The organism is Pseudomonas sp. LARHCG127, assembly GCF_052871455.1.
Map to the genome: position 1 here is coordinate 1 of NZ_JBIXJT010000008.1, position 57671 is coordinate 57671.

General features: G+C 62.7%; 32 protein-coding genes (1 of these 32 running past the window's edge). 13 read left to right on the plus strand and 19 right to left on the minus strand.

Going from position 1 to position 57671, the window contains the following annotated elements; translation table 11 throughout:
* The 7 genes from ACIPQ1_RS14960 to ACIPQ1_RS14990 all read left to right on the plus strand — a co-directional run.
* On the plus strand, positions 1 to 6993 hold a 6993-nt coding region (locus ACIPQ1_RS14960), incomplete at its 5' end, for an amino acid adenylation domain-containing protein (RefSeq protein WP_446534371.1).
* A 544-nt stretch (positions 6994 to 7537) separates the two neighbouring features.
* Positions 7538 to 8803 carry a glycosyltransferase gene (locus tag ACIPQ1_RS14965; protein ID WP_411384848.1) on the plus strand — a complete coding sequence of 422 codons (1266 nt, stop codon included), beginning with the start codon at positions 7538 to 7540 and terminating at the stop codon, positions 8801 to 8803.
* A gap of 248 nt (positions 8804 to 9051) precedes the next feature.
* Complete coding sequence (locus ACIPQ1_RS14970; protein ID WP_446534372.1) at positions 9052 to 16341, plus strand: amino acid adenylation domain-containing protein; 7290 nt, start codon at positions 9052 to 9054, stop codon at positions 16339 to 16341.
* Positions 16342 to 16427: 86 nt separating this feature from the next.
* Entirely contained in the window at positions 16428 to 17588 is a 1161-nt protein-coding gene (locus ACIPQ1_RS14975; protein ID WP_446534373.1) for an FAD-dependent monooxygenase, read from the plus strand.
* Between the two features lie 587 nt (positions 17589 to 18175).
* Positions 18176 to 19000 (plus strand): helix-turn-helix transcriptional regulator, encoded by an 825-nt coding sequence (locus ACIPQ1_RS14980; protein WP_411384851.1) that lies wholly within the window; start codon positions 18176 to 18178, stop codon positions 18998 to 19000.
* 83 nt (positions 19001 to 19083) lie between these two features.
* Positions 19084 to 20508: an efflux transporter outer membrane subunit gene (locus ACIPQ1_RS14985; RefSeq protein WP_446534374.1), complete on the plus strand. Its 1425-nt coding sequence runs from the start codon at positions 19084 to 19086 to the stop codon at positions 20506 to 20508.
* A 6-nt stretch (positions 20509 to 20514) separates the two neighbouring features.
* Positions 20515 to 20721 carry a hypothetical protein gene (locus ACIPQ1_RS14990; RefSeq protein WP_411384853.1) on the plus strand — a complete coding sequence of 69 codons (207 nt, stop codon included), beginning with the start codon at positions 20515 to 20517 and terminating at the stop codon, positions 20719 to 20721.
* Between the two features lie 186 nt (positions 20722 to 20907).
* Here the strand turns inward: ACIPQ1_RS14990 and hemN are convergent, their stop codons facing one another.
* The 3 genes from hemN to ACIPQ1_RS15005 form a co-directional block, all read right to left on the minus strand.
* Positions 20908 to 22296 carry an oxygen-independent coproporphyrinogen III oxidase gene (gene hemN, locus ACIPQ1_RS14995; protein WP_446534375.1) on the minus strand — a complete coding sequence of 463 codons (1389 nt, stop codon included), beginning with the start codon at positions 22294 to 22296 and terminating at the stop codon, positions 20908 to 20910.
* The gene (locus ACIPQ1_RS15000) at positions 22293 to 23666 is read right to left on the minus strand and encodes a coproporphyrinogen III oxidase (protein ID WP_411384855.1); all 1374 of its coding nucleotides are present in this window, start codon (positions 23664 to 23666) and stop codon (positions 22293 to 22295) included. The genes hemN and ACIPQ1_RS15000 overlap by 4 nt, the downstream gene beginning before the upstream one ends.
* 96 nt (positions 23667 to 23762) lie before the next feature.
* The gene (locus tag ACIPQ1_RS15005; RefSeq protein ID WP_250962054.1) at positions 23763 to 24206 is read right to left on the minus strand and encodes a CopD family copper resistance protein; all 444 of its coding nucleotides are present in this window, start codon (positions 24204 to 24206) and stop codon (positions 23763 to 23765) included.
* Positions 24207 to 24699: 493 nt separating this feature from the next.
* Between ACIPQ1_RS15005 and ACIPQ1_RS15010 the strand changes: the two genes are divergently transcribed.
* Positions 24700 to 30312 carry a putative Ig domain-containing protein gene (locus tag ACIPQ1_RS15010; protein ID WP_446534376.1) on the plus strand — a complete coding sequence of 1871 codons (5613 nt, stop codon included), beginning with the start codon at positions 24700 to 24702 and terminating at the stop codon, positions 30310 to 30312.
* Between the two features lie 642 nt (positions 30313 to 30954).
* On the opposite strand, the gene ACIPQ1_RS15015 is transcribed toward ACIPQ1_RS15010, so the two are convergent.
* The 4 genes from ACIPQ1_RS15015 to gabP form a co-directional block, all read right to left on the minus strand.
* Positions 30955 to 32304: a TolC family outer membrane protein gene (locus tag ACIPQ1_RS15015; RefSeq protein WP_411384857.1), complete on the minus strand. Its 1350-nt coding sequence runs from the start codon at positions 32302 to 32304 to the stop codon at positions 30955 to 30957.
* 2 nt (positions 32305 to 32306) lie between these two features.
* Positions 32307 to 33677, minus strand: a complete 1371-nt coding sequence (locus tag ACIPQ1_RS15020) for an HlyD family type I secretion periplasmic adaptor subunit (protein WP_411384858.1) — start codon at positions 33675 to 33677, stop codon at positions 32307 to 32309.
* A complete protein-coding gene (locus tag ACIPQ1_RS15025) occupies positions 33670 to 35391 on the minus strand; it encodes a type I secretion system permease/ATPase (RefSeq protein ID WP_186731086.1) in 1722 nt (573 codons plus the stop codon). Before ACIPQ1_RS15025 ends, ACIPQ1_RS15020 begins: the two co-directional genes overlap by 8 nt.
* 308 nt (positions 35392 to 35699) lie before the next feature.
* A complete protein-coding gene (gene gabP, locus ACIPQ1_RS15030; RefSeq protein ID WP_446534377.1) occupies positions 35700 to 37100 on the minus strand; it encodes a GABA permease in 1401 nt (466 codons plus the stop codon).
* A 518-nt stretch (positions 37101 to 37618) separates the two neighbouring features.
* Here gabP and ACIPQ1_RS15035 point away from each other — a divergent pair.
* Positions 37619 to 38230: a TetR/AcrR family transcriptional regulator gene (locus ACIPQ1_RS15035; protein ID WP_339483184.1), complete on the plus strand. Its 612-nt coding sequence runs from the start codon at positions 37619 to 37621 to the stop codon at positions 38228 to 38230.
* A gap of 43 nt (positions 38231 to 38273) precedes the next feature.
* On the opposite strand, the gene ACIPQ1_RS15040 is transcribed toward ACIPQ1_RS15035, so the two are convergent.
* The 6 genes from ACIPQ1_RS15040 to ACIPQ1_RS15065 form a co-directional block, all read right to left on the minus strand.
* Complete coding sequence (locus tag ACIPQ1_RS15040; protein WP_446534378.1) at positions 38274 to 39377, minus strand: polyamine ABC transporter substrate-binding protein; 1104 nt, start codon at positions 39375 to 39377, stop codon at positions 38274 to 38276.
* A gap of 39 nt (positions 39378 to 39416) precedes the next feature.
* Entirely contained in the window at positions 39417 to 40754 is a 1338-nt protein-coding gene (locus tag ACIPQ1_RS15045; protein WP_446534379.1) for an alginate export family protein, read from the minus strand.
* A 115-nt stretch (positions 40755 to 40869) separates the two neighbouring features.
* Positions 40870 to 42132: a serine hydrolase domain-containing protein gene (locus ACIPQ1_RS15050; protein ID WP_446534380.1), complete on the minus strand. Its 1263-nt coding sequence runs from the start codon at positions 42130 to 42132 to the stop codon at positions 40870 to 40872.
* A gap of 313 nt (positions 42133 to 42445) precedes the next feature.
* Positions 42446 to 43096, minus strand: a complete 651-nt coding sequence (locus tag ACIPQ1_RS15055) for a response regulator transcription factor (RefSeq protein ID WP_411384861.1) — start codon at positions 43094 to 43096, stop codon at positions 42446 to 42448.
* A 119-nt stretch (positions 43097 to 43215) separates the two neighbouring features.
* Entirely contained in the window at positions 43216 to 43809 is a 594-nt protein-coding gene (locus tag ACIPQ1_RS15060) for a lecithin retinol acyltransferase family protein (protein WP_250962065.1), read from the minus strand.
* Between the two features lie 134 nt (positions 43810 to 43943).
* Entirely contained in the window at positions 43944 to 49427 is a 5484-nt protein-coding gene (locus tag ACIPQ1_RS15065; protein ID WP_446534381.1) for a trifunctional serine/threonine-protein kinase/ATP-binding protein/sensor histidine kinase, read from the minus strand.
* A gap of 350 nt (positions 49428 to 49777) precedes the next feature.
* Here ACIPQ1_RS15065 and ACIPQ1_RS15070 point away from each other — a divergent pair, with 350 nt between their 5' ends.
* The gene (locus tag ACIPQ1_RS15070) at positions 49778 to 50158 is read left to right on the plus strand and encodes a response regulator transcription factor (RefSeq protein WP_250962067.1); all 381 of its coding nucleotides are present in this window, start codon (positions 49778 to 49780) and stop codon (positions 50156 to 50158) included.
* Between the two features lie 63 nt (positions 50159 to 50221).
* Here ACIPQ1_RS15070 and ACIPQ1_RS15075 read toward each other — a convergent pair whose 3' ends face one another.
* Positions 50222 to 50845, minus strand: coding sequence for a TetR/AcrR family transcriptional regulator (locus ACIPQ1_RS15075; RefSeq protein WP_411384863.1), 624 nt, complete (start codon positions 50843 to 50845; stop codon positions 50222 to 50224).
* 82 nt (positions 50846 to 50927) lie between these two features.
* Between ACIPQ1_RS15075 and ACIPQ1_RS15080 the strand changes: the two genes are divergently transcribed.
* Positions 50928 to 51557: an NAD(P)H-dependent oxidoreductase gene (locus ACIPQ1_RS15080; protein ID WP_411384864.1), complete on the plus strand. Its 630-nt coding sequence runs from the start codon at positions 50928 to 50930 to the stop codon at positions 51555 to 51557.
* A gap of 16 nt (positions 51558 to 51573) precedes the next feature.
* Here ACIPQ1_RS15080 and ACIPQ1_RS15085 read toward each other — a convergent pair whose 3' ends face one another.
* A complete protein-coding gene (locus ACIPQ1_RS15085; protein ID WP_411384865.1) occupies positions 51574 to 53136 on the minus strand; it encodes a L,D-transpeptidase family protein in 1563 nt (520 codons plus the stop codon).
* A 162-nt stretch (positions 53137 to 53298) separates the two neighbouring features.
* Between ACIPQ1_RS15085 and ACIPQ1_RS15090 the strand changes: the two genes are divergently transcribed.
* Both ACIPQ1_RS15090 and ACIPQ1_RS15095 read left to right on the plus strand, forming a co-directional pair.
* The gene (locus ACIPQ1_RS15090; RefSeq protein ID WP_250962091.1) at positions 53299 to 53982 is read left to right on the plus strand and encodes a murein L,D-transpeptidase catalytic domain family protein; all 684 of its coding nucleotides are present in this window, start codon (positions 53299 to 53301) and stop codon (positions 53980 to 53982) included.
* A gap of 165 nt (positions 53983 to 54147) precedes the next feature.
* Complete coding sequence (locus tag ACIPQ1_RS15095) at positions 54148 to 55101, plus strand: class I SAM-dependent methyltransferase (RefSeq protein ID WP_250962071.1); 954 nt, start codon at positions 54148 to 54150, stop codon at positions 55099 to 55101.
* 96 nt (positions 55102 to 55197) lie between these two features.
* Here ACIPQ1_RS15095 and ACIPQ1_RS15100 read toward each other — a convergent pair whose 3' ends face one another.
* The 4 genes from ACIPQ1_RS15100 to ACIPQ1_RS15115 all read right to left on the minus strand — a co-directional run.
* Complete coding sequence (locus ACIPQ1_RS15100) at positions 55198 to 55524, minus strand: four-helix bundle copper-binding protein (RefSeq protein WP_250962072.1); 327 nt, start codon at positions 55522 to 55524, stop codon at positions 55198 to 55200.
* A 119-nt stretch (positions 55525 to 55643) separates the two neighbouring features.
* The gene (locus tag ACIPQ1_RS15105) at positions 55644 to 56246 is read right to left on the minus strand and encodes a LysE family translocator (protein WP_411384866.1); all 603 of its coding nucleotides are present in this window, start codon (positions 56244 to 56246) and stop codon (positions 55644 to 55646) included.
* A gap of 54 nt (positions 56247 to 56300) precedes the next feature.
* A complete protein-coding gene (locus ACIPQ1_RS15110; RefSeq protein ID WP_250962074.1) occupies positions 56301 to 57137 on the minus strand; it encodes an AraC family transcriptional regulator in 837 nt (278 codons plus the stop codon).
* 496 nt (positions 57138 to 57633) lie between these two features.
* A protein-coding gene (locus ACIPQ1_RS15115; protein ID WP_014338265.1) for a GlcG/HbpS family heme-binding protein crosses the window boundary here: on the minus strand, positions 57634 to 57671 show its 3' portion. The gene runs 388 nt beyond the window's last position; 38 of the gene's 426 nt are visible here — the last part of the coding sequence; the start codon falls outside the window, past its right edge; it ends in the stop codon at positions 57634 to 57636.

A 57671-nucleotide genomic window follows, 5' to 3' on the forward strand; every position in this document is an offset into this window, starting at 1 on the left:
GGGTTGTTCGACTTCGACCACAACGACGTATGGACGCTGTTCCACTCGTTTGCCTTTGACTTCTCGGTCTGGGAAATCTGGGGCGCGCTGAGCTACGGCGGCAAGCTGGTGATCGTCCCGAGCGACGTCGCCCGCTCGCCCGATGACTTCTATGCGCTGGTCTGCCAGCAGCACGTCACGATCCTGAACCAGACGCCGAGCGCCTTCCGCCAGTTCATTGAAGCCCGCGGGCGCAGCGACCAGGAACACGCCCTGCGCGAAGTGATCTTCGGCGGCGAGGCCCTGGACTTCCGCAGCCTGCGCCCCTGGACCGCACGCACGGCGCTGTCACGCACCCGTCTGGTGAACATGTACGGCATCACCGAAATCACCGTGCACGCCACTTACTACCCGATCAGCCAGCTGGAAATCGACACCGGCGCGCCCAGCCTGATCGGCCCGCCACTGCCCGACCTGTGCCTGCGCATTCTCGACGAGTACCAGCAACCGGTGCCGGTGGGCGTCAATGGCGAAATCTACATCGGCGGCGCGGGCGTGGCCCGGCATTACCTGAACCGCGAGGCGCTCAATGCCGAACGGTTCATCAGCGACCCCTACGCCTTTGAGTCCGGCGCAAGGTTGTACCGCACCGGCGACATCGCTCGCTACCGCGCCGATGGCGGCGTGGTCTACGTCGGGCGCAACGACTCGCAGATCAAGATCCGCGGCTTCCGTATCGAGCTCGGGGAAATCGAAGCGCAACTGCTCAACTGTGCCGAAGTTCGCGAAGCGTTGGTGATCGTGCGCGAAGACCAGCCCGGCGACAAACGCCTGGTGGCGTACCTGATCGCTCATGAAGGAGCGGTCCTTGAGTCTTCGGCCTTGCGCAGCCAACTGGCAAACGTGCTGGCCGAGCATATGGTGCCCAGTGCTTTCGTGGCCCTGGCCGCCTGGCCCCTGACCACCAACGGCAAGCTCGACCGCGCCGCCCTGCCGGTACCGGACTTGTCTGCCGCCGCGAGCCAGCACTATGAAGCACCACTGGGGAATATCGAGACGACGCTGGCCAACGCCTGGCAGACGTTGCTCGGGGTTGAGCAAGTGGGTCGCCAGGATCACTTTTTCGAACTCGGCGGCCACTCGTTCCTGGTCATCAGCCTGATCGAGCGCTTGCGGCAGGCCGGCCTGCAACTTGATGTGCGCACGGTCTTCTCCGCGCCGACACTCAAGGCCATGGCCGCCGTCCTCGCCGGTGGCAGCAACACCCAACACGTGATCCCGGCGAACCTGATCCCCGCCGACTGCACGACCATCGAGCCGCAGATGCTGCCGCTGGTGACCCTCAGCCAGGGGGAAATAGAGCAGATCGTTGCCGACGTCCCTGGTGGCGCCGGCAATGTGCAAGACATCTACGCGCTGTCATCGTTGCAGGAAGGCATCCTGTTCCACCACTTGTTGCAGTCCGAAGGCGACGCCTACCTGATGCGCACCGTGGTGACATTCAGCCGTCGCCAGGTGCTCGACGACTTCCTAGCCGCCGTGCAAGTGGTCATTGACCGTCATGACATCCTGCGCACCGCCCTGCGCTGGCACGGCCTGCCGCAACCGGTGCAAGTCGTGCATCGCCAGGCGCAACTGCCGGTCGTGACCCTGGACGGCGTCCCCGGCGAAGACGCCATGCAGACCCTCCGGGACCATACCGACACCCATCACCTGCGACTCGACTTGCAACGGGCTCCGCTGATCGCGGCGTACATCATCTACGACGAGCCCCAGGCACAATGGCTGCTGGCGTTGCTCGACCATCACCTGGTCAGCGATAACGTCACCTTGCGCCTGATCATGCTGGAAATTCAGGCGATCCTGGCCGGCCAGGCCAACAGCCTGCCGCCCTCCCAGCCTTACCGTAACTTCATCGCCCAGGCCGCCAGCGTTTCCCAGGCCGATCACGAAACCTATTTCCGCCGCTTGCTGGCCGATGTCGACGCCACCACCGCGCCTTACGGCGTGCTGGATGTCAGGGGCAACGGTGCGGGAATCAAGCGTGCCGTGAAGCACCTGAGCGACGACCTCAGCGCCCAGGTGTATCGAACGGCACGTGCTCAAGGGGTCCCGACCTCCGTGCTGTTCCATGCGGCCTGGGGCCTGGTGGTGGCGGCAACCAGCGGACGCGACGACGGGATTTTCGGCACGGTGCTGTCGGGCCGCTCCCAAGGCACCGCCGGTGCCGACCACGCATTGGGGATGTTCATCAACACCCTGCCGATGCGCATTCGCCTGCAGCAAAACTCCGTCAGCGACATTGTCCGCGACGCCTACCAGCAACTCAGTGAACTGCTGACCCACGAACAGGCGTCCCTGGCCCTGGCCCAGCGTTGCAGCGCGGTGGATGCCTCGCTGCCGCTGTTCACGGTGATTCTCAACTGCCGCCATGGCGACTTGGTGAACGCATCCGGGGAAATCGCCGAAGACATGGGCGACCACGAAGGCATGCACTTCATCGCCTCCGAAACCCGCACCAATTACCCCATCGAGATTGCCGTGGCAAATGTGGGCAGCGGGTTCTCCCTGACCGCCCAATCCATCACCGGCATCGACCCGCAACGCATCGCCGCCTATCTCGCCCAGGCCGTGACCGCCTTGGTCGAAGCCCTTGAACACGCCCCGGACCGCCTCGCCAGCCAGCTAGACGTGGTGCCCCCCAGCGAGCGGCAGTTACTCCTGGAAGACTTCAACCGCAGCGCCAGCGACTTCGGCATCGCGCAACCGATCCATCACCTGTTCGAAACCCAGGTCCAGGCCAACCCCGACGCCGTGGCCCTGGTTTGCGAACAGCAACAACTGACCTATCGCCAGCTCAATCGCCGCGCCAACCACCTGGCCCGCCAGTTGCTCGCCCTCGGCATCGAACCCGATCAGCGCGTGGCCGTCTGTGCCGAGCGCAGCCTGGACATGATCGTCGGCCTGCTCGGCGTGCTCAAGGCCGGCGCCGCCTACGTGCCCATCGACCCGGCCCATCCCGCCGAGCGCATGGCCTTCATGCTGCAGGACAGCCAGCCACGGGCGCTGTTGACCCAGTCGGCCTTGTCCTTGCCCTCCGGCGATCTGCCCCTGCTGTGGCTCGATATCCGTGAGTCGCTGCACGCGGCGGATGACGCTGGTTTTGACGTCAACCCGCAGATAGCGGGCCTGACAGCCGATCACCTGGCCTATGTGATCTACACCTCCGGTTCCACCGGCCAGTCCAAGGGCGTGATGGTCGAGCACCGTTCGGTGTTCAACTTCTGGCAGGTGCTGACCCGCACCACCCACCAGCATTGCCCGAGCCCGGCCACCGTGGCCCTGAACGCCGGGTTCTTCTTCGACATGTCGATCAAGGGCATCTCGCAACTGTTCTCCGGCCACCGGCTGGTGATCATCCCGCAACTGATCCGCGCCAGCGGCCACGAGTTGCTGGACTTCCTCGAACAACATCAGGTGCACGCCTTCGATTCCACGCCATCGCAGCTCGACACCCTGCTCGCCGCCGGCCTGCTGGAACGCAGCAGCTACCAGCCGGTGAGCGTGCTGCTCGGTGGCGAGGCCATCAACGCCGCGACCTGGACGAAACTGCGCGACTGTCCGAGCATCCGTTTCTACAACATGTACGGCCCGACCGAATGCACGGTGGACGCCACCATCGACCTGATCCGTGACCTCGGCGAACGTCCGAGCATTGGCCGGCCGATTGCCAACGTCCAGGTGCACGTGCTCGATGCCCGCGGCGAACCGACGCCCCTGGGCGTGGCCGGTGAACTGCACATCGGCGGCGCCGGCGTGGCCCGGGGTTACCTGAACCGTCCAGCGCTGAGCGCCGAGCGCTTCGTGGCCGACCCGTTCGGCAGCGAGCCGAACGCACGGTTGTACAAGACCGGCGACCTCGGTCGTTGGCTGGCCGACGGCACGCTGGAATACCTGGGGCGCAATGACTTCCAGGTGAAGATCCGTGGGTTCCGCATCGAGTTGGGGGAGATTGAAAACGCCCTGGTGGCCTACCCGGGTATCCGCGAGGCCGTGGTGATCGCACGGGAGGACAGCCAAGGCGATTCGGACAGCAAGCGACTGGTCGCCTATGTCTGCGGCGAACCGGTCCCGGCCGAGCAACTGCGCAGCGCGTTGTTGAGCGGCCTGCCGGAGTACATGGTGCCCAGCGCCTTCGTCCACCTCGATGCCCTGCCCCTGACCGCCAACGGCAAGCTCGACCGTCGCGCCCTGCCGGCCCCCGGCCAGGATTCGCTGGCCAGCAAAACCTACGAGGCGCCCCAGGGCGACACCGAAATCGCCATTGCCGAGATCTGGAAAGGTTTGCTGCACCTGGATCAGGTCGGCCGCCATGACGGCTTCCTCGAACTCGGCGGCCACTCGCTGCTGGCGGTGCAATTGCTGTCGCGACTGCGCCGCAAACTGGGCGCGCGGGTTACCCTGCGTGAACTGTTCGACGCGCCGACCGTGCGAGGCCTCGCCGCCCTGGTCCAGGGCGCATCGACAACCGAGGCGACGTCAATTCCGTTGGCCAATCGCTCAGGCCGACTCCCGCTGTCCTTCTCCCAGCAGCGGTTGTGGTTCCTTGATCACCTGGATCACGCGGCAGGGGCCGCTTATCACCTGCCACTGGCCTTGCGCTTGAATGGAGCGTTGGACACAGCGGCGCTGCAAGCAACCCTCGATCGCCTGGTGGCGCGTCACGAAACCCTGCGTACCCGGTTCGAACTGGTGGACGGCGAACCGTTGCAGAAAATCGCACCCGCCGACCACGGCTTCCAGTTGGAACAGCAGGATCTGCGCGCGATTGCACCCGATGAACAGAAGGCCACGCTGGAGCACCTCGGCCGGATCAACGCTACGCAGTTGTTTGACTTGACCCTCGGGCCACTGATGCGCGGCCGCCTGGTGCAATTGGCGGATGAGGAACACGTGCTGTTCATCACCTTGCACCACATCGTTTCCGATGGCTGGTCCAACAGCGTGCTGGCCCGTGAGGTCAGTGTCCTCTACAGCGCATTTACCCAGGGCCTGAAGGATCCGTTACCGCCCCTGCCGCTGCAATACGTGGACTACGCCGCCTGGCAGCGACAGTCCCTTGAAGGCGCGGCGCTACAGGCGCAAATCGACTTCTGGCGGCAACATCTGGAAGGTGCCCCCGCGCTGTTGAACCTACCGCTGGATCGATCGCGCCCAACGATACAAAGTTATGCTGGCGGTATCGTCAGTTGCGCATTCTCACCCTCGCTCAGTGCCGATCTGCGCGCGTTCAGCCAAGCCCAGGGCACCACGCTGTTCATGGTATTGCTGGCCGGTTGGTCGGTGTTGATGAGCCATCTGAGCGGCCAACGCGACGTGGTGGTCGGCACACCGGTGGCCAATCGTCAGCGTCCAGAGCTGGAGACGTTGATCGGTTTCTTCGCCAACACCCTGGCGTTGAGAGTCACCACCGAGCAAGACACTCGCGTCGACGAACTGCTGGTGCGAATCAAGGACCTGACCCTGGCCGCCTACAATCACCAGGACCTGCCTTTCGAACAGGTGGTGAGCGCCCTGCAACCGACGCGCAGCATGAGCCACAGCCCGTTGTTCCAGGTGATGTTGAGCCTGGACAACACGCCACCGGCACCGTTGCAATTGCCTGGGCTTGCGGTGCAAACCCTGGCGAGCCCCCACAACACCACGCAGTTCGACCTGTCGCTGTCGCTGATCGACAATGGCGAGCGCATCGGTGGCAGCCTGCAATACGCCAACGACCTGTTCGACATTGCCACCGTGCAGAATATCGCCGGATTGTTTGCCAAGGTCCTGGAAAACCTGGTGACCGACGCACAACAATCCATCGGCCAGTTGTTGGAGAGCACGCCGGCACTGGAGCGCTCGGCCAATGCCGTCGTCCAGCCCGTCACCGCTGAAGACGGCCCTGCGCCGCTGCCTTACGAAGCGCCCCAGGGCGACACCGAGACCGCCATCGCGGCCCTCTGGCGGGACCTGTTCAAACAGGAGCGGATCAGCCGCCACGATGACTTCTTCAGTCTCGGCGGCATTTCGCTGATGGCGGTGCAAATGGCCTCTCGCCTGCGCAAAGTCCTGGGTAAACCGATCGCCGTGCGCGATCTGTTCGTCGAGCCGACCATTGCCGGTTTCGCCCGGACCCTCGACGGCCAGGCCCGCCCCGGAGCCCAGCGCAATTTGGTGCCGATCCGCCGTACCGGTTCCCAACGGCCGCTGTATCTGGTCCATCCGCTGGGGGGTGAAGTGCAATATGCGCGGGACCTGGCGCCGGTGCTCGATCCCCAGGTACCGGTCTATGGCTTGGCAGCCAGTGGGTTGGTGGCGGGCGAGGCACCGCTGTCCGATGTACCGGCCATTGCAACGCGTTACCTGACGGCCATCCGTCAGGTCCAGCCACAAGGTCCGTACCGGATCGCCGGTTGGTCGGCCGGGGGCCTGATCGCCTATGAAATGGCCCGTCAACTGCAAGCCGGCGGTGAAGCCGTGGAGTTCCTCGGCATCATCGATGCGTCGGCCCGCCCGGATCCGGTGCCTGAACAATCGATCAGTGAAGCGCAGTTCCTGATGGCTTGGCTGCCCGAGGGCATCGACCCTGATCTGCTCCAGCAATTGACGGCGCTGGCGGAACACGCCGCCATCGAGGCGATGCTGGCGCTGTGCATGACCCATCGCCTGCTGCCGGAGGAGTTGCCCGATGACATCGACGCCGCCCTGCTGCGCACTCACCTGGGCGTCGCCTATGCCACACGCCTGGCCATCGGCGCCTACGTCAGCCCGCCCAGCCCACTCAAGGTGTCGTTGTTCACCGCGAGTGAACAGCAACGCAGCGACCCGACCCTGGGCTGGCGTGGGTTGTTGCCGGATCGGGTGAGCGTGACGGCCCTGCCCGGCAACCACAACACACTGGTCAAGGCGCCCCATGTGGCCCGGTTGGGCGAGGCGATTTCCCAGGCGTTGAAAACCATTACCACGTCATAGACCACCTTGGGCTGTCCCGCGAGCGATTCGCTGGGCAGCCCAGGATGTGGAAGCCGACCCACCGTCATCGCGAGCAAGCTCGCTCCCACAGGGAATCTGGGGCGCTGATGAGTTTTGCATTCACCACAACCCCCTTGTGGGAGCGAGCTTGCTCGCGATGACGGCGGCACATTCAGCATCGTTGCAAGCTGAACCACCGCTTTCGCGAGCAAGCTCGCTCCCACAGGGAATCTGGGGCGCTGATGAGTTTTGCATTCAACACAACCCCCCTTGTGGGAGCGAGCTTGCTCGCGATGACGGCGGCACATTCAGCATCGTTGCAAGCTGAACCACCCTTCGCGAGCAGGCTCGCTCCCACAAGGTTTCACCCCCTGATCTGCGGGCTGGAATGTCCCCGTTTTCCGCTACAGACGTTTCCTACCTGCAACCGCTTAAATAACCCCTCAAGCTGAATCGTTTCTGTGGATGGAATCCACAGGCGATGTCCGATCGCCCGCCGGTCAGGACTGTCACCCACCGCACGATCACTCTAAAAGGGAGCCTTATGCATGTGATCATTACGGCCATCGGCTCAGCCGGTGACGTTCACCCATTTATCGGGATCGGCCGCACCCTCGCCGCGCGCGGGCATCGGATAACCTTTTGCGCCAGCGCGGTATTCGCGCCTGTGATCGAGCGCTGCGGCTTCAAGTTCCTGCCCCTGGGCACCCGCGAGGAATATCAAGCCGTCATGGCTGACCCGGCGCTGTGGCATCCGCGCACGTCATTGCCCACCCTATGGAAAACCGTCGGCGGCACGTTGCGCGAACAGTATCGGCTACTGGAACAAGCGTGCGACGACGACACCGTCATGCTGGGTTCGTTGTGGGCGTTTTCCGCCCGCCTGCTCCAGGAACGGCACGGCATCCCGCTGGTCACGGGCCAGGTCACACCGTTCGCCATCTGGTCGCCCCTTGCGCGCCCCGTCCATCCACCGGGAACGAACCTGCCAACCTTCGTACCGTATCCCTTGAGACGCCTGCTGCTGGGGGTCATCGAGCACACCGTCCTCGATCGACTCATGAAGCCAGAGCTCAACAGCTTTCGCCGCGAATTGGGCTTATCTCCGGTCAAGCGCATCATCAGTCGGTGGATTTCCTCGCCTGACCGGGTGTTGGGATTGTTTGCGGACTGGTTCGCCCCGATCCAACAAGACTGGCCTGCCCAGACGGTGCTCACCGGGTTCCCGTTATTCGATGAGTCCGGCTTCGAGGCGCCAGACGCCGAGCTGGAGGACTTTTTGAGCGAGGCCCCGCCGGTGGTGTTTACCCCGGGTTCGACGACGGTCAATGCCGCACAGTATTTCGCCGCTGCGGCTCAAGCGCTGAAGTCGATCGACCGCCGCGGCGTGTTCCTGACCAGCCAGGCGGTAGACCCAAGTTTGTCCAGCGACGGCAGGATCCTGGTCAGGCCTTATGTCCCCATGAGCCGCATCCTGCCCCACACAGCGGCCCTGGTGCATCACGGCGGCGTCGGGACCACGGCCTTGGCAATCGCCGCCGGGGTGCCACAGATCGTCACGCCATTTGCCCATGACCATTTCGACAATGCAGCGCGAATGCAGCGCCTGGGGTGCGGCTTGCAGGTCTTCGCACCGGCCTCCGCCGAGTCATTGGCGACGGCCCTGGACACGGTGCTCAACAGTCATGACGTACGCGCCAGTTGCGACCGCTACAGCCAACTGATGACCCCTGGCGACAGCGCTCGCGAAGCGGCAGCGCTGCAAGTGGAGGCCGTCGCCCGCAGAGCCGCCACGTATCGCGTCGCGTAATCACGATTCGATGAGTGGCCTGTGGCGAGGGAGCTTGCTCCCGCTGGGCTGCGCAGCAGCCCCAAGGAAGCTGGCCACAATCAACCCGAAACACCGCGATGGCCGTTTTGGGGGCCGCTTCGCAGCCCAGCGGGAGCAAGCTCCCTCGCCACAGGATTAGCTTTTTCTCGAGTGAACAGCATCACGGCCTGACGGCATCTTTTTTCATTCGTTTCATCGGGCCACCGGATCGGCCCACGGAGAGCACCATGCCCCAGACCCTGCCCGCGTCGAACGCAGAGCGCGTACTGTATCCCCTCACCACTCCGCAACTGGACATCTGGCTGGACCAGGTGCTGCACGCCGATAGCCCGTTGTACAACATTGGCGGTTATGCCCGTATCAACGGGGCGGTCGACGCCGCGCTGTTGCAGACGGCCTTCAACCAGGTCGTCAACGGCCACGATGCCCTGCGGATCCAACTCGTGCCTGGCTCGACCGAGCACCCTCTGCCGCGCCAACGCTTCCTGGGGCCGGTAGACGTCCCGCTGGGGCTGCACGACGTGTCGGCCCATGCCAACCCGGAGGCCAGCGCATTGGCCTTGCTGCAGGCCAAGCTGCAGACCCCGTTTTCCTTTGACGATGGGCTGCTGGTGCGCGCGGACCTGGTCAAGGTCCGTGAAGACCTCCACTACTGCTTCGTCAATTGCCACCACTTGATCATCGATGGCTGGTCCTTCGCCATGATTGGCCGAACACTCAGCCAGGCCTATACCGCCCTGCACGACCAGGCACAAAACACGACAACGGCACCGACCTATCAAGCCTATGTCGAGCAGCAAGTCGCCAGCAAAGACTCGGTTTCGTTCCAGCGCCAGCGTCACTACTGGCTGGAGAAATACCGCACGCTGCCCGAGCCCCTGCTCGCACCCCGTCAGCCGGGTCGATTCGGCCAGCGCCTGGCGCCCAGCCAGAACCATGCCTGGCGCTTGCCGCGGGCGCTTTACAACCGCCTCGGCGAAAACGCCAAGGCCACGGGCCAGGCGACGGTCTTCCACGTCATGCTGGGGGTGCTGTACAGCTACTTTGCGCGCACCGAGCAACGGGATGAAATCGTCATCGGCCTGCCCATCCTCAACCGCGCCAATGCCGCCCACAAGGCCACGATGGGCTTGTTCGTCGGCATGAGCCCGGTCCGCCTGAGCCTGGGCACCGACCTGAGTTTCAGCGACCTGGTCGGCAAGATTGCCCTGACGCTCAAGCAGGATTATCGCTACCAGCGCTTTCCGCTGAGCGAGCTCAACCGCGAACTCGGCTTGCAGAACCAGGGCCGGCGCCAGTTGTTCGACGTGGTGGTGTCGTACGAACAGGACCAGGACACCTGGTACGGGCCAGCGCCGGCACAACCGGTCAAGCTCAGCAATGGCTACGAACAGATCCCGCTGGCGATGCACGTACGTGAATCCGCGCCGGAAGACGATGTGTGGATGCACTTCATCTACAACGAGGCGTATTTCGACGCGCCGCAGATCGAAGCCTTGCAACACCGCTTCATGAACATCCTGGAAGGCGTGGCCGCTGATTTCGACGTGTCAGTCGCGGCCCTCGACCCGCTGCCGCCCGCTGAGCGCCAACTGCTCAAGGAATGGAATCGCACCGGCATCGATTACCCCAAGGATGTGCTGCTCCATCAATTGATCGAAGCCCAAGTCGCCGCTCGCCCCGACGCGATCGCGGTGCGCTTCGCGGACCAGGCGCTGACCTATGACGCGTTGAATCGCCAGGCCAACCGCCTGGCCCATGCCCTGCTGGAAACCGGTGTTGGCCGCGACGATCGCGTGGCCATCTGCATGGAGCGCAGCCTGGAAATGGTGGTCGGCCTGCTGGGCATTCTCAAGGCGGGTGCCGCCTACGTGCCGCTGGACCCAGGTTATCCGGCCGACCGCTTGAGCCATATGCTCAGCGACAGCGCGCCCTGTGCCCTGATCACCAGCCAAGGCTTATTGGCCAGCCTGCCTGCCGTGACGGTGCCGGTGTTGTGCCTGGATGCCGAGCCTGAAGCACTGTCCCGACAACCGACGCACAACCCGGACGCCGCCGCGCTTGGGCTGACGCCTCGGCACCTGGCCTATGTCATCTACACCTCAGGCTCCACCGGCTTGCCCAAGGGCGTGATGAACCAGCATGACGGGGTGGTCAATCGCTTGCTCTGGGCCCGCGATGCGTATGGCGTCGATGAACACAGCCGGATCCTGCAAAAGACCCCGTTCAGTTTCGATGTGTCGGTCTGGGAGTTTTTCCTGCCGCTGCTCAGCGGCGCGCAACTGATCGTCGCCGCCCCCGACGGGCACAAGGACCCGCGCTACTTGATGGACATCATGGCGAGCGCCGGCATCACGCTGCTGCATTTTGTCCCATCGATGTTGCAGGTCTTTCTCGACCAGGTGGAGCCCCGGCGCCTATCCACGCTTCAGAAAGTCCTGTGCAGCGGCGAGGCCCTGCCCCATGCCTTGCAGACGCGCTTTTCCGAATGCTTGCCGACGGTGCAGTTGCACAATCTTTATGGCCCCACCGAAGCGGCCATCGACGTGACGGCATGGCATTGCCGGCCCGATGCGCACGACGGCATCGTACCGATCGGCCGGCCCATCGCGAATATCCAGATGCATGTCCTTGATGGGAACCTGCATCAACTGCCGCCGGGGGTGGCCGGCGAGTTGCACATCGGTGGCATCGGCGTCGCCCGGGGCTACCTGAACCGTCCCGAACTGACGGCCGAGCGGTTCATCCACGACCCCTTCCGCAGCGAGCCCCAGGCCCGGCTGTACAAGACCGGTGACCTCGGGCGTTGGTTGCCCGATGGCAGCCTCGAATACTTGGGACGCAACGATTTCCAGGTGAAAATTCGCGGCCTGCGCATCGAACTGGGCGAGATCGAAGCCCACCTGCTTGCGTGCGAAGGGGTCAAGGATGTGGTCGTGATCGCCCGCCAGGAGGCCGGTGACGCGTACCTCAACGCCTATTGGGTGAGCGAACCTGGATGCTCGCCCTCCCCGCAAGCACTGCAGGAAACCTTGCGCCAACGGGTGCCCGACTACATGGTGCCCAGGCATCTGATGGCGCTCGAGCAGTTCCCGCTGAGTGTCAACGGCAAGCTGGACCGCAAGGCCCTCCCCGAGCCTTCCGCCACCCAGGGCTGCGATACGACAGCGCCACGCACGGCCTTGGAGCAGATGCTCGCCGAGCTGTGGAGGGACAACCTCAAGCGCTCGACGCTGGGCATCCATGACAACTACTTCATGCTCGGTGGCGACTCCCTGAAAGTCATTCACTTGCAGATCAACGCCCGTGAACGAGGCGTTGCGTTGACCCTGGCGCAGGTTTACCAGTCCCCGACCATTGCCCAGTTGGCCGAGGTCCTGCAGGCCGGGCAAACATCAGCCAGCGGGCTCGAACCCTTGACCCACGTGAAGCCTTTCGCCCAGGTCCCGGCAGCGATCCGCCTGGCCAGTGAAGGCGTGTTCGATGACGTGTTTGCCGCTTCGCAGCTGCAAGTCGGGATGATTTATCACTCGATGATGCACCCGGACTCGGCGATCTATCACGACATCTTCCGCTACCGCTTGCGCCTGCCTTGGGATGCGCCGGCCTGGGAACGGGCCTGCGCCGCCTTGATCCGCCGTCATCCGGCCTTGCGCATGTCGTTCGATATCGGTCACGCCGAGGTGCCCATGGCCCGGGTGCACGCGACGGTCGAGCCTCCCGTGCAGGTCATCGATGTACGCCCGCTGAGTCCCGATGCCCGGGCCCAGGCCATTGCCGCCTATGTGGAGGAACGCAAGCGCTACCGCGAAGACTGGCATCGGGCACCGCTGTATCAGTTCTGTGTGTTCGTCGGGCAGGACGAGATCGATCTGGTCTTCAGCTTCCACCATGCGATTCTCGACGGTTGGAGCGTCGCCACCTTGATGCGCGACCTGATCACGCTCTACACCGCGGCGCCTGGCGCCGACGCACTGCCTGCCCTGACCACCACACCGGCAGACTTCGTGGTCCTGGAGCAAGAGGCCACGGCAACGCAGACCCACCGCCGGTTCTGGCGCGAATACTTGCATGAGGCCCCCGCCGCCGCCATGACCAGCTGGATTCATGCCGTGGCGCCAGACTCGACGCCGCACCGCTCGGCCTACCGTGAGCTGCCCGCCGCGGACCTGGCCCGCCTCGAAGCGTTCTGCCAGGCCCAGGACCTGCCCTTGCGCGCGGTCCTGCTGACGGCCCACGGTTTCGCCCAGGCGATCATGTCCAATCAAAAGGAAGTGCTGTGTGGCGTGATCAGCCATGGCCGGCCGGAATTCGAAGATGCCGCCTCGGTCCTGGGCCTGTTCCTCAATACCCTGCCGGTACGTTTCAGCAGCCAGGGCCCGAGCTGGCTGGCGTTGATCCGGGCAACGATTGCCCAGGAACGACAGGTTTTCCCCCACCGGCGCTACCCGTTCGCGTTGATTCACCGCGAGACCGACGTCGCCTTGAACGTGGTGTTCAACTACGTCGACTTCTATGTGCTCAAGGACCTGCTGGCCCAAGGCGAAGAGGTCCTCACCGATTGGGAAACGACGGAAGCGAGCAACTACGACCTGCTGACCACCCTGGGTCGCCACCCGGCCAACGGTTCGCTGATGTTGAAGATGGACTACCGCACCGCCCGTGTCGCCACGAGCCAGGTCGAAGCCTATGCCGATTACCTGCTTCGCACGCTGGAACTGATGATCGCCATCCCTGAGGCCAAACCAACCATTGCAGCCTGGCTGCCGCCCATCGAACGAACCACGCCCAGGGCCACGACGGCCTTGCCCCACGACAACCTGTCGAGCCTCTTGCTGGACAGTTTCGCGCGGCATGGCGAGCAGACTGCCGTGAGCCTTGGCCAGGCCTGCCTGTCCTATCGTCAATTGCAGGACGCTTGCGCTCAACTGGCGGGCTGGCTGCACCGGCACGGTATCGGCCAGGGTGATCGGGTCGCGATCATGATGCCGCGCTCGCCCGACCTGATCGTCGCCTTGCTCGGTGTCGTGCAGGCCGGCGCCGCGTACGTGCCGATCGACCTGAGCTATCCGGACGAACGCATCCAACTGATTCTCGAAGACTCGCAACCGCGACTGGTGCTGTTCACCGATGCCTCCGCGAGCCTGGCGATGAACCTGGCAGACCAGGCCGATACGCGCCATTGGGACAGCGTGGTCGCCGGCTTCGACGACAACCTGGCCGGCAGTCATCAACGGGTGGCCGCCATTGCCGCAGGCGTCATGGCTGAAGACAACGCCTACGTGCTCTATACCTCGGGCTCGACCGGCCGCCCCAAAGGCGTGGCCATGCCGCACCGGGCCTTGACCAACATGATCCTCTGGCAAAACCGCCAGCAGGCGCAGGATGTCGATACGCTGAAGACGCTGCAGTACGCGCCCATTTCGTTCGACGTTTCGTTCCAGGAAATTTTCTCGACCCTGTCCAGCGGGCATGAGCTGGTAATGATTGACGAAGGGCTGCGCTATGACTTCATCCGCTTGCTGAGGTTTATTGACGCACAACAGGTCAACCGCCTGTTCCTGCCCTATGTTGCTTTCCAGGGCCTGGCCGAGATTGCCCTGCAGCTCGGTATCCACCCGGCATCGCTACGCCAGATCAATGTGGCAGGCGAGCAGCTGAAAATCACTGCCGAAATCCGTGACCTGATCGATCGCCTCGGCGACTGCCATGTCGAGAATCACTATGGCCCGACCGAGGCCCATGTGGTCACGAGCCTGCGACTTGAAGGCGCGGCCGCGACCTGGCCGAGCATGCCGCCGATCGGCACGCCCATCGACGGCGTGCGCATGCATGTTCTCGACGGGGCCGGCAACCCGTGCCCGGTCGGGGTGGTGGGCGATCTGTTCATCGAAGGGGCCGGCCTTGCCAATGGCTACTGGAATCGCCCCGACCTGACCGACGAACGCTTTATCTATCGCCAGCTCGAAGGCCAGACCCGACGCTTGTATGAAACCGGCGACAGCGGTTTCTACTTGCCCGACGGCGATCTGGTGTACCAGGGCCGCAGCGACGCCCAGGTCAAGATTCGTGGCTACCGCGTCGAGCTCGGCGAGATCGAGGTGGCCATGCTCGGTTCCGCCCGGTTCAGGGCCGACATCGAGCAGGTGGCGGTCATTGACAAGCTGGCAACCGATGGCAGCCGTTACCTGGTGGGGTTCGTCCAGCCCCTGCCGGGCTGCGAGCCGGACCTGGACCAGCTCAAGGCGGAAATGCGCCTGGCACTGCCCGACTACATGGTGCCGAACACACTGGTCAAGATCACGAAGCTGCCCCTCGGGCCCACGGGCAAGATCGACCGGCAGCGTTTACAGAAGATAGAGGTCCAGACCACCTTGCAGCGTCCGTTCATCGGCCCGCGCAATACCATGGAAGATCTGCTGCAAGCCTACTGGCAGGAAACGTTGGACCTGGACAGCATCAGCATCCACGACAACTTCTTCGAGCTGGGCGGCAATTCGCTCAAGGCGGTACAACTGGTGGCCATGCTCGCCAGGCATCAAGGCCTGGAGCCTTCCCTGTCCAACTTCATCCAGGCGCCGACCATCGCCGAATTCGCCCAGGTGCTGCAACAGACCGCAACCGGACACCCTGGCGCCGGCGCGCTGGTTGACTTCAAGAATGCCACGCGCCGTCCGACGTTGTTCCTCGTCCACCCCATCGGCGGACATGTGCTGTGCTATGCCGCACTGGCGCGGGTGCTCAAGGACCAGGTCCACCTGTATGCCCTGCAAGCGCCGGGTACCTGGGATGCCCGTGAACCCTTGCAATCGGTGCAGGCCCAGGCGGTGTACTACGCCGACGCCATCGAGCAGGTCGCGCCGCAAGGCCCCCTGAACATTGGTGGCTGGTCCTATGGCGGCGTCGTGGCGTATGAACTGGCGAGCGAGTTGCAGCGCCGCGGACGGCGCCTGCATAACGTGTTCCTGCTGGACACCATCGTGCGCGTCAGCCAGGGCGAGGTGCAGATTGAACGCAGCGAGTTCATGAACTGGTTCATGTGGGAACTGCTCAGCGGCGACGGCCAGAAGGAATACGCCTACCACGCCTTGGACTTCGCCGCCCTGGACGACCCCCAGGCCTTCGCGGCGATCCGGCAGCACGGCATCGACCAGGGCATTTTCGACGCGAGCATCACCCTGGCGACGCTCGATCAGCTGTTCCGCGTGTTCCATGCCAACTGGCAAGGGCTGCTGGACTATCGCTTCCCGCCACTGGATTTGCCTATCACGCTGTTCGCGGCGGATGTCGAACTGCCCGATGTGCTGCAAGCCCCCCACGAATTGGTGGGCACCGCCTTCCGCGACCCGTACCGCGGCTGGCGTTCGATTGCGCCGCACGTGCAGCGCGTCGCCGTCGAGGGCGACCATCTGACCATGATGCGCGAGCCGCACATCGAGCGAGTGGGTCAATGCATCCAGTCGCGGATGGACCTGGCCCGGGCCAGGAACGCCGAATCCATGGGCGCATTGGCTTGACCATGACCGACGATCACGGGGCCGGATTGACGGCCCCGCATGACTCCATCGCCCGGTCGTTCCGGGCTCGATACAGGTGAAACAACATGACAGCACCCAGAAAAGCCATTGTCGCCGGTGCCGGGATCGGCGGGTTGACCGCCGCCATCGCACTGCAACGAGCGGGCTGGCAGGTCAAGGTCTTCGAAGCGGCGCAGACACTGCGCACAGGTGGCACCGGCTTGTCCGTCATGGCCAATGCCATGGCGGCGTTACATTCGATTGACGCCCATGTCCCGGTGGAACAGGCCGGCCAGGTGATCCGCGACTTCTTCTTCAAGAAACACCAGGGTGAAGCCATCACCCGCATGCCGATCCACGAGATCGGCGAACAGCTGGGGCATCCCAGCGTGAATATCCAGCGCCCGCTGTTGCTGCGTGCATTGGCGCAGCAGCTCGCGCCCGACACCTTGACGACCGGGTTGCGCTGCACCGGGTATGACCCTCGCCCCGATGGCGTCACGGTGCGGTTCGAAGACGGCAGCCTTCAGGAAGCGGATCTGTTGATTGGCGCCGATGGCCTGAACTCGGTGATTCGCCAGCAAATGCTCGGCGAAACCCCAACCCGCCCATCGGGCTATGTCGCCTGGCTGGCGGTGACGCCCTTCAGCCATCCGGTCATGACCGAAGGTTACGTGGCGCACTACTGGGGCCGCGGCAAGCGCTTCGGGCTCTGCGATGTCGGCAACGGCCAGGCGTATTGGTGGGGCACCTGCAATCATGAAAACGCGGCGGACGCTGCCTTGAACATCAGCAAGCAAGAAGTGCTCGCGGCCTACGCCGGCTGGGCGCCGGAAGTCGTGGCGGCCATCGAGGCCACCCCTGAGAGCGCGCTATTGAAAATGCACGCCAGGGATCGCCATCCCGTCGAGCAATTCTGCGATGGGCACGTGGTGCTCTTGGGCGATGCGGCTCACCCCATGTTGCCCAGCCTGGGCCAAGGTGCCGCACAGGCGATCGAGGATGCCGTGGTGCTGGCCGATCGACTGGCGCGAACGCCGGACCTGCGCAACGCACTGCTGCACTACCAGGCCCATCGGCACCCGCGGGCCAACGGAATTGTCAATGCCGCGCGCTTCATGAGTGGTATCGAACAAGCCGAGTCGACACTCGCCTGCTGGGCTCGAGAATGGTACATGCGCCTGTCGCCACAGAGCAGCCTGCGTAAAAAGAACATCGACCTCCTCTCGTTCAAGCCCTGCCCATGACCTTCAAAACGGTCGCTGACCAACCTGGGCGGGATGGCCCAACCCCCGCCTTGTTACCGACGGCGCTAAAGCGTCAATGACCGAAAGCGACTCCTACATAGACAAAAAACGACACGCACCGGGATAAAAATCGATAAATGAGAAGTCTTCACCATACTGGGAATCCAGAATCTGGATGCTACTGTCAGATAGGTCCTACATTGGGGGCGGGCATCCAAGAACCAGATCGCGAACGCAACCCTTTAATTTAGTTGAATATTTTCCAGACACCTTGCTGAAAGCCAACCCTGCGGCGTTCGTCGCCAGGGAAAAAAACCTTTGACCCAACGTGTTTTTGCCCGGAGGTATCCAAAAACCGACAACCCCTGCCTGACCCGGAATGTCCCTGTTTTCCCTTACAGACTTTTCCTACATGGAAACGCTTAATAGCTCCACCGGGCTAAACCGTTTAAGTCGATAGGTTCACAAGACCGATTGACCCCAAGTATCAACTCCAGAAGAAGCTTCAGCATTTTGGAAGCGGTCGGATTTTTTCCGTCAACAATCAGCGATGCGGAGCTTTTTCGAGTAAGCAGGAAATAAGGATTATGAATCGACATGCGTATATCGAGGGTGCAGAAAAATCGCACCTCTACGTAGAGCTAGGAAAGCTGATTTCAAGTGTCGGACACGAGAGCTTCTTGACCAACATGCACCAGATGATCGAAACAACGGTGCCTGTCAGTCGGCTCGAATTGAGTGAATGGACAGCCGACGACACCCAGTCGAATGTCCTCGATGTACAACTGTTGGGGTATGCGGGTGCGGAAAAAAACCTGCACATGCAATCCCCCTGCCCCACCACGGCGATACAACGCAATGATCACCCCTTGGTAAAAAGGGTACTGGAGGTGGATGACGCCCTGCTGATCCATTTGAATGCACGCATGAAGGACGAAAGAGGCAACGACTGCCTCGGCACCTCCCACCAGTGCATTCTGATTTCACGCAAGGCCAACCGTCGCTGTGTGATCTCGTTGCAACGCCCTCAGGTACAGCGCGACTTTTCCCTCCAGGAACTGTCCTTTCTGAAGTACCTTTCCGAAACGCTGCTGCCGCTGGCCGAGCGTCATGCGCACCTCAATCGCCAATGCTTCAAAACCCCTGGCAGCGCCACGAGCCATCCGCTCGATAGCGCCGAACAGACCCAACTGCAACGTGACTTCAATGATCGATTGAGTCCCTGCGACGTCACCCTTTCCGTGCGGGAAAAAGAGGTCTGCCTGGGCCTGCTGGCCGGAGGCACCGTGCCGGAGATCGCTGAAAAGTTGCAGGTCAAGAACAGTTCCATCGAAACCTACCTCAAGCGTGCCGCCGCCAAGCTGGGCGTGAGTGGCCGGCATGGGCTGGCGAAATGGATGATCGGCTCATGACGGCTCGCCGCGAACGGCCCGCCAGAACCCGCCTGCCTGCGCCTGCGGTGCCTGGCCAGGCACCACGATGAGATAACAGGTCGATGCATAAACTCTTGAGCCCACTGGCAGCCGCGGCATTCATGTTGGGCGGTTGTTCGCTTATCCCGGACTACCAACGTCCCGACGCACCGGTCGCCGGGCTGTATCCGCAGACCTCGGCCTACGCCCCGGCGCTGTCGGGGCCCATGGCGGCCGAACAGGGTTGGCGCGACCTGTTCCAGGATCCGGTGTTGGCGCAACTGATCGAGGGCGCCCTGGCCAACAACCGCGACTTGCGGGTAGCGGCCCTGAACGTCCAGGCTTACCAGGCGCAATATCGAATCCAGCGGGCGGACCTCCTCCCGGCGATCAGTGCCAATGGCACCGGTTCGCGTCAGCGCATGCCGGCCAGCCTGACCGGAACCGGTGAGGCCGTCACCAGCGGTTCGTATTCGGCAACACTGGGGATCAGCGCCTATGAGCTGGACCTGTTCGGGCGAATACGCAGCCTCAGTGACGAGGCGTCCCTGATTTATCTGTCCAGCGAAGAAGCCCGCCGCAGCAGCCAATTGAGCCTGGTGGCCAGCGTGGCCAGTGCCTACCTGACCTGGCGTGCCGATCAGGAATTGCTGGCGTTGACCCAGGACACGCTCCAATCCTATGAGCAAAGCCTGCGCCTGACCGAACGCAGCAACCAGGTCGGCACCGCCTCGGCCTTGAACCTGAGCCAGTCGCGAACCTCGGTGGAAGGCGCCAAGGCCAGCCTGGCCAAGTTCCAGCGCCAGATCGCCCAGGACCTCAACAACCTCACGCTGCTGGTGGGCACTTCGGTCGCCGATGACCTGCCCGGCCGCCCACTGGCCTCGGACCTGCTCAGCGAAGTACCGGCGGGCCTGCCTTCGGACTTGCTGCAACGCCGGCCGGACATCCTTGGGGCCGAGTACCTGTTGCAATCGGCCAATGCCAACATCGGCGCGGCCCGTGCCGCGTTCTTCCCGAGCATCAGCCTGACCGCCAACGCGGGCAGCTCCAGCAACGAACTGTCCGGGCTGTTCAAGGGCGGGTCGGGCGGCTGGCTGTTTCAACCGCAGATCAACCTGCCGATTTTCAACGCCGGCAGCCTTCGGGCGAGCCTGGACTACTCGAAAATCCAGAAAGACATCCGCGTGGCGCAATACGAGAAAGCCATCCAGACCGCCTTCCAGGAAGTGTCCGACGGCCTGGCGGCACGCAAGACCTATAAAGACCAATTGATCGCCCAGCGCGACCTGGTGCAAGCCAACCAGGACTACTACCGCCTGGCGGAACGGCGCTATCGCATCGGCGTGGATAGCAGCCTGACGTTCCTCGATGCCCAACGCTCGCTGTTCAGCGCCCGGCAAAACCTGATCGTCGACCGGCTGTCGCAGCTGCTCGCCGAAGTCAACCTGTACAAGGCCCTGGGCGGGGGTTGGGTAGAACGCACAAGCAACGTGACGATGAGGTGACTGCAGATGGGTACATTCGAACCCGGGGCACTGGTGCGCTTACGTTCGGGCGGCAAGACAATGGTGGTCAAACACGCCTCGTCCATCTCCCAGATGCCGGATACCTTGCTGCTCCTGTGTGAGTACCGGGCCAAGAATCGCCTGGTGCAGGGCTTCTACGCGATACGCGACCTGATCCCGGCGTCCAGCAATCCGGATACCGAGCGGTCGTAGGCCCGTAGCGAGGCTCCTTTTTGTGGCAAGGGAGCTTTTGTGGCGAGGGAGCTTGCTCCCGCTGGGCTGCGCAGCAGCCCCAAGGAAGCTGGCCACTATCAACCTGAAACACCGCGATGGCCGTTTTGGGGGCTGCTTCGCAGCCCAGCGGGAGCAAGCTCCCTCGCCACAAAAGCAGTTCGGGCTTCAGACCGTGCGCGAATACTGAACCGTCTGGTCCGCCCCCAGGTACGCGTCGAATGCCATGGCGACGTTGCGCATCATCAATTGGCCTTGGGGCAACAACACCAGCTCGCCGTCACGGATGTCCAGCAACCCGTCGCGCACCAGCTCCTGGAGCCGGTCCAAGGCATCGGCGAAGTATTCGCCGAATCGGATGCCGTGTTCGCTGTCGATCCGACGGAAGTCGATGCGCCCATGGCACATCAGTTCGCTGATGACCTGGCGCCGCAGCCGGTCATCGTCGCTCAGCCGATAGCCGCGCTGCACGGGCAGCAGGCCTTGATCCAACCGGGCGTAATACTGGGAAAGCTCCTTGACGTTCTGGTTGTAGCTGTCACCCACCTTGCCGATCGACGACACCCCCAGGCCAATCAGGTCGCAATCGGCGTGGGTGGAATAGCCCTGGAAATTGCGCTGCAGGGTGCCCTGGGCGCGGGCGCGCACCAGTTCGTCATCCGGCAAGGCGAAGTGGTCCATGCCGATGTAGACATAGCCCGCTTCAGTCAAGCGATTGATGGTCAGCTCCAGCAACTCCAGCTTGCGCTCGGGCGGCGGCATGTCTTGCGGGCGGATCATCCGTTGCGCCCGCACCCGTTGCGGCAGGTGGGCGTAGCTGTAGGCCGCGATCCGATCCGGACGCAGGGCAATGATCTTGCTCAAGGTGACGTCGAAACTGGTGATGGTCTGCAGCGGCAGGCCATAGATCAGATCGACGCTGATGGACTTGAAATGCGCCCGGCGCGCGGCCTCCACCAGCTCGACGACTTGGGCTTCGCTTTGCACCCGATTGACCGCGACCTGCACCTGGGCGTCGAAGTCCTGGACGCCGAAGCTCAAGCGATTGAAGCCCAGCTGGCGCAGACCTTGGATCTGCTCTGCATCGATGGTCCGTGGATCGACCTCGATGGAAAACTCGTGGGCGTCGCTGTCGTCCATGTCGAACGCCTGGTGCAGGCAGTCCATCAGGTCCGCCAGTTGCTCATGGGTCAGGTACGTCGGCGTGCCGCCACCTAAATGCAGCTGGGTCAATTTGCGCGAGCGGTCGAACAACGCCGCTTGCAGGGCTATTTCACGCTTAAGGTAAGTCAGGTATTCGGCGGCGCGATGGGTCTTGCGGGTGATGATCTTGTTGCACGCGCAGTAATAACAAAGGCTCTGGCAGAACGGAATGTGGATGTACACCGACAACGGCTTCGGCTGTGGCGCCAGGTGGCTGCGCTGGGCGGCCTGGCGGTATTCATCCATGGCAAAGGCCTGGTGGAACTGCGGGGCCGTCGGATAAGAGGTGTAGCGCGGTCCCGGGCGGTCGTATTTCTCCACCAGGGCACGATTGAAACCGGAGGCAGTTTTCATGAGGGGGTCAACTTTTCAAAAGCGTGTGGGCTTGCGTCATCCGGTGCCGGGTCGAACAGGTTGCAGATCGCGTCCACATTCAAGCGCCCGGCGGGCAGGATGCCGATGAATCGGCTCGACAGTTCGATCAATCCCTGGTCATGCAATGCTTCCAGCAACGGCCAGGCGGACGCGAAGTGCTCGCGAAACACCAGGCCGAAGCGCGCCTCGATGGCTTGTATATCCAATTCCAGGTCACAGGACAGCTGTTCGGTCACGCTCGCCCTGACCTGGTCCTGCGCCTCACAACGCCAGCCACGACACACCGGCAATTGCCCGGCGTCCAGCTGCTGGCAATAAAGAAGCAAGTCGTCGGTGTTCTGTACGTACAGGTGCTCGATCTGCGTGATGGCCGACAAGCCGAAGCCCACGTGATCACAGCAACCGTGACGGGTAAAACCCTGGCAATTGCGGTGCAAGCGTCCATGTTCCTGAGCCACCGCCAGGTCATCGTCGGCCCTGACGAACTGGCCCAGGCCGATGTAGTGATAACCGGCACCGATCAGCTGTTCGCAACAGATGCGCCGCATGGCGTCCTTGTCGGCTGGGCTGCAAAAGGTTCCGGCCAGCCCGGCGTTCTTCGAGCGATAACGATAAGGCGCGCGGGCGTAGTCGAAAACGTGCAACCGGTCCGGCTCCAGTTCGATCAGCGTCGCCAGTTTCAGGGCGAAACTGTCCGGTGTCTGCCAGGCGTGGCCGTAGCCCAAGTCGATGTTGATGGAGCGAAAACCAAACGTGCGTGCCGCATCGATCAATGAATGGATCGGCGCCGGGTTCTGGTAGCAATCGACCGATAGATCGCTGTCAACGCCGATGTCGGGCACGCCGATGCTGACATGGGTGAAACCCTGGTCACGGATCAGGCCCATGGTCGACCAGTCGGTGTGATGCAGGTCCACCTCGATACTGTGGTCAGCACCGTCGAATTCGCAGAAGTCGAAGCGCCTGCGCAGGTCACTCATCAGCTTCTGCAGATGGGCGATCACCGGTGTGCCGCCCGTCAGGCAAAACTGCTCGACGCGCCGCCCGGCCCCCAGGTGGCAACCGACCAAGCCCATTTCATAGGCCAGGCGTTGCAGATAGCCCTCGATCTCGCCGCATCGGCAGTCGCTGGCCAGGGGCGAACACGACGCCAGCCGCAAGCGCGAAGGCAGATGCACCGCCAGGGACAGGGGCCGTCGTTTCTGGCGGCTGGTACGTAATCCTCGAAGCAGGTCGAGGGAGCCGATACCGGCATGGAACCTGCGCGTGCCGACCGGACAATCGAAATCAGCCACCACTGGGGCACGTCCCGCGGGTCGCTCACCGAGGGTATGGAACGGGTCGAACATGACAATCTCCGAGTGGCGGTGCGGGGCCAGTTTGCACGCCTGCACGCCGGGCCACCTTGACCTGTATCAAGCGCCCTGGCCGCCCGCCGCCAACGCTTACCAGGTGACGTAGAACATGGCCTTGGCCAGCAGCACGATCGCGACCATGTGCAGGAACACGCTGACATGGATGATGTGCACGTAGCGGGCGTTCATGCGCCCGCTCCGGAACAGCCACATCGCCCAGAGGAAATGCCCCAGCACGCTGCCCGCCAACAGGATCTTCAGGCCCAGCAGCACACCGAAGGACGATTGCAACGGCGACGACAGCGCCGGCCAGTATCGCAACCAGACCATGCCGCCGCCCGCGCCGAACAACACCAGCAGTACCCACGGCATCAACTGCCGGGCACGGCGGCTGATGCCCTGTTCCAGCAGCACCATGACCTTGGCGGGCAGTTGCTTGCGGATGCTTTCAAGAAACAGGACTTCGAAGAACACCGTGCCGATGAACACCAGCGCGGCAAACAGGTGCAAGGTCAGGAGCAGCGGATAACTCATGGAAGTCCTCGACGCCCTCTTCAGCGGGGCGATGGTTTATCCGAGGTTATCCCGCGGCCCTGGAAGTGGGGTTGATGCCAATCAAGGAAATTCCCATCAGTCACCACGGAACCTGTGGGGAAGAACCTGTGGGAGCGGGCTTGCTCGCGAAAGCGGTGTGTCAGTCACGACGATGTCGACTGATTCGCCGCCTTCGCGAGCAAGCCCGGGGGGGGGTGGCGCGCGCGGGGGTGGTTGCCGCCGCTCGGGGGGCGCCCCCCCCCCCCCCCCCGCGCCCCCCCCCGCTCCCACAGGGGGTATCGTTCGGCCTTGAAGCGTCAACGAAACGTTACTCCTGCCCATTCCGACCATACCGTTGATCAGTTACCCCAGCTTTTTGACACTTTCCCCGATATGCGGTCACAACTTTTGCGCTCCGCTGGGTCATAACACCGAGGTCGTCGATGGAATATTGGCGTCTACCGAGGTTAAAGCCTGATACGGAGATAAGCTCATGATTTTCAACGTACAAGATTTTGGCGCCAAAGGAGATGGCATCACCGACGACACGGCAGCCATTCAGAGTGCGATTGATGCGGCGGCCGCGGCCGGCGGAGGCCAGGTGTACATGCCGACCGGCACCTACATCGTTTCGGGGGGCGAGGAACCTTCCGATGGCTGCCTGATGCTCAAGAGCAACGTCTACCTGTACGGCGACGGCATGGGCGACACCACGGTCAAGCTGGCCGATGGTTCCGACACCAAGATCACCGGTATCATCCGCTCGGCCTATGGTGAGGAAACCCATGATTTCGGCGTGAGCAACCTCACCATCGACGGCAACCGCGACAGCACCACCGGCAAGGTCGACGGCTGGTTCAACGGCTATATTCCCGGCGAAGAAGGCTACGATTCCAACGTCACCCTCGACAGCGTCGAGATCAAGGATTGCTCCGGGTACGGTTTCGACCCCCACGAGCAGACCGTCAACATGGTCATCAAGAACAGCGTGTCCCACGGCAACGGCCTGGACGGCTTCGTCGCCGACTTCCTCAGCGACAGCACCTTCGAAAACAACATCGCCTACAACAACGACCGCCACGGTTTCAACGTCGTCACCAGCACCCACGATTTCACCCTGACCAATAACGTCGCCTACGACAACGGCGGCAATGGCATCGTGGTCCAGCGCGGCAGCGAGGACATCCCCTCCCCCAGCAACATCACCATCACGGGCGGCGAGGTGTACGGCAACGGCGCCGAAGGCGTGCTGATCAAGCTCTCCAGCGAGGTCACCGTCACCGGCGTCGATATCCATGACAACGCCAGCGCCGGGATCCGCATCTACGGCAGCAACCATGTCGAGGTCATCGACAACACGCTCAACAACAATTCCCTGGGCAGCGCCGTTCCGGAAATCATCATCCAGTCCTACGACGACACCCTGGGCGTGTCCGGCAAGTACTTCAACGGCAGCGACAACCTCATCCAGGGCAACATCATCAGCGGCAGCGACCTGTCGACCTACGGTGTTGCCGAGCGCAATGAAGACGGCACCGACCGCAACGCCATCATCGCCAACACCATCAGCCACACGAGCAAGGGCGCCACGCTGGTCTACGGCGACGGCAGCTACGTCAGCGCCACGGTGCCAATGACGACCGTGCAAGGTACGGCGGGCAACGACATCCTGACGGGCACCAGCGCCAGCGAGATTTTCTATGGCGCGGCAGGCAACGACACCCTCAACGCCGGGGCCGGAAGCGACATCCTGGTAGGCGGCGCGGGCATCGACAAGCTTACCGGCGGAACCGGCGCCGATACGTTCCGGTTCGTCGCGCAGTCGGACAGTTACCGCAACGCGACGACAAGCTTCGATGACACCATCACCGACTTCGACGTCACCCAGGACAAGATCGACCTCGCCGGCCTCGGTTTCACCGGCCTGGGCAACGGTCGCGGCGGCACCTTGCAGGTCAGCTACAGCGCCAGCAACAACCGCACCTACATCAAGGACTTCGACGCCGATGCCAGCGGCAATCGCTTCGAGCTGATCCTCACGGGCAACCTTGCCAGCACCCTGACTGCCAGCAACTTCATCTTCAACCGGGTGATCACCGGCACCAGCGGCAGCGACTCGCTGTTGGGCAGCGATGCGGCCGACACCCTGCTCGGCCTGGCGGGCAACGACAGCCTCAGTGGAGGCGCCGGCGATGACAAGCTCGACGGCGGTGCCGGCATGGACACCCTCACCGGCGGCACCGGCGCGGACACTTTTGTGTTCGCCAATCGCCTGGACAGCTACCGCAACTACAACACCGGCGGCGCCAACCTCGGCGACCTGATCACTGACTTCAACATCAGCGCCGACAAAATCGATCTCTCGGCCATGGGCTTCACCGGCCTGGGGGATGGCAGGAACAACACCGTGTACCTGGTGCTCAACAGCGCCGGCACCAAGACCTACATCAAATCCCTGGAGGCCGACGCCAACGGCAACCGCTTCGAAGTGGCCCTGGACGGTAATTACCTCAACACCCTGACCAGCGCCAACTTCGTCTTCGCCACCTCCTCGCCGACCAACCAGGCGCCCGTGCTAGCCACGCCGTTGCTGGACCAGAACGCCACCGAAAACACCCCGTTCAACTACGTGGTGCCGGCGACCAGCTTCACCGATCCGGACAACGACAGCCTCAGCTACACCGCCAGGCTCGCCAATGGCAGCGCCCTGCCCAGTTGGCTGACCTTTGATGCCGCCACCCGCACCTTCAACGGCACGCCACCCGATACGGCATCGGGCACCTACTCGATCCAGGTCACCGCGACCGATGGCAGCAACGCCACCGTCAGCGACAGTTTTACGCTCGCCGTGCAGGACGTCCCCGCCGCCATTGTGATCAATGGCACACCGAACAACGACACGCTGACCGGCACCGCTGCCAATGAGCAACTGTTCGGTGGCGCGGGCAACGACACCCTCAATGGCGGCGCCGGCAACGATATCCTGGTCGGCGGCACCGGGGTCGACAAGCTCACCGGTGGCACGGGCGCCGATGTGTTCCGCTACACCTCCAAGCTCGACAGCTATCGCACCAGTTCCACCAGCGCCAGCGACCAGATCCTCGATTTCGACGTGGCCGCCGACAAGATCGACGTTTCCGCGCTCGGCTATACGGGCCTGGGCAACGGGCTCAACGGTACCCTGCAGGTCACCTACAGTTCGTCGACCAACCGCACCTACCTCAAGGACCTGACGGTGGATGCCAACGGCAACCGGTTCGAGATCTCCATGGCGGGCAACTTTGTCAGCAGCCTGACGGCCAATCACTTCGTCTTCGCCGACCAAGGCACCCCCACCAATGTGGCGCCCGTGGTGGTCACCCCGCTCCTGGACCAGAACGCCAGTGAAAGCACGCCGTTCAAATACACCGTGGCGAGCAACAGCTTCAGCGACGCCAACCAGGATGTGCTGACCTACACCGCAACCCTCGCCAACGGCAACGCCCTGCCCGCCTGGCTGAGTTTCAATGCCGCCAACCTGACCTTCAGCGGCACGCCCACCAGCACCGCGGCGGGCAACTACGACGTCTTGGTCAAGGCCACCGATCCGTCAGGCGCCTCGGTCAGCGACAACTTCACCCTGGTGGTCGCCGATGCGCCCGCCAACACCATCACTGGCACCGCCAATGCCGAGACACTCAATGGCACGACGGGCGCCGACCTGATCCTCGGGCTTGGCGGCAACGACACGATCAAGGCCGGCACCGGTGCGGATATCGTCGATGGTGGTGCCGGACGCGACTCGCTGTACGGCGGTGATGGCGCCGACACGTTTCGCTACAGCAACCTGTCCGACAGCTACCGCGACTACGACACCGGTGGTGTCACGGCCACCGACACGATTTACGATTTCACAGCCGGCGTCGACAAAATCGACGTCTCCGGGTTGGGTTTTCTCGGTCTCGGCGACGGTACCAACAGCACCTTGTACATGACTCTCAACGCGGCCGGCGACAAGACCTACGTCAAGTCCGCCGAAGCCGACGCCGATGGCAATCGCTTCGAGATCGCCCTCAACGGCAACTACCTAAACACCCTTACCGCCAACGACTTCGTCTTCGGCGAGCGCGCCCAGCAGGATATTCTCTACCTGCCGACCCTCGGCCAATCCAACGCACGTCTGTTGCGCATGTCCGAGGACGACGACCAATCCGGCACCTCGATGCTGGTCAACGACCTCAACCGCTACACCACCTACGACGTGCGCAGCCAGTTCAACGATGCCGATGGCAACGGCATCGACATCGCGGTGGGCGGCAGCACGGTCAACGGCCTCTCCACACTCAGCGCCGAGGAACTCCAGTTGTGTTGGTGGCTGACCGACACCAACCAACCCGGGGCGGCACTGTTGCGCGCGGTGACGTTGCTGCGCGACCAGCGCACCGAATTGCAGGCGATCGATAACGTCACCATGGGCATCATCTGGGGCCAGGGCGAGGAAGCCGCCCAGGAAATCGCCCGTGCCACGGACAAGGCCGCAGCTGCGGCTGCGTACAAGGCTGCGACCTTGAAGGTGTTCGATTACCTGCATGCCCAATTTGGCAATTTCACTGTGTACCTGATGGAAACCGGCCATTACTCAGAGGACGCGGCCCGGGCCCGGGGTTATTCGGAAGAGAAGATCGCCGCCATCGTCGAGGGCGTCGGTTATGTCCGCGCCGCCCAGGAGGCCATGGCCGCCGAACGCGCCGACGTCAAGCTGGCGGTGGACTACACCGACCTGCCGTTGCGCTATGAAGTCGATCCGCTGGTGTATCCCGATGACGTCTGGCACCTGCACGAGGAATCGGCGGAAATCGTCGGCCAACGCCTGGCGGACTACATAGCCAATGACCTCGGCTTTCAGGGCAATCCCGACGACAATAACAGCGTGCAGGACATCTTCGACAACGCCCAGAACCAGGGCGGGATGATCGCCGGCACCGACCAGGACGACACCCTGGTGGGTAGTTCTGGCAACGACACCCTGGACGGCGACCTCGGCGCCGACACCTTGACCGGTGGCGATGGCAACGACATCTACGTGGTCGACAATGCGTTCGACAGCGTGGTGGAAACCAACACCTCGACCGCGCAGATCGATACGGTGCAAGCCTCGGTCAGTTGGACGCTGGGGGCCAATCTGGAAAACCTGGTGCTCACCGGTGTGTCGGACATCGACGGCACCGGCAACGAACGGCGCAACTTCATCACCGGCAATACCGCCAACAACGTGATCGACGGCGCCGCCGGGGCCGACAGCATGAGCGGAGGCGATGGCAACGACACGTATTTTGTCGACAATGCCGACGACAGCGTGATCGAGACCAGCACCAACGCGGTGACCGGCGGGATCGACAGCGTGCACAGCAGCCTGGCGGCCTACACCTTGGGCAGCAACGTCGAGAACCTGTATGTCGATAGCCCTGGCGCCGCCAATGGCACCGGCAACGCCTTGGACAATACGTTGTTCGCCAGTGCCGGTAACAATGTCCTGGATGGACGCGATGGCATGGATACGGCGAGCTATGAACGGGCGCTGTCCGGCGTGACCGTCAACCTCTCGACGTCGGCGCAGCAGAACACCGTGGGTTCCGGGCTCGATACCTTGAAGTTCATCGAGAACCTGGAAGGTAGCGCCTCCGCCGACACGCTGTCGGGGAACAGTGCGGCAAACGTCCTCGACGGCGGGGCCGGCAACGATACGTTGGTAGGCGGCTCGGGCGATGACCGCTTGATCGGCGGCGCAGGCACCGACAACCTCACCGGCGGCACCGGCGCGGACACCTACGCGTTTGGTGCGCTGTCGGACATGGGCGTCGGGGCTTTGCGCGATGTGATCAGTGGTTTCAAGAGTGCCGAGTTCGACAAGTTGGACCTCACCGGCCTGGACGCCAACCCACTGACCGCCGGGGTCGATGCCTTCACGTTCATCGGCAGTAACGCCTTCGACGCCAGCAATGCTACCGGCCAGTTGCGCTTCGTCGATGGCATCCTCTCCGGCAGCACCAACGCCGACGCCACCCCCGAGTTCGAATTCGAACTGGTCGGCGTCAAGGAGCTGCACGCCAGCGACTTCACCGCCTGACCCAAGCCCCCTCCGGGGGGCTTGAGCTGAAAAACCCAAGACAACTACAGGCCAGAACTGTGGGAGCGAGCCTGCTCGCGAAGGCGCCGGCACATCCAACAGGGATGCTGACTCACACACCGCTTTCGCGAGCAAGCTCGCTCCCACAGAAGTCGTGTTGTGCCTGAAAAATCCAGGTCAACCACAGATCAAAACTGTGGGAGCGAGCCTGCTCGCGAAGGCGCCGGCACATCCAACAGCGATGCTGACTGACCCACCGCTTTCGCGAGCAAGCTCGCTCCCACAGGGGCTTTGTGGTGCCAGAAAAACCCAGGGCCACCACAGATCAAAACTGTGGGAGCGAGCTTGCTCGCGATGGCGGCAGCACATTCAAAATGGATGCTGACTGGCCCACCGCATTCGCGAGCAAGCTCGCTCCCACAGGGGGTCGTGTTGTGCCTGGGAGATTGAAAACAAGCACATGGCCTGGACAGTTTTTGTGGCGAGGGAGCTTGCTCCCGCTCGGCTGCGCAGCAGTCGTGAATCGGTGGACTCGGTCTGCCTGATACCACTCATTGCCTGGGTTTGGGGCTGCTTCGCAGCCCAGCGGGAGCAAGCTCCCTCGCCACAGGGATAAGTGCAAGATTGCGTGCCTTGGATGGCCTAGAACAGGCTTTGCACCTGCTCCAGCACCGCGCGGTTCATCTGGCCGGTGTGGGTGTGCAGGCTCACATAGCTTTGCAGCATGTCGAGCTTGGTGTTGAGCAGGTCCCGGCGGGCCTGGAACAGTCGCTGCTGGGCGTCAAGGATATCCACCGTGGAACGCACCCCGCCCTGGAAGCCTTTTTCCGTCGAGGTCAGCGCTCGCTGGTTTGACTCCACCGCCCGCTGCATCGCCTTGCTCTTGGCGAACCCGGCGACGACGCCCAGGTAATCGGCCTCGATGTCCTCGGCCAGTTGCTGGCGCTGCACGTCGTAGTCAGACTGCGCACCCGCCAGTTGCGCTTCGGCCTTGGCCACCGAGGCCCGTACCGCCCCGCCGCGATACAGCGGAATGTCCAATTGTACACCCACATAATAGGTGTCCTGGCGCGGGTCGAGTTCCTGGTATTGACGGGTTTCACGGCGGGTCAACTGAGTGGTCAATGACAACGTCGGATAATGTCCCGCACGCTGGCTGTCGGCCTGGGCCTCGGCGACTTTCACCGCTGCCAGCCGAGCGGCCAGCTCGGGGCTGGCCTGGCGGGCAATCGCCGTCCAGTACGGCAAGTCCTGCTCCGGCGGGATCGGGCTACCGGCGGCCAGTTCCTCGCGCATCGGCAGGATGTCATCGATGGGCACACTGGCTCGCCCGGACAACGCCCGCAATGCCGCCACGCGACGGGCCTGGGCTTCGGCTTCCTGGGCCTGCACCAGGTCGAGCCGCGCCTGGGCTTCGTCGATATCGGTAATCGCCCCCTGGCCGCCCTCATAAAGCTTTTTGCTCTGGATGACCAAGCCTTGGATCGCCGCCTTCTGCTGCTGGATCAGCTTGATCTCGTTCTCGGCCCGGGCGACGTCGAAATACCCCTTCGCCACTCGGTCATACAAGGTCTGGCCGGCCACGTCGAACACCTGGGTGCCCAGTTTCCCCCGCGCCTTGCCTTCCTGGTACGCCGCCCAGCGGGCCTTGTCGTAGAGCGGTTGTTGTGCCGCCAGGGTGACGTTGTTCGCCTGGTAATCGTTGCTGTTGACGTAACTGTTGTCGTCGCCGCCGTCGGTCCGTCCACCGTAGCCATAACGCGAGGACAGCGAGACTTGCGGATAGAGGCCGCCGCGACCGATGTCCTCCTCGTGCCGCGAGGCTTCAAAGGCGTGGGCCGCCGCTTGCACGGTCGGATCGTTGAGGCGCGAGGCATCGTAGGCTGCGGTCAGGCTCAAGCCACTCTCCACGGCCCACACAGGACTGAGCACCACCCAACCGGTCCACAGGCTTAGCAGTACACGCACGCGAGAGCGGCAACGGTCGACCATGCTCATTCCTCCTTGAAGGCTGCCAGCAAGCGTTCACGCAACGGTTTCATCAGGTAATTCATCAAGGTGCGTTCGCCCGTCACCACCGTGACATCGGCGAGCATGCCGGGGCGCACCAGCAGGCCGGCGCTTTGCAACGCGGCCACGGTGTCGGCGGGAATCTCGACCTTGGCAGAGAAGTACGGTAGGTGCGTCTGCTCGTCGATCAGTTGGTCGGCCGACACGGTCGTCACGGTGCCGGTGACCGTCGGCGTATCCACCCGTTGCAGCGCGGTGAAATGCACGTGCACCGGCAGGCCCGGGCGCAGTTTGTTGGCCATCAGAGGCTCGAAGCGGGCGGTGATCGCCATCGGCGCATCCAGCGGCACCACTTGCATCAGGGTCTGGCCAGCCTGCGCCACGCCGCCGACCGTATGAATGCTCACGTCCATCACCTGCCCGGCCACCGGTGCGCGGATCGCACCGTTGTCGACTTCGAACTGCAAGGCCCGGATCTGATCGGCATAACCGGCCGCCTCGGCCGAGACCTCGCTGAGCTGCGTCTCGGCATCGCGGCGAAATTCCTGCTGCGCCTGCAAGGCCTTGAGCCGGCTTTCGTTGATCGCCTGGCGGGTCCTGCCGACATCCCCCACGCCGGAGGCGATCTGCCCCGCCAACTGGGCCGCGTTGCGCTCGGCCTCGAACAGTTTGTTGCGCGGAACGTAGCCTTCCCGGGCCAGGTCACGCAGGCCTTCAAGCTCCTGCTGCTGAAAACGCATCTGCGCGTCGTAGTTGCGCTTGACGCCTTCGTAGCCCAGCAACTGTTGCTGCAACGCCGCGGCTTCGTGCTCGATGATCTGCAAGCGACTGCCCAGCTCCGCGCGACGTGTGATGAACAACTGGCTCTGCAAGGCCATGGCCGCCTTCACTCGTGGCTCGTCGGCGCGCGCCAGCAGCTCCGCAGGCCATTGGATCTCGGCGCTGCCCAGGCGCTCGGCAATCAGGCGCGCCTCGATGCTGCGGTCATTGAGCAGCTTGCCCAGGGTCACGTCCAGTTGCGACTGCGCCTGCACCGTGTTCAGTTGCACGAGCAATTGCCCCTGGGTGACCCGGTCGCCATCGCTCACCAGCAGCTTTTCCACCACTCCGCCGACCAACGACTGCACCGCCTTGCGCTCCCCCGCCACCACCACGGTGCCGCTGCCCACCACTCCCTGGTCGAGTGGCGCCAGGCAGGCCCAGAGCAGGAAACCGCCCAGCGTCAGGACCAGGAATCCCACGCCATAACGCGCCGCACTCCCGGCATCAGTCCGAGCGCTGGGTAGTGTCGTGGTGCCGCGCACGCTCAGCCCCTGCTCGCTGTAGGTCTGTGCATCAGGGATCAGATCACGCATCGCCGCCCGCCTCCCGGACCGCGGCCGGTCGCGGCCCCGGCATCAATGCCTTGAGCACCCGGTCCCGAGGGCCGAACGCTTGTTGAGTCCCGTCCTTCAACACGAGGATGTGATCGACCACCGCCAGCACACTGGGCCGGTGCGTGATCAAGACCACGGTGCTGCCGGCCGCCTTGAGGGCACTGATGGCCTGGACCAGCGCCAGCTCGCCGGCGTCATCGAGATTGGAGTTGGGTTCATCGAGCACGATCAGCGAGGGCCTTCCGTAGAGCGCGCGCGCCAGGCCCAGGCGTTGTTTCTGCCCACCGGACAAGCCAAGCCCGCCGGGGCCCAGCGGCGTGTCGTAGCCCTTGGGAAACCGCAGGATCATTTCGTGGATACCGGCATGCCGTCCGGCAGCGATGATCTGGTCGGCGTCCTGCTCACCGAAACGGGCGATGTTGTCGGCGACCGTGCCGTCGAACAACTCGATGTCCTGGGGCAGGTAGCCGAGGTGCGGGCCCAGGGCGTCGTGGGACCACTGGCTGATCTCGGCATCGTCCAGGCGCACCGACCCGCCCATGGCCGGCCAGACCCCGACCAGGGCACGGGCCAGGGTCGATTTGCCACTGGCACTGGGCCCGACCACGGCCAGCACGTCGCCCTTGGCGAGGCTGAAATTGATCCCGCGCAGGATCGGCTGCGAAGCCCCCGGCGGGCCGACATACAACTGCTCCAGGCGCACCGCCCCGGTGGGCGGCGGCAATGGCATGCGCAAGCGATCACGAGGGTGCTGCGCCAACAGTTGGCTCAGGCGCTGGTAGCTCTGGCGCCCGGAATTGAATTGCTTCCACGAGCCGATGGCGATTTCCACCGGCGCCAGGGCTCGCCCCAGCAACAGCGACATCGCAATCATCATGCCCGCCGACAGTTGGCCTTCCAGTACCAGCAAGGCCCCCAGCCCGAGGGCCAGGGATTGTCCGGAAATCCGCACGAAACGCGTCGCAGAGGTGATGCGCGCACCGCGGTCGCTGGCATGGGCCTGGGCGGCAATGATGCGCTGCTGCAACAGACTCCAGCGCTGGCGCAACGGCCCGAGCATGCCCAGGGCCTGGATGACTTCAGCGTTGTGCAACGTGCTGTTGACATAGATCGACGACTGCACCCCCAGGCGATTGGCCTCGCCCAGGCGCGTACGTGTCGCCAGTTCGCCCCACAGCGCCAAGCCGATCAGCACCAGGGCGAGCACCAGCGTCAGCACGCCGAACCAGGGATGAAAGATGAACGCCACCAGCAGGAAGATCGGCAGCCAGGGCGCGTCGAGCAACGCGATCAGGCCCTGCCCGGTAATCAACTGCCGCAGTGTCGCCAGGTCCGTGAGCACCTGCGCCGGGTTAGCGTTGTGTTCCCGCAGGCTGCGGGCGAAGGCGGCATCGAATACCCGCTCGCCCAAGGCATCGTCCAGCCCCGCGCTCATGCGAATCATCACCTCGCCGCGCACCCACTCGATCAGGGCACTGAACATGAACAGTCCCAGGGCCATCAAGGTGAGCATGAACAAGGTGGTTTCGTTACGGCTGGTGAGGACGCGGTCGTAGACCTGCATCATGTACAGCGACGGCACCAGCACCAGCAGATTGATCACGCCACTGAACAGCGCCAGGGCCCAGAACACCCGGCGGTAGCTCAGCAAGGCAGCATCGATGTCATGACGCGGATCGAGTAGAAACCCCATGGGAAAAATCGCCTGCAAGAGAAAGGGTCGGTCCAGGACGCAATCCATCGCAAAGCTTTTTCCCCCGAAAGTGCTCGAGGAAAACCATCCAGCTGATATGCCGATAACAGGGACGATCCTCATCCCCACAGACGCCAATTACTGACAACGCGACCGCGGGTTAGTGCCGGTTCGCAGGGCTGGGTTTGCAAGTGGGTGACAGGCGGAAGGGCCGCGCTTCAAGACTGAGGTTTTTGCGTCTTGAATGGGCTGAAAAGCGGGTTTGTTGACGCCAGTAACGTGGCGTCAACAGGGTAAAAAATCAGGGATTAGCCGAGGGAAGCGACGCTCTCCGGCTGGGGTGGATGTCGCGACGTCGCCAGGCCGATAAAGGAAATGATCAGCGCCAGGCCCAGGGTCGTGCTCACCTCGCTGCGGTGCTCGGGCGAGATCATCATGACCGCCAGCGCCGCCGAGATGAACACGATGACCAACCAGGTCAACCAGGGAAACAACCACATGCGAAAAGGCAGCTCGATGTTCTGTCGTTGCAGCATCCGGCGCATGCGCAGTTGCGAGATGGCGATCACCAGGTACACCAGCAAGGCGATGGCACCGGAGCTGGCGAGCAGGAACTGGAACAGGCCGGCGGGCATGAAGTAGCTGAACAAGGTGACACCCGCGCCCAGCACGGTACTGGCAATCACCGCGGACCGTGGCACACCGGCCGAGGACGTCACCTTCACGGCCCTTGGCGCATCGCCGCGACGGCCCAGGGAGTACAGCATCCGCGAGGCGATGTAGATCGAGGAGTTCATGCAACTGGCCACGGCAATCAGCACCACCACATCCACCAGGAATTTGGCGTGGGGAATGTTCATCAACTCCAGCGCCCGCTGGTAGGAGCCCACTGAAGCCAGGAGCGGATCGTTCCACGGCACCACGGAAATGACCACGAAGATCGACAGCAGGTAGAACACACCGATACGCCAGATCACCGAACGGGTGGCCTTGGCAATGTTCTGCGCGGGGTTATCGGATTCAGCCGCCGCGATGGTCACCGCCTCCGTACCGATGAAGCTGAACATGATGGTGATGAACGCGCCCACTACCGCCGACAAGCCGTTGGGGGCGAACCCGCCATGCTCCTCCATCAACCGGCTCAAGCCGCTGGCTTCGCGCTCGGGAATCCAGCCCATCAGCACTGCGAAACCCAGGGAGATAAAACCAATGATCGCCACGACCTTGGCCATGGCGAACCAGAATTCGAACTCGCCGTACTTCGACACGCTGAACAGGTTCGTCACCGCCAGCAAAACGATCGACACCGAGGCGAACAGCCAGGCATCGACGGCGGGAAACCATTGGTTGAGCACATGGCCGGCGGCCAGCGCTTCTATGGGAATCACCAGCACCCAGAACCACCAGTAGAGCCACCCGATGGTGAAGCCGGCCCAGCGCCCGATGGCCTGGTCGGCATAGGTGGAGAAGGAGCCGGTGTCCGGATTGGCGACCGCCATCTCACCCAACATGCGCATGACCAGGACCACCAACGTCCCGGAAAACAGATAGGCCAGCATGACGGCCGGGCCGGCGGCGGCAATGGCATGACCCGATCCCACGAACAGACCCGCACCGATGATCCCGGCAATGGACAGCATGGTGACGTGACGAGGCTTGAAGCCCTGTGCCAGATGGCCGTTCGAATCCTTGAAGCTGGGGCTGGTCATTTTCTTATTCTCTTGTGATCGAACATTGAGGCGCGCACAGGAACAATCGGTGTTTCGGTTTTTCCGCCCCTCCTGGAAGCGGCACCATCAGGTTTGTATTGATCCACCCTGGGCGAACGTGCGCACTTGCGGTGAAAAGTTGCGCCACGTTACCCGCCTTCCCTCCCGAGTTAGTTACCTGAACGCGCCACCTATATGCCTGATTTCGCCAAATGAGGCATGGCGTTTTGCCCATTGCCAAGCGTCTGGACCGGGGCATTCAGCCAGGTCCGTGGGGCTGAAATGAAATAAACCCTTTAAAAACTTTACTGGGTTAAGTATTTTGCGTAGAGCACTGGGTGTTATTGCATGCCTGTCAGTTCCTGTGGGAGCGAGCCTGCTCGCGAATGTGGAGTGTCAGTCACATCAATGTTGGCTGATTCACCGCAATCGCGAGCAGGCTCGCTCCCACAGGTTGATCTCCAACTGGCTGGCGTTGCGCCGCTCGCCCCCTATTACTTCTACGACAAGGACCTCCCGTGAGCGGACTGCGTGAACGTCAAAAAGCCGAACGCCGCCAAGCCATCAGCAAGGCGGCGGTCGAACTGTTCGAGCGCCAGGGCTTCCAGAACACCACCATCGAACAGATCGCCAGCCAGGCCGGCGTGTCGGCGCCCACCGTGTTCAAGTACTTCGGCAACAAGCAGGAGATCATCCTGGAGATCCTGCACGACGCCGACCAGCGCGCCCTCACCGATACCCGCAGCCAGATGCCTGAAATCGAGGACCCGGTGGAAGCGCTGTGTTATCTGGAGCGGCTGTTGACCGGCTACGCGCTGGAGGTCATGCACCCGAGCCTGTGGCGCGAGTTGCTGCCGCTGATCCTGTTTGGTGGCGACAATGGGCTGCCCGAGGGGTATCGCGCCATGAACGATGCGCTCAGGGCCGAAATCAGTGGGCTGATCAGGGAGTTGCAACAAGCCGGCAAACTACGCGCCGATCTGGACGTCGACCTCGCCGCGTTCCTGTTGAACGACTATTCGCACTTGCAGCTGTTCAGGTTGGTCAACCAGGAACAACCGGACATCGAGGCACATTCCGCCCAGGTCCGGCGCATCACTGAATTGCTCTTCCTGGGCATGCGCGCCTGAACCACTGAGACGGACCCGGCGCCGCAACGCCGGGCCACGCCGATCAGCGATGGGTCTTGATGCCCGTCCAGGTGCGGGTACGAATCCGCTCCACGGCGGCCGGCACCGGTTCCAAGGCGAACAGGGTCTTGCGCGCCTCGTCCGGCACATACATGGCGGGGTTGTTGCGGATTTCAGCATTGACCAGTGCCGTGGCTTCCTTGTTCGGGTTGGGATAGCCGATCTTGTTGCTGATCCGCGCAATGACATCCGGACGCAAGATGTAGTTGATGAAGGCGTAGGCTTCCTTGGCATGAGGCGCATTGGCGGGCACCATCATGACGTCCGACCACATCGGCGCCCCTTCCTTGGGCAGCGCCATCTCCACCTTGACCCCCTTCCCGGCGTCTTCGGCCAGTCGTTTGGCCAGGGCCACCCCACCGGACCAACCCACCCCGACACAGATCTCACCGTTGGCCAGGTCCATGCCATAGCGCGATGAGTTGAAGTAGGTGATGTACGGCCGAACCTTGAGCATGGCTGCCTGTGCCTTGGCGTAATCCTCACGTTTCTGGCTGTTGGGGTCCAATCCTTCGTAGTGCAAGGCAATGGGCACGATCTCGTTGGCGGCGTCCAGCAGACCCACGCCACAACTGGCCAGCTTGGCCATGTTCTCTTCCTTGAACAGGATGTCCCAGGTATTCATTTGCACATCGGCCCCCAGCACCTGGCGCACCTTGTCGACGTTATAGCCAATCAAGGTCGTGCCCCACAGGTACGGCGCGGCATAGCGGTTGCCCGGATCGCCCACCGCTTCCAGGGACTTCATGAATTCGGGGTCCAGATGCTGCCAGTTCGGCAACTGGCTGCGGTCCAGGGGCTGGACGGCGCCGGCGGCGATCAGATGGCTGACGTTGGAGCTGCTCGGATAGACCACGTCATACCCCGAGTTGCCGGTCAGCAGCTTGGACTCCAATGTCTCGACGCTGTCGAAGACGTCATAGATGGGGCGAATGCCGGTTTCTTCCTCGAAACTCTTGAGGATTTCCGGCGGCAGGTACTCGATCCAGTTGTAGATTCGCACCGTCCGTTCTTCGGCCAGGCTCGCGCCACTGACCAGCATCGAAACGACAGCGCCCAGCAAGGTGTTGCGCAAAAACAGGCTCATGATCAAACACTCCAGCGCGGCCGCGAAGGCTCGCGACACTTAATAGCGGTAGGTGAAGAAGAGTTCCAGCGCGCTGAATTTCCGGTCGTCGCCGAAGACCTGTTTGGCCGCCGCCATGGGCTTGACCCAGTTGTAGGACAGCGAGGTGGACAGCGACTTCGAAGGTGCCCAATCCAGGAAGACTACACTCTCGTCGGCAAACCGTTTATCGCTGACGGCGGTGCCCATGTAGTTTTTTTCGTCCAGCCAGAATTGGTAGTGGATCGCACCGAGCGTCAGGGTTTCGTTGAGGTGGGTCTTGAGTGAGAACTGCTGGACGTTTTCGTTGCTGTTGAACATCAGGTAGTTGCCGACGACATCGCCGATCAACCAGGTGCTCCAGTCGACGAAGCCCTTGGTCAAGGGATCCCAGGCTTTCTGTCGGTTGTCGGTGAGGTTGTCGTCGCCGGAAAAACTCGCGTAGCGGTAGCCGATCACCGGGGTCAGCGGCAGTGTGCCGAAGGTGTAATCGGCCTGGCCGTACCAGGCCTTGGCATCGTAGTCCACACCTTCGCCGCTGCCTCGCTCCACGGCATATTCGGCGTTGAGGGCCAGGTCCGGGATACCCGGGAGCCGGGCGTTCAAGGCCCTGACGTTGTACACCAGCATGCCATCGCGACGACGCGGCAACGTGCTGCCCTTGGGCCCCATGGCCTTGACCTTCAGCGCGGTGGCACCCAGCGTCACCTGGTCGTCGAAGTTGTAGTCCAGGTTCACGCCGCTCAGGCGAAAGTCACCCAGGTCGCTGTCGGTTCCCAGGCTGAAACCCTGGACTTTCAACGCGCCATGGTCCCAGGCGACCACCGCCGACTCCTTGAAGGCGGTGCGTGGGGCGAGCCAATAGGCACCGTCGTTGAACTGATCAAGGTTGCCATCCATGACGATGAAACCATTGCCGATCATGTAGTTCTGGCGACCGCCCGTGACCGTCCACTCCCCGGCCCGGAAACCGCCATAGAACTCTTCCGTCGATACCTTGCCATCGGAGCTGCGGGTGAAGCCACCGGCGTCACCATCACCGAAGGTGGTCGCTCCCACCAGGGAGCCGCCGGCCAGCAGGCTGAAATCCGGCTGCACGGCGTATTCCAACTTGACGCCCGGCTTGACATAGAACTCCTGCCAGTCGATTTTCGTGCCGCCATTCTTGCCGCTGCGCAGGTCCACCACGCCGCCGCCAAAATTGACGTTGCGGGTGGACACGGCTGCGCCACCGGCCGTCAGGTTGACCTCGCCCTTGAGGTTACCCTCCTCGAAGGTGTAGCCCGCCCAGGCAACTTGGGCGGTCAAGGGTAACCCGAGCACGAGGCACGTTCGGGACAAACGCATCATGGAAACCATATGGAGCTCCTGTTGATTATTGTTGTTACAGGGCAGTGAATGGCGGCGCAAACCCGCACCAACACCTGGCTGGGCCAGATGAGCGGAACGAAATTGTTGTGTTTATCGGATGAAGTCAGGGCGTCAGTTGCGCCGCGATGGCCCGCAGCATGCGCACGCTGTCGCCGTCGAACGGGCTGACGGCCTCGCCCAAGGATGACTGCTTGACGATCACCACGCCGGAGGGCTTGTCGATGAACAGGTATTGGCCATGGATGCCACCGGCCATGAGCGCCTGGCTGTGGTCGTTGAAGACATACCATTGGCTGCGGTAGGACGCGCCTGGGGTCCAACTGGAAAAGTCGGCGCAGGCGGCATAGACGGCCGGGTCGGCCCCAGCGGCAATACCGGCGAGGGCCTCGGCCGAGAGCAATTGGCGCCCGTCCTGGCGGCCGTCATTGGCCAGCAGGCGGCCGAAGCGCGCCATGTCACGCAGGGTCGCGCTGAACCCGGCACCGGCCACGCTGCGGCCCCAGGGATCGGCCAGGAAATAACCGTCGCGCTCACAGCCCAACTGGCTCCAGACCGCCTGCAGCAACTGGTGACAGGCCTTGCCGGACGCCCGTTCCATGACCCAGGCCAACGCCTCGGTGGTGGCCGTCACATAATGGAAAAAGCCGCCGTGACTGCCGCGTTTGCGCAGTGACGGCAAGTATTGGTACAGGGATTCGAACGTCGTGTAGTGCGCCGGTGCCGGCTGGAAACCGCAGGCATAACCGTATTGGGAACTCTCCGAATCCGGATCCTCATAGACCTCGCTGTAATCGACGGCCACGGCCATGTCGAATAGCTGGCGCACGGTCGCATCGCCGAACGCACTGCCGGTCAGTTCCGGTACGTAATGGGCGGCCGTCAGCGTCGGGTCAAGCTGACCTTCGCAGACCAGTTGTTCACCCAGGGCACCGATCAGCGACTTGGTCACCGAAAACATGATGTGCCGGTCCTCGGGGCGCTGGCCGTTGAAGTAACGCTCGAACAGCACGGTGTCGCCCTTGAGGACCAGGAAAGCATCGGTCTGGCTGGCGATCAGGTGGTCGATCACGCTGATGCTCAAGCCACACTCGCTGTCGAAGTGCAACTCGTCCAGCGGCTGGAGCGCCTGCTTGAACGCGCTGACCGGCCCGCTGCCAGCCTGTACATCGATGGAGGGACGCAAGCGCGCCAGGTTGCGGAAGCCCCATTGGTTGAACGGCGGGCTCATCCAGTTGTGCCAGGTGACACGGCGGAGGGGTTCGGCGGGAAAGCCTTGCATCAGCGAAGGCGCCAGGCGTGCGTCGGAGGGCGATTCGTGAGTCTCGACGTAAAGACTGGCCAGTGAAGGCACGGTGTTCTGATTCATTGGGTTGCCCCTGCGAAATGACTCTGCGTGAAAGCAGATGCAGGGGAATAATTACCCGGTGTAATTTTTTAGTCAATAAAACTTTTTATTGGCATCGCTTATCAGTATTGCCCATTCAAACCAGCCAATGCGGTTTGCCTGCAGGCATTGCAGGGGCCTGCTTCGCAGGCCAGCGGGAGCAAGCTCCCTCGCCACAGGGGATTGGGTTGGCTCGAAGTTCCAGCGTTGGGGCTGAGCGGGCTGTGGCGAATGAGACGCTGCCCCCGTGGCGAGGGAGCTTGCTCCCGCTCGGCTGCGCAGCAGCCGTGATCGCTCACCGACTCTGCCCGGTACCCAAGGCTTCGGCCATCCGGACCAGGTCCGCAAACGACTTGGCGCACATTTTTTTCATCGCATGGGCGCGATGGATCTTCACGGTGATTTCGCTCAGGTTCATTTGCCCGGCGATCTGCTTGTTCATCAGCCCCGTGACCGCAAAACCCATGACTTCCTTTTCACGGACGGTGAGCGTCTGGTAGCGGGCATGCAAATCGGAAAATTGCTGCTCGACTTGCCGTCTCCGGACATCCGCCTGAAGCGCGGCGGACACCGCATCCAGCAGGTTCTGTTCACGGAAAGGTTTCGCCAGGAAATCCACGGCGCCGGCTTTCATCGCCTTGACCGACATCTCGATGTCGCCGTGGCCGGTGATGAAAATGATCGGGATATTCGAATTCGACTCCGCCAACTGCGCCTGGAAGTCGAGGCCACTGGCGCCTTGCAACCGTACATCAAGGACCAGGCAACTGGGGCACTCGGTCTTCGGTTGCCGAAGAAAATCCGCCGTGGAGGCGAACGTCTCGACGCGGATCCCGACCGAGCGCAGCAGGTTGCTCAACGCATCGCGCATGGAGGCATCGTCATCCACCACGAACACAATAGAACCTTTGAGACCCGCCTCATTGGATGAAGCATTACCGTTCATTCACGACCCTTCCGGCGAGTGAAACGAAAAAAAGTGTAGCACAGCGACCTTGCGCGACCCGCCTTGTGCCTAGTGGCCTGTGTGGCTAATTCGTGCACTCAAATTAACCGCACAGGCCACTATGCAATCAGCTGCGGCTCCAGCGTCGAAATAAAAGCAAAAAGATCACGGGGACGCTGGAAATAAGCGTCGACCTGAGCGCTGTAGTGTTTTCCGCTGATGCACCAGTTGCAAAAGTGTTCGCAGTTGTTGGACAGAACCCGATATTTATTCTCACCGAGCCGTGAGCGCGCCCGCCGGACGACTTCGTCGTTGGAGTATTCATACGGCTCCTGCGCGATCCATACCGGTTTGCCATGGGCGAAATGTTCAAGGTCGATCACTTCGATGGGGCCGGATCTCAGCGAACCGCTGAACCCGGAGTAGTGGGCGACTTTCAGGTCGCCCAGGTAGATCCCGTGATGCAGATAGAACCCCCGTGGGCTGATCAGGTGCGCGCCGATCGGCGGCGTGCCCCCGGACCGTTCGACATGCACCCATCTCAAGGCGATATCAGACAAGCCGCGATTGCGGGCCGCTGCGCATCCCTGCCCCTCCAGCATCGGCGTACCCAGGCGATAGAAAGCGCTCGCCGTGACGAGCGCCATCAACACCAGCGCGACCGAACGAAGCGCAGAAAGTCCATCCATTGCCCGGTGGGTTAAATCGATCATGGCTCACACTCCGCAACCCGTGAAGCCAATCTATCGCCCGGGTTGCGGCGTTGCATTTGTACGTGGGAGTGGAACCGGTGATCTATTGATATACAGCCTTTAAACCTAAGTATGAATCGAACGCTGTCGAGTCCTCAGGCAGGCGTTTCCCCCTGGACGATGGGCAACGTGAATTGAACGGTAGCGCCGCGTGACTGATTGGCGCAGGCCTTCAAGCAACCGCCATGGGACTCGATGATCGAACGACAGATCGATAACCCCAAGCCCAGCCCAGTGGGTTTGGTGGTGTAGAACGACGTGAACACCTGATCGACGTTTTCCGAGGCGAACCCCGGCCCCGAATCGCTCACACTCACCAGCACCCAATCGGCCCCCTCTAACGTTGCGCAGATCCACAACTGCCGTTCGCCCTCGTTGACGCAGCTCATCGCTTCGAGCGCATTCATGATCAGGTTGAGCAGCACCTGTTGCAGCTCGACCCGGTCACCTTGGATGGGCGGCAAACCGTCGGCCAGTTGCGTCTGGATCAAGACGCCGCTCTTGATGATCTGGCTACGGGTGAACTCGATCATTTCGCCAATGGCAATGTTGATGTCCACCGGGCCTTTTTGTGGCGGCGCCTTGCGGATATGCCCACGGATCCGCCCCAGCACGTCCGCCGCCCGATTGGCGTCGTAGATGAGGCGCCCCAGTACCTGGCGGACTTCCTCGATCTCGGGTGGCTGGGTGTTCAGCCAACGCAGGGCGGCATCGGCATTGAGGATCGTCGCGGCAATCGGCTGGTTGACTTCATGGGCGATCGAAGCCACCAACTGCCCCATGGTCGCGACTCGGTTGGCGTGCGCCAGCTCGGTTTGCACCTCGCGATAACGTCGCTCGCTTTCGCGGATCTTTTCTTCCGCCTGGCGGCGTTCGGTCAGGTCCAGCACGAAAGCGACCCCTTCCCTGCTATTGGCCTCGAACAGCGCCAGACCGACGATGACCGGCAGGCGGCTGCCATCCTTGCGAAAATATTCTTTTTCATAAGGCCGGGCGTGCCCGGTGAGCAATGCCTGGGCCAGGGAGCGTTCGCTCAGTTCGCGGAACTCCGGCACTGTCAGGTCCCGCCAGCCCAGGCGGCCCAACGCCAGGTCTTCGCGCTCGTAGCCGACCATGCGCAGAAAGGCATCGTTGGCTTCGATAATGTCGCCATCGGCATTCCAAAATAGAATGCCAATGATGTTGGCGTCGACCAGGCGCCGGATCCTCGCTTCGCGCTCGGCGACTTCGCGATACAAGCGGGCATTTTCCAATGAGATGGCCGCACGGGACGCCAACAGTTTCAACACGGCGATCCGGGTTGGGTTGAACACATGGGCAGCCAGATTGTTTTCCAGGTAGAGCGCGCCGACGAGCTTGGCCTGGTTCAGCAACGGCACGCAGAGAATCGAGCGGGCGTGCTGCTTGCGGATATACGGGTCCGCGGCAAACGGCGCCGCGATCAGGGCATCGTCAAGAAAAACGCTCTCCCCGGTGCGCAGGACGTGGTAGAGAATCGACTCCGGCAACAGTGCCGCGCCCACCGGGGCATTGTGGATTTGCGTTACGTGGTTGCCGGTGGTCACCTGCGCCGCGACTCGGTACTCGCCGTCGCTGGACAGGATCAATAACCCGCGTTCGGCGCCGGCCTGTTCGATCGCCGTGCACATGACCATGTCGATGAGCTTATCCAGGACGATTTCCCCCGACACCGCCTCGGAGACCTTGAGTACGGTGGCCAGATCCAGGTGCTCGACCGGCGTCATCATCGTCGTCGTTGGACCGGGCACAGGCGCTTCGGTCCTCAGCGATGGATAGGTGTGTTCCAGTTGTCGCACTTTGCCCTCGGCGCCCCAACGCTGGTAGGCGTAACGAGCGTCCTGGAGATAGACGCGAGCGATCTTGCCGAAACCACGGGCGGCGTAGAAGCGCGCCGCGAGTTCGTTGGCCAACGCCTCGATATGGACGAAACCGCTTTCCTGCGCGGCTTGGATGGCTTGCTCGTACAGCGACTCGGCATCGATTAGGCGCCCTTCGACCCGGGCCATTTCGGCACCCACCAACGCGGTGCGGCTGGCGAAGTTCTCCGGACACTGCTGTGCCCATGCCTGGAGCTGGCGGTAATTGGCCGCCATCGCCACCCAATGAGGTTCGCGCTCGTCCACTGGCACACGATCGCAACAAGCGGCCCGCGTCAGGGCGCCGTAGAAATGGTATTCGGTTTCCTCGAAAAACGCCTGGCAAACCCAGAGCAGATCCTGGGCCTTCACCGCCGCGGCCATGGCCGCTTCGGGATCGTCGGCCAGGTAGCGGGCTTGCAGTTTGCGGACCCAGTACAAACATTCAGCCAGGACCAGATCCGAGTTGCTGGACAAGTGGGTTTCGATGGCCGGTTCGTTCAACTGGCCGTCGTCAAGGCAGCCGAACGTCAGCGTCACGCCCCGAAGCATCCGGATCAGTGCCAGCTGGGCGACGATAAAATCCGTCACCAGCCCGAAGTGCACCCTCCTGGCGTAGGCCAGGCCCCGCTCGGCTTCGTCTTGAACATCGGCCAACGGCTCGCCAGCGAACAGCAGGTCGGCGGTGAGGTTGTTGCCCGCGTAGGCGCCATACGGCAGGTCACCGATCCGATTCGCCGCCGCGAACGAACGACGCAAAAGGTCCCGGCATTGCTCCACGGGCCTCATCCAACGCACGGCAAAGCACGAAAAACACAGATAAGTGCTGGCCTCGAATCGCCGCAGGTCGCGTTTTTCAATGAGGTCGCAACCCAGCTGGCCAAAGCGGAACCCCATCTGGTAGTCACCGAACCGCCGACCGGCGACCCGAAACAGATTGGCGTACAGCACACAGGACGCATCGCAGTTGCCCTGCTCCAGGCTCAAGGTGACTGCCTTGCAGATCAACAGGTCCACCAGGTTCGCTTCACTCTGCAAGGCCGGCGCAAAGAGCTTGCCCAGTGCGTTGAGCGTCGCCAGGGAGGTGGCGTCCTCCATCAGCGGCAGCTCGATGAGGTCTTCGATGGCCCGGCCTTCAAGCAGTTCCCCGATGCGCTCGTACTCGTGACGCACATCGTCGTCGCTCGGGTGGGCCGACCACTCGATCCCCACATGACGCAGGTAGTCGAGGCAGACCGCCACCGCACCATCGCTGCGATCCAGGAGCAGGTAGACATCCATCAGCAGGCACGCCACGTTGGCCCGCTCGATCACCGTCACGGCGCGGTCGGCCAGGGCCTTCAGGCGTTCGTCCGCAGCACCGAGTTGCCCGGTAAGGAACTCGCATTCGGCCCGGTTCAATTCCAACCCGAAGATCAAGTCATGGCGCCCTGTCCAGCAATCTTCATCCAGCAACTGCACGCCGGTGGCCAGGTAGTTGAGTGCCGAAGCATAGGCCGTCGAGGCCTTGGCCCGTTGGCCGGCCAGCAGGTTGAATTCAGCCAACTGCTCCCGCTCAGCCCGGTCGGTGAGCAACGCCGCGCCACGATTGAGCTGGCCGGCAATTTCAAAGATCGCCTCTTCAAGCGCTTGGGCGTCCGTTTGTGCCGCGAGCAGCCGTCCGATGCGCAGGTGCATCTCGGCGCGCGCAGCCTGGGGAATCAGCGAGTAGGCGGCCTCATGAATACGGTCGTGAACGAATCCATAGGCATCGTCCAGCCGCTCGACCAGTTCCTGGCGGACCGCCTGCCACATCACCGCCCGGACCTGCGTCGGGGAGATGTCCAGAACGGTGGAAAGCGCCTTGAGCCCGGCCACGTTGCCCAGGCACGCCAGTTGCTGCAACGCCTGCTGCGTGTCGGCAGGCAGGCGTACCAGTTTGCCGACCATCAGGTCGACGACATTGTCTGTGTAGCCCTTGGCGTGAATGCGCTGCGGATCCCACCACCACTGCCGCGCCTCGTGATCGAAGGCCAGCAATCGCTCGTCAGCGAGGGCCTGCAGGAACTGGATCACGAAGAATGGATTGCCCGCGGTCTTGTCCAGCACCAGTTGCGCCAGCGGCTCGACACGATCAACGGCGTCATGCAGGGCCTCGGCGATCAACTGCTCGACGTGCACCTTGACGAGGGGCGCCAGGGTGATCTCGCTGATCTTGCCTCCCGCGCTCCGAATGGCCTTGAGCTTGCCCGTCAATGGATGCGTGGCGTCCACCTCATTGCTGCGGTAGGCGCCCACCAGCATCAGGTGGCGCACATCGGCGCTGGTCAGCAGGTCCTCCAACAGGTCGAGCGTCGCTGCGTCCAGCCATTGCAGATCGTCGAGAAACAGCGCGAGCGGATGGTCCGCGCGGGCGAACACACCGATGAAGCGCCTGAACACCAGCAGGAAGCGGCGTTGCTCCTGTTGGGGATCAAGCGCCAGGACCGCTGGCGGCTCGCCGATGATGAGCTTGAGTTCGGGGATCAGGTCGGTCATGAGCCGCGCATTGGCATCCAGTGCCTCCAGCAACGCCTCGCGCCAATGCGCCAGTTCCGTGTCGCTTTTGCCCAGCAACGTGCGCACCAGGCTCTGGAAGGCCTGCACCAGGGTCGAATAAGGGATGTCACGCCGGTACTGGTCGAACTTGCCACTGGCGAAAAGGCCCCGCGGCGGAACCAGGACTTTGTGCAACTCATTGACCACCGAGGATTTGCCGATACCGGAGTAGCCAGTCACGAGCACCAGTTCCGGCGCTCGTGTTTCAACCACCCGACCGAACGCGGTGACCAACGTCTCGACTTCACGCTCGCGGCCGTAGAGTTTTTCGGGAACCAGCAGCCGATCGGAGGCGCCTTGTTCGCCCAGGGCAAAGACATCGATGTGCCGCGATTGTGTCCAGTGCGCCAAGCAACGACGCAGATCATGTTCGACACTCGCGGCGGTCTGATAGCGCTCCTCGGCGGTCTTGGCGAGCAGTTTCATGACGATCCGGGACAACGTCTCGGCGATGGTTTGGACCCGCGCACTGGGCGGCGAAGGCATCTTGGCGATATGGCAATGGACCCACTCCATGGGGTCGGACGCCGTGAACGGCAGCGAGCCAGTCAACATCTGATAGAGCGTTATGCCGAAGGAATAGAGATCACTGCGCGAATCGATCGAGCGATTCATCCGGCCGGTCTGCTCGGGCGCCATATAGGCGAGCGTGCCGGCCAGGGTTTCGGGGGCTTGGCGCTCCCGCGGCAGCCGCGAAGCCAGGCCGAACCCGGTGAGCCGCGCCTGGCCATCGTCGCAGTTCACCAGAATGTGGCTGGGCTTGATGTCCTTGTGAACGATGCCGCGCTGGTGGAGCTTGCCCAGCGCCACGGCGATGCTCACCGCAAGGCGCAGGAACGTCGCCGTTTCCATCGGGGCGATCAGCAACTGCACGAGCGGCACGCCGCCGGGATCCTCGAGCAGCAGCCGCACCTGGGCCCCTTCGCGCACCATGTCGAGGGGTTGTACCGACCAGGCGCCATCAAGCTCATCCTTCAGGCCAAACTCATGGGCGAGCCGGGCAAGGCAACCAGGGCGAGGCTGTTCGGTCGCGGGGCAGGCCACCAGGACCGTGTCGTCGCCGTCCACACCCGAGCGCAATTCCCGACAGAAGATACGCTCACCATCGTCCCATAGTATTTGCATGCTGTTATTCCATCGGCACAGGAGCACTATTTTGTTTGGTCTGCCGCACTTTGCCGTCGGCTGTCATCCAGTGTCATGTCGCACTTGCCGATGTCGTAGCCATAAGGCGACTTCCGTGGCTGCGCTGGATGCCTGAGGGTAAAGCATGTGCCGGGATCCAGGACGGGGCGTGTTGCGCTCTTTAGATTAGCGCCTCATGAAAGCGCTTCACAATGTTTTCATGGCCTGGCGCAGGACCGGGGACAGGGCGCCAACCCTTAGGTCTTAGGGCGTTATACATAGGTATACTTCTGCCCCTTATGGGACCGCGTATCGTGTAGTCACGACAGGCGCTGTTACGAGCGATCCCTATGACGCAAGCCACGCAGATACGCAACACGACGACTATCGCGGTTGTTGACGATGACGAATCCGTCCGGACAGCCCTGGATAGCCTGTTGCGTTCCACTGGTTACAAGGTTCGAACTTATCGCAGCGCCATCGAGTTCCTGGACGCCAATGCCCCGGTCAGTACCCATTGCCTGATTTCCGATATCCAGATGCCGGGCATGAGTGGTGTAGAGCTGCATGAACAGCTCGGTGCCATGGGTTTTCGGATTCCCACCATCTTCATTACCGCTTATCCGGACCTGGGGGCGCATACGCCGGGGTTGGTCGCCTGCCTGCCCAAGCCTTGTGATGCCGACAAGCTGCTGGACTGCATCGAGACGGCCCTGGGCCCGGCACATTGAGGTTGCTGTATAGAACGCCCTAATACGAAACGACCGTGGGAGCTTGCTCGCGATAGCGGTGGCTCAGTTTGAAGAGGTGTCGCCAGTCCTGCCCACCATCGCCACGATACTGGCCAGCAGCTCGTCCTTCGCCTCGCCAGGGCTGATTTCCCCGGTGGCGGCCGCATTGGACAACGCCTCCGCCGCCCCCAGCATCGCCCGCAAACCCGCCTGGCCGATGCCCTTCGTACCCGCAAACGGCTCCAGCACCGCGCGGCACTTATCGAGAAAAATCCCCTCGTATTCGCGCTTGATGCGCGCAAGCTCCGGCGAACTGGTCAGCGCCGCGATCACCCCGGGAATCTCCCGACCTTGCAACAGCACGCATTCGACGTAGGACGAAGCGATCACCGCCGCCCGGCTTTGCAAGGTGGGGTCGCTGGCCTCCAGGGCAGCGTCCATCAGCGCGGTCTGGCGAGCATCGAAATCCTGGTACAGCGCCGCCAACAGCCCGGATCGGGTGATGAAGTGGTCATAGACGATGGGTTTGGTCACCCCGGCCTGGTCCGCCAGCCGCGCCAACGTCAGAGCATCACTGCCCTCCTCGCGCACCAGCCGCCAGGCAACCTCCAGCAATTGACGCTGCCGGTCCTGCCGGGACAAACGACGACGAGGTGAAGGCGGCGAATGTTCATCAGTGCTTGACATGCTAACTTTACCAACCGTAACTTACTAAGCGTAACTTAAGCATACCTGTCTTCAAGACCTCGTGACCAGAAGGAGTTTCGCCATGCATGCACTCATCGTTGTGGCTCACCACGATCCACGCTCCCTCACCCATAGCCTGGCCCGGAAAATCGCCGAAGGCATTACCCGCGCCAACCCCACCGATACCTTCGAGATCGCCGACCTGGCCGCCGAAGGCTTCGATCCACGCTTCAGCTTTGCCGACCATGCGGTCCACCACCGCGAGGCCCTGCCGCCCGCGGATGTGCTGGCCGAACAAGCCAGGATCGACCATGCCGACGCGCTGGTATTGGTCTATCCGATTTATTGGTGGTCCATGCCGGCATTGCTCAAGGGCTGGATCGACCGGGTGTTTTCCAACGGTTGGGCATTCGATTTCAGTCTCGACAAACCGTTTATCCAGAAGCTGCAACACTTGCGCGTCCACCTGGTAGGTGTCGGTGGCGCCGATGCCGACAGCTTCCAACGTCACGGCTACGATCAGGCGATGACCACGCAGATCGACCATGGCATTTTCGGTTATTGCGGCGCCCAAGTGGTGAGTTCCCAGCGTTTGCTCGACTCGGAAACCGCCGATCCGCAACAGCTTTTGCGAGCCGCCGGCGATATCGGCCAGCGGTTGTTCGCAACGCTTGATGAAACCACACAGGCGCCCGCTATTGCATGCGCCTGAGTTCAGAACCAAGCGTTCACAGCGCGCGACCATGGGCGGCGGACAGCGTTGCGTCACGCCCGTAGATATCCGGGATGTACACCGCCTGGCCCTGGCTGTCCGCCTGTGCCGTCCAGTAACCCAGCAGGATCGGCATGGGCCGGGCCAGCCTGAACTCGTGGGTCGATTCACTGGCCAGCAAGGTGTCAGTGCGGGCCCGTTCAGCCGGGCTGACCAGCAGGTCGCGCAGGTGCATCACTTGCTCGATCCGCACGCAACCTGAGCTGAAGGCCCGCGGACCTTTGCTGAACAGCGACTGGCTCGGTGTGTCATGCAGGTACACCGAGAACGGATTGGGGAAGCGGATCGCCATTTTGCCCAACGGGTTTTTCGGGCCTGGATCCTGGCGCAGCATCAGGTTGCCCGGGTGCTCCCAGTCGATGTCCTCCGCCAGCAACGGCAGGCCTTCACTGTCGAGGATCCGTAGGTTGTGGCGAGTGAGAAACTCCGGATCACGGCGGATCTCGGGCAGTTTGTCCTCGCGCATGATGGTCGGCGGAATGGTCCAGGTCGGGTTGAGCGTCAGCCGGGTGACATGGGATTTGAGCAACGGCGTCTGCCGTTGCGCCCGGCCCACCTGGGTGCGGGTCTGCCAGACCGGCGCGCCGCCCTGGTAAACCGTCAACTGCGCCGCAGCCACGTTGACCAGGACGCTGTCGGTTTCCACATCCTGGGCCAGCCAACGCATGCGCTCCAGATTGATACGTAACTGCTCGCGGCGCATGGCCGGGCTGATGTTCAGCTCGGTGACGGTCCATGGCCCGACCACGCCATCGGCCTGTAGCGAATGCCGGGCCTGGAAGCTCTTCATCGCCTCCACCAACATGGGGCTGTAATGCTCGTCGCTGACCTGCGGCGGCGTACTCAAGTACCCCTCATTGAACAGGCGCTGGGCCAGGGCGGGGACACGGGCGTCCTGTTTGTCCGGTTGCAGCAACGGCCCGCCTGGCACCGCTTGCCATTCGCCCAGCGGCTGTTGCCGTAGCCGGGCATAGAGGCCGCGCAGGTTGCGGTAAAGGTCCAGGTTCGGCCGCGCCTGTTCAAAGGCGTCGGCGAGGTTTTGCAGGCCCAGCCCCGCGATGGCCAGCACCACGGCCGGGTGATCCTGTGGCGGTGGGTTGGCTTTCCATACCGGCTCCAGTCGGTCTTGGGGCAGGTAGCCGAAACGCAGGTCATGCAAAGCTCGCAGGTAGCGCTGGCTGATGGCGATGTCGGCGCAATGAAGGCCTTGGGCCGCGTCCCCGACCGGCAGGCTATAACGTGCCGGATCCATGCCGTCGTCGGCCAGCTGCTGCAACTGGACCTGCAACGCTCCCCGTCGTTCGTCGTCCGCCCAGACCTCCTGGCCTGCGTTTTGCTGGTAGAACGCCTGCAAGTCAAGCTGCGTCGGAAAATCGACGCCCACCGCGACGTCCGGGCACGCGACCGCGAGTTGCGCCAGCGTGCTCTGCACCAGAGCCGGGTCGCCGTCCTCGGCTTTGGCGACCAATGGCGCCGTGAGCAATAAAAGGCTCAGGTAACATGCGGACTTTTTGAACAACTGCTTTACTCCAATCCATGGCCGTCTCGTTGACGGTGAATTTTGCGACAGGTACGACCCGCCATCATGCAGACAAACGAAATCGGACGGGATGCCGCGAACGAACACCACGCTGGAAACCCTTCGCCTGTATCGGGCTTTTTGCGCCGATTCTGCCTGGTCATGCTGGGCCTGGGTATCATTTGCAGCCCGGCACTGGCGGAAAAAAAGGCCAAGTCGAAAACGCTTTACCACAGCCTCGCCCAGGCAGCGCCGGAACTCAATCCCCTGGCGCTTAAAAGTGCCTTGAGCGCCATGCAATGCGCCGTCGCCAATGGCGCCGGCCAGGCTCGCCACCTGGCGGTCATCGACTACTCGCAACCCTCCACGGCCCGGCGCCTGTGGATCTTCGACCTGCGCCAGAAGAAGTTGGTATTGCGCGACCTGGTGGCCCATGGGCAAAAGTCCGGGGAAAACTTCGCGACGCAGTTTTCCAATCGCCTGGGCAGCTACCAATCCAGCCTGGGCCTGTTTCGTACCCAGGAAAGCTACCAGGGCGCCCACGGTTATTCACTGCGCATGGATGGCCTGGAGCCGGGCTTCAATGACCTGGCCCGCGACCGGGCGATCGTGATCCATGCCGCCGACTACGTGAACCCGTTGTGGAGCGTGCGCCAGGGTCGCATCGGGCGCAGCCAGGGCTGCCCTGCCGTACGCCCGCAAGTGGCGCGCCAGGTGATCGACAAGCTCAAGGGCGGACAATTCATGTTTTCCTGGTACCCGGACCCGAGCTGGCTCAAGCGATCGGCCTATCTCAACTGCCAGCCGCAGCAGGTTGCCAGCATCTTGGCTACCAGCGGCAGCTAGGGGCACCTTTTGTGGCGAGGGAGCGTGCTCCCGCTGGGCTGCGTAGCAGCCCCAAGCATGTGAGTGCTTCGCACTCAAGCGGGAGCAAGCTCCCTCGCCACAAGGATTGCGTCGGGTTCGCCTGCGGTTAAAATGCCGGCCTTTCGAATCCCTGGCGTTGCCTGAATGAATTGCGTAGCCCTTCAAACCCTTCACGACCATTTGCTGGCAGCCCTGGAATCAGCGCCGGTAGAAACCCGTCGCTTGTTCCATGGCCGGGGGCGCTGCTGGCCAGGCCTGGAGCAGATCACGGTCGATTGGTTGCAAGGGGTGGTGCTAGTTTCGCTGTTCAAGGAACCGGACCCCAAGCCTCTGGACGACTTGAGCGCAATGCTGCTGGCGCTGACCACGTCGCCCGCCTGGCAACACAGCAAGGCCCACACCCTTGCCGTACAACACCGCTACCTGCCGCAGAGTCTCACCCAATGGCTGGTGGGCGAGCCCATCGATGAATGGACCCTGACCGAAGGCGGCCTGTTTTACCGGATCGACCTGGGCAAGAAGCAGAACAACGGCCTGTTCCTCGACATGCGTTACGGTCGCGACTGGGTGCGGGCCAACGCCCAGGGTAAACGGGTCCTGAACCTGTTCGCCTATACCTGTGGGTTCTCCGTGGCGGCCATCGCCGGGGGCGCGCAGCATGTGGTCAACCTGGACATGTCCCGGGCGGCCCTGAGCCGCGGCCGTGACAACCATCGGCTGAACGGCCATGACCTGGGCCAGGTGAGTTTCCTCGGCCACGACTTGTTCAAGTCCTGGGGCAAGGTGATCAACAGCGGCCCGTACGACCTGGTGATCATCGATCCGCCTACCTTCCAGAAAGGCAGTTTCCTATTGACCAAGGACTACCAGCGCGTCTTGCGGCGCCTGCCGGAACTGCTGGCCGCCCATGGCACGGTACTGGCTTGTAGCAACGACCCGGCCACCGGCCCGGATTTCCTTATCGACGGCGTCATGCGTGAGGCTCCAGGCCTCGAATTCGAACAGCGGCTGGCGAACCCTCCGGAGTTCCCAGACGCCGATGTGACTTGCGGATTGAAAGTACTGGTATTCAAACAGGCTGCGTCCACCAGCCAATAGGCCGCTTTCGAGCAGAGGCCTGCACCTGCATCGCGACCGGCCAAGCGCCTGTCCTCCAGGACCAACGCTTGGCCAAGCCACGCCACGCCACGCCAATCAGGCGGCCATTCGCTCACACGCCTCGGCGCATGACCGGCAAGCTTTTGCACACGCCTGGCAGTGCGCCGGTTCATGTTTGCCACACTCCTCGCCACACGCTCGGCAAATTGCCGCGCACACACTGCACAGTTGGGCGGCGACGCTGCTGTCGCGCTTCATGAGCGTGGCCGCGAGCCGACATAGGTCAGCGCAGTCACGGTCCAGCTCTATGCACTTAGCCATCATCTGCACGCTCTGCTCACGCAGGCAGGCTGCAGTGCAGGCTTCACAGGCCATGGCGCAGGCGGTGCATTCGGCTATACAGGCCTCGTAACGACTGTTCATGGGAATCTCCTGTTGCAAAGGTCGATTGGGGTACCGCGCATGAAAACAGGGCGGTATAAGGTCCGACTCGGCCGTCAATCCGGAGGTTTCGAGAGAAAAATTACAATTTTGTCAGCCGCTCAGACCACCAGCGTCAACCATGCTGACGCCAGCAGCATCACCGCCATGACGCGGTTGAAACGCCCCATCGCCACGGCAGAACGACAGAACCTTGCGGCGCCACGCCCCAGATAGGCCCAGGCGGTCATGCAGGGGAGCGAAATCGCAAAGAACGCGAGGGACAACCAGAGCACCCTCTCCGTACGGTCCGCCTCGGCACCGGCGAATACGCTCACCACCGCCAACGCCATCATCCAGGTCTTGGGGTTCACCAACTGCAACCCGGCCGCCCCCGCCAGGCCCAGGCGCGGCCCCTCGACCGGACGGTCCGGGTCAACGGCCTGGGCCGGAGCACTGAAAATCTGCCAAGCCATCCAGCTCAGCCAAGCGATGCCCGCCCATGAGAGCAACGTCTGAATCGTGGCATGGCGCGCCAGCACATCTCCTAATCCGGTGCCGACCAGAAGCACCAGCAAGGCCGCCGCCGCACAGGCACCGAGGATGATCGGCAAGGTGGTCGCCAGGCCAAAGCGAGAGCTATGGCTCAGCACCAGGATATTGGTCGGGCCCGGCGTGATGGAGGCGACAAATGCGAACAAGGCAAACGGCAGTAACTGGTCCATGGAGCGACTTCTCGGTGAAGGATCGATCGCTTGATCATCCCCGCCAAGCCGTGGTCAGTCTGGAACAATTGAGCAGCGCTTGCGGTAGTCCGCCGGGCTCAGGCGATAGGCACGCTGGAACCAGCGGCCCAAATGGCTTTGATCGGAAAAACCAAGCATGGCCGCCACCGCCACGGCGCTCTCGCCACTGGCCAGCAGGCGCCGGGCACGGGCCAGGCGCAACTGGATCAGATAAGCATGGGGCGCCAGGCCGAAAGCGGCCTTGAAGGCACGGGTCAAGCGGAAACGATCCACGCCGGTGACCTGTGCCAGGTCATCCAGGCCGATGTCTTCGCTCAGGTGACTGTGCAGATAATCCCTGGCCTGCTGCGCCACCAATGGCAGCCGCGGATCCGGGTTGATCCGCGCCCGCCAGTGCAGGTGCTGGGTCAGGTTGGCCAACAGGGTGTCGAGGGCCGTCTGGCGCACGATGCGGATCTCCTGCTCATGCAGGCTTTGGAAGGCCAACGCCGTGGCACTCGCCAGCCGCGCATCATCGGTCAGGGTGGCAGCGAATCCCAGCTGGGCGTTGTCCGGCGCCACATCGAACAAAGAGCGCAGCTCGCGCTCCAGCCATTGGGGCTCCAGGTACAACGTGCGATAGGTAAACCCGTGATCGTGGGGCGCGTTGCCGTCATGCAACTCACCGGGCTCGAGCAGGAACACCTTGCCCGGCGTACTGTTGTGCTGCTGGCGGCGACAATGAAACTGCTGCACCCCCTGCTCGGTCACGCCCACCAGATACGTGTCATGCCAATGGGGATCATAGGCATGCCCCTCGAAATGCGCGCGCACGGTCTCGATACCGGACGTGGCGTCCTGCTTGAGATCGATCCAGTTGCGCGCCGTCATGCCCTGTCCCGTCCGGTGAATGTACTCTTGGCAGATTAACTGCTGGAGAAGCGTGTGTCTGGAAGATTTGTGCAGGCCCTGTGGGAGTGGGTGTTCCACCGCGATCCCAGTGGGAGCCGAGCTTGCTCGCGATGGCGGTGGGCCTGCTTGCATCAATGCTGAACGTGCTGCCGCCTTCGCGAGCAAGCTCGCTCCCACAGGGTTTTTTGGTCGTTTAGAAGATCGGCGTCCACCGCCGATCCCTGTGGGAGCCGAGCTGCTCGCGATGGCGGTGGGCCTGCTTGCATCAAGGCTGAATGTGCTGCCGCCTTCGCGAGCAAGCTCGCTCCCACAGGTTTTTTTGGTCGTTTAGCAGATCAATGTCCGCCGCCGATCCCTGTGGGAGCCGAGCTTGCTCGCGATGACGGTGAACCTGCTTGCATCAGTGCTGAATGTGCCGCCGCCTTCGCGAGCAAGCTTCGCTCCCACAGGGAAACTCCATAGCTTCATGACCGCTTCAGGCATCCGGCGTAATCACCGGCAACACCGTCTCAA

Bases quoted from the DNA above. Each gene is read 5' to 3' on its own strand.
- ACIPQ1_RS15095 (WP_250962071.1), top strand. From the start codon at position 54,148: ATGAATTGCGTAGCCCTTCAAACCCTTCACGACCATTTGCTGGCAGCC.
- ACIPQ1_RS14970 (WP_446534372.1), top strand. From the start codon at position 9,052: ATGCCCCAGACCCTGCCCGCGTCGAACGCAGAGCGCGTACTGTATCCC.
- ACIPQ1_RS15055 (WP_411384861.1), bottom strand. From the start codon at position 43,096: ATGAACGGTAATGCTTCATCCAATGAGGCGGGTCTCAAAGGTTCTATT.
- ACIPQ1_RS14980 (WP_411384851.1), top strand. From the start codon at position 18,176: ATGAATCGACATGCGTATATCGAGGGTGCAGAAAAATCGCACCTCTAC.
- ACIPQ1_RS15020 (WP_411384858.1), bottom strand. From the start codon at position 33,677: ATGCGTGATCTGATCCCTGATGCACAGACCTACAGCGAGCAGGGGCTG.
- ACIPQ1_RS14975 (WP_446534373.1), top strand. From the start codon at position 16,428: ATGACAGCACCCAGAAAAGCCATTGTCGCCGGTGCCGGGATCGGCGGG.
- ACIPQ1_RS14985 (WP_446534374.1), top strand. From the start codon at position 19,084: ATGCATAAACTCTTGAGCCCACTGGCAGCCGCGGCATTCATGTTGGGC.
- ACIPQ1_RS15080 (WP_411384864.1), top strand. From the start codon at position 50,928: ATGCATGCACTCATCGTTGTGGCTCACCACGATCCACGCTCCCTCACC.
- ACIPQ1_RS15110 (WP_250962074.1), bottom strand. From the start codon at position 57,137: ATGACGGCGCGCAACTGGATCGATCTCAAGCAGGACGCCACGTCCGGT.
- ACIPQ1_RS15040 (WP_446534378.1), bottom strand. From the start codon at position 39,377: ATGAGCCTGTTTTTGCGCAACACCTTGCTGGGCGCTGTCGTTTCGATG.
- ACIPQ1_RS15045 (WP_446534379.1), bottom strand. From the start codon at position 40,754: ATGGTTTCCATGATGCGTTTGTCCCGAACGTGCCTCGTGCTCGGGTTA.
- ACIPQ1_RS15000 (WP_411384855.1), bottom strand. From the start codon at position 23,666: ATGTTCGACCCGTTCCATACCCTCGGTGAGCGACCCGCGGGACGTGCC.
- hemN (WP_446534375.1), bottom strand. From the start codon at position 22,296: ATGAAAACTGCCTCCGGTTTCAATCGTGCCCTGGTGGAGAAATACGAC.
- ACIPQ1_RS14990 (WP_411384853.1), top strand. From the start codon at position 20,515: ATGGGTACATTCGAACCCGGGGCACTGGTGCGCTTACGTTCGGGCGGC.
- gabP (WP_446534377.1), bottom strand. From the start codon at position 37,100: ATGACCAGCCCCAGCTTCAAGGATTCGAACGGCCATCTGGCACAGGGC.
- ACIPQ1_RS15105 (WP_411384866.1), bottom strand. From the start codon at position 56,246: ATGGACCAGTTACTGCCGTTTGCCTTGTTCGCATTTGTCGCCTCCATC.
- ACIPQ1_RS15060 (WP_250962065.1), bottom strand. From the start codon at position 43,809: ATGATCGATTTAACCCACCGGGCAATGGATGGACTTTCTGCGCTTCGT.
- ACIPQ1_RS15075 (WP_411384863.1), bottom strand. From the start codon at position 50,845: ATGTCAAGCACTGATGAACATTCGCCGCCTTCACCTCGTCGTCGTTTG.
- ACIPQ1_RS15090 (WP_250962091.1), top strand. From the start codon at position 53,299: ATGCTGGGCCTGGGTATCATTTGCAGCCCGGCACTGGCGGAAAAAAAG.
- ACIPQ1_RS15005 (WP_250962054.1), bottom strand. From the start codon at position 24,206: ATGAGTTATCCGCTGCTCCTGACCTTGCACCTGTTTGCCGCGCTGGTG.
- ACIPQ1_RS15025 (WP_186731086.1), bottom strand. From the start codon at position 35,391: ATGGGGTTTCTACTCGATCCGCGTCATGACATCGATGCTGCCTTGCTG.
- ACIPQ1_RS15065 (WP_446534381.1), bottom strand. From the start codon at position 49,427: ATGCAAATACTATGGGACGATGGTGAGCGTATCTTCTGTCGGGAATTG.
- ACIPQ1_RS14965 (WP_411384848.1), top strand. From the start codon at position 7,538: ATGCATGTGATCATTACGGCCATCGGCTCAGCCGGTGACGTTCACCCA.
- ACIPQ1_RS15070 (WP_250962067.1), top strand. From the start codon at position 49,778: ATGACGCAAGCCACGCAGATACGCAACACGACGACTATCGCGGTTGTT.
- ACIPQ1_RS15100 (WP_250962072.1), bottom strand. From the start codon at position 55,524: ATGAACAGTCGTTACGAGGCCTGTATAGCCGAATGCACCGCCTGCGCC.
- ACIPQ1_RS15050 (WP_446534380.1), bottom strand. From the start codon at position 42,132: ATGAATCAGAACACCGTGCCTTCACTGGCCAGTCTTTACGTCGAGACT.
- ACIPQ1_RS15015 (WP_411384857.1), bottom strand. From the start codon at position 32,304: ATGGTCGACCGTTGCCGCTCTCGCGTGCGTGTACTGCTAAGCCTGTGG.
- ACIPQ1_RS15010 (WP_446534376.1), top strand. From the start codon at position 24,700: ATGATTTTCAACGTACAAGATTTTGGCGCCAAAGGAGATGGCATCACC.